This window comes from Planomonospora corallina (assembly GCF_042650625.1).
Classification (GTDB): domain Bacteria; phylum Actinomycetota; class Actinomycetes; order Streptosporangiales; family Streptosporangiaceae; genus Planomonospora_B; species Planomonospora_B corallina.
Genome location: NZ_JBHSBM010000075.1, coordinates 148,671 through 191,368, shown reverse-complemented (window position 1 = coordinate 191,368; position 42,698 = coordinate 148,671). Strand labels below are relative to the sequence as shown.

The following is a 42,698-nucleotide window of genomic DNA, read 5'->3' as shown; positions in this document are numbered from 1 at the left end:
TGTCTCGTGGTGTTCGTCAGGTAAGAGTGACGAGCGCGCGATTTTGTTACGACCAATCCCAAGATTTTTTCTCCCGACCCGGAGAAAGGGCTCCGCGACCGCGCGGATCAGGCTCTCCGAGCGGCCTCCGCCGGAGCGCCCCGCCCCCGGAGCCGCCGGAGCAGCGCTCCCGTCTCTCCCCGCGAGACGGCCACGCCGGCCAGGCAGAGCACGCCTCCCGCGACGGTCAGCCACCCGGGCACCTCGTCGAGGACCATCCATGACATCAGGACCACCAGGGCCGGGACGATGTAGGTCGTCGCGCCCATCTTCCCCGCCGTCGTCCGGGCCAGCGCGTACGCCCAGGTGGTGAAGGCCAGAGCGGTCGGGAACACGCCGAGGTAGACCATGTTCAGCGTGGCGCTCAGCGGCGCCCGGGCGACCTCGGTGGCGAGCTGCCCGGCGAACGGCAGGCACGTCACCGTCCCGACGACGCACCCGAACGTGGTCACCTGGAGCGCCGAGCCGTGCCGCAGCGCGGGCTTCTGGCAGACGACCCCCGCGGCGTACAGCACGGCCGCCGCCAGGCAGAGCAGCACGCCGAGCACGGAGGACCCGCTGTCGCCGCCGGACATCGAGACGCCTACCACGACCGCCCCCGCGAACGAGACGGCCATGCCGGCCATCAGGCGTGCCGGGAAGCCCTCCTTGAGGAGCAGACCGCCGAGGAGCGCGATGAGGATGGGGCCGATGTTGACGATCATGGCCGCGGTCCCCGCGTCCACCTCGCGCTCACCCCAGTTGAGCGCGACCATGTAGAGACCGAACCAGAGCACGCCGGAGCCGAGGATGCCGGGCCAGGCGGCCCTCTTCGGCCACCCCTCGCCCCGTACCACCAGGATGGCGGCGAGCACCAGGGAGCCCACCAGGAGCCGGCCCAGTGCCAGCGCGCCCGGCGAGTAGTGCTCGCCCGCGCTGCGGATGCTGACGAAGGCCGAGGCCCACAGAAGAACGGTGACGCCCGCCGCGGCGAGGGCCAGGCGGCCGGCGCGCGGCTCGCTCGGGATGATCTGCTCCATACCCGAACCCTAGGCTCCGGACGTTTCGTTCCCCACCGAAGTTTCCGGACCGGGAATCCGGCCGCCCGCGGACATACGATCAATTCCGTGAGTGATCCGGAGAGCATGTCCTACGGCTTTCTCGCGCTCCTGGGCCTGGGACTTCTCACGTTGGCCGCATCGGGCTACATGGCGCTCGCCACGGGCGAAGTGGTGGCTCTGGCCATCGTCGGCGTCGGCTTCGCCGTCGCGGCCCTGACCATCTACCAGCAGCGGGGAACCCCGGCCTCCGGCGGGGGCGCCGACCGCTCCCTGCCTCAGCCGCCGAACCAGGACCGTGCGGCCGGACGGGTGAGCCAGAAGACCACCGCGACTCCCAGGACCGACCCCGGCAGCGCGCCGAGGTAGGGGGAGGGACCGCGCAGGAAGAGCAGACTGGACAGGATCACGACGCCTTCGAGCGTGAAGACGGTGATCCGCACCCACGGCCTGCGGGAGTCGTATCTCGTCGTCAGTCCGGCGAGCAGTCCGAGAGGCAGCAGGATCAGAAGGCTCGACGGCGGCAGCAACGGATACGACCAGAGCGGAGGTCCGCCCATGCCGACGATCAAGCCGATGAACAGCACGAACCCCCGATCGCCGCCTGGATCCTCGTGAGGAGACGGGCCGTTCTCACTTCCTGCGGTATCCGCCGGGTCGCGTACGCCTCTGCCATCGGTGTCCTTGGAGTAAGGGGGACCGCCTGCCGATCTCAACCGAGCATAGGGATTCGATGATCACTGGTCATCTGAAACCCGCAGGCCGTTCCCTCCACTCCCCGTCCCCCCGTTCACGGACATCACCTGCCCGTCCCCCGCTTCACGGACGTCCCGTGCCCGTCCCCACGGTTCAGGGACATCCCGTGCCCGCTCAGGCGGGGAAGGGGCCCTCGGTGTAGTCGGCCACCCCGTCGCCGTCCAGGTCGACGAGCGTCTCGTCGATCACGCCGTCACCGTTGTGGTCGTTGTAGGTCACATCGGTGCGGCCGTCGCCGTTGGTGTCGTAGTTCTCCTGGTCGGCCACACCGTCACCGTCGGTGTCGATCCACTCGACGTCGGAGGCCCCGTCCCCATTGGTGTCGTAATTCTCCACGTCGCTGTAGCCGTCACCGTTGACGTCCGTCCACTGGACGTCGGTGTGACCGTCGGCGTTGGTGTCGAAGAAAGCCGCGGTGAAGTCGCTCATTTCGTCCCCCTTTGTTCCTGTCTCATGGTGTTCGTCAGATAAGAGTGACGAGCGCGCGATTTTGTTACGACCAATCCCAAGATTTTTTCTCCCGGCCGCCGACCGCCCCCGGCAAGGGACCTCCCCGCTTCCGGCAGGGGTGTCCCCCGGCGTACGGCAGGCCGCACGCCGAGCAGGCCGTACGTCCGGCGCCGTGACCGATCGATAAGCACCGTCGATGAATCCCCTCCCGCGGCGAGGCCACGTCCAGGGAGCAGCGCCGGAGCCCGACCCTCAGGCCATGAACGGCGTCGATGGATCCGGCCGGCGGGTCCCGGACGCGGGCAGGATGCCGCGCATCCGACGTCTCCGTCTCGACCCATCGGGAGCACGCATGACCGCCGCACCTCCGCAGCCGTTCCCCGCCGCCACGATCCTCGGCTATCCCCGGATCGGGCCCCGCCGGGAACTGAAGCGGGCGCTGGAGGCCTACTGGGACGGCCGCGCCACCCTCGGCGAGCTGCGCCGCACCGGCGCGGAACTGCGCGAGCGGACCTGGAAGCGCCTGACCGGGCTCGGCCTCCGGACGCCGCCGTCCAACACCTTCTCCCTCTACGACCAGGTGCTCGACACCGCGCTGCTGCTCGGCGCCGTCCCCGCCCGCCACCGCGCCGGCACCGACGAGGACACCTGCTTCGCCATGGCCCGCGGCACCGGCGCCGCCGCCCCGCTCCGCATGACCAAGTGGTTCGACACCAACTACCACTACATCGTCCCGGAGATCGGCCCGGACACCGCCTTCGCGCTCCACGCAGCCAAGCCCGTCTCGGAGGTACGGCAGGCACGCGCGCTCGGTCTGGAGACCCGTCCCGTGGTGATCGGCCCGGTGACGTTCCTGCTGCTGGCGCAGGCGGCCCCCGGAAGCCCGGCCTCCTTCACCCCGCTGGACCGGCTGGCCGACGTGCTGACCGCGTACGAGCGGCTGCTGGCGGCCCTGGCCGCCGAGGGCGTCGGCTGGGTGCAGCTGGACGAGCCCGCGCTCGTCACCGACCTCGGCGGGGCGGAGCTCGCCGCGGTCCGGACCGCGTACGAGCGGCTCGGTGCCCTGGCCGACCGGCCCGCGCTCTTCGTCGCCTCCTACTTCGGGAGCCTCGGACAGGCGCTGCCGGTCCTCGCGGGCACCCCGGTCGAGGCGGTCGGCGTGGACCTGGTCCGCGGGGACCTCACGGGCGTCGAGGCGCTGGCGGGCAAGACCGTGGTCGCCGGGGTCGTCTCCGGCCGGGACGTGTGGCGCGCCGACCGGGAGCGGGCGCTGGCCGCGCTGCTCGCCGTGCGGGAGCGAGCCGGTCACGTGGTGGTGAGCACCTCCTGCTCGCTGCTGCACGTCCCGTACGACCTGGAGGCGGAGACGGGGCTCGACCCGGCGCTGCGGCGGAGGCTGGCGTTCGCGGACCAGAAGGTCTCCGAGGTGGTGGAACTGGCCGCGCTGCTGGACTCCGCCCCCGCGCGGGCCGTACCCGCGGCCCCGGACCGCACGCGGGCCGTACCCGCGGCCCCGGACCGCACTCCGGTCCACGCCCCGGACCGTGCCCCGGTCCACGACCCCTCGGACGCCCCCGCCGTGGCGGAGCCGGAGCGCGCGGGCCGGAGCCCGTACGGCGTGCGGACCGCGGCGCAGGCCGCGCACCTGGGACTGCCCCCGCTCCCGGTCACCACGATCGGCTCGTTCCCGCAGACCGGCGAACTGCGGGCGGCCCGCGCGGCGCTGGCCGCGGGCGAGCTGGACGAGGGGGCGTACGAGGAGCGGGTCCGGGCCGAGATCGCACAGGTCATCGCCCTGCAGGAGCGGCTCGGACTGGACGTGCTGGTGCACGGCGAGCCCGAGCGCAACGACATGGTGCAGTACTTCGCCGAGCACCTCGGCGGCTTCGCGGTCACCCGCCACGGCTGGGTCCAGTCGTACGGCTCGCGCTGCACCCGCCCGCCCATCCTGCACGGCGACGTCCACCGGCCGGAGCCGATCACCGTACGGTGGACCGCCTACGCCCGGTCGCTGACCGACAGGCCGGTCAAGGGCATGCTGACCGGGCCGGTCACCATCGTCGCCTGGTCGTTCGTCCGGGACGACCTGCCGCTGCGGGACGTCGTGTTCCAGGTCGCCGACGCCGTCCGCGCCGAGGTGCGGGACCTGGAGGCCGCCGGCGTCTCCGTCATCCAGGTGGACGAGCCGGCGCTGCGGGAGCTGCTGCCGCTCCGCCGCGCCGGGCAGGAGGAGTACCTGCGCTGGGCGGTGGAGGCCTACCGGTGGGCGACGTCCGCGGCGGGCGACCGCACCCAGATCCACACCCACCTGTGCTATTCGGACGCCGACCAGATCCTCGCCGCGGTCGACGCCCTCGACGCCGACGTGACGAGTGTCGAGTCGGCCCGCTCGGGGGCGCGGCTCCTCGGCGAGCCGGCGGTGAAGGGCTTCGCGCGCGGGCTCGGCCCGGGGGTGTACGACATCCACTCTCCGCGGGTGCCCACCGCCGCCGAGGCCGGGGAGCTGCTGGAGGCGGCGCTGCGGGTGCTGCCCGCGGACCGGCTCTGGGTCAACCCGGACTGCGGGCTGAAGACCCGGACCTACGAGCAGGTCGAGGCGGCCCTCGCCAACCTGGTCGAGGCCGCCCGGCGGGCCCGGCCCCCGGTGCCCACCACGTCGCGGGCCGTCTCCGGGGCTGTGACACAGTTGAGGTGAGCCGTAGTCGATGTGAGCCGACCTGGATGGAGTTCGTCATGTCCCGGCAGATCAATCTCGCGTCACGCCCGTCGGGCTGGCCGACTCCGGACAACTTCGACCTGGTGGAGGCCGACCTCCCCGCTCCCCAGGAAGGACAGGTCCTGGTCCGCAACCTGTTCATGTCGGTCGACCCGTACATGCGGGGGCGGATGAACGACGTCGAGTCGTACGTGCCGCCGTTCCGGCTCGGCGAGCCGCTGGACGGCGGCGCGGTCGGCGAGGTCGTCGAGTCCCGGGCGCCCGGCCTGAAGGCCGGTGACCTCGTCCTGCACGGCTTCGGCTGGCGCGAGCAGGCCGTCCTCGACGCCGCCCGGGTGCGCCGGGTCGAGCCGGTCGAGGGCGTCTCCCCCTCCGCCTACCTCGGTGTGCTCGGCATGCCGGGCCTCACCGCCTACGTGGGCCTGCTGGACATCGCGGAGTTCAAGGAGGAGGAGGCGGTCTTCGTCTCCGGCGCGGCCGGCGCGGTGGGCAGCCTCGTCGGCCAGATCGCCAAGCTGAAGGGCGCCTCCTGGGTCGTGGGGAGCGCCGGTTCGGACGAGAAGGTCGCCCACCTGCGCGAGCTCGGCTTCGACGCCGCCTTCAACTACCGCGACGGCCCGGTCGGCGAGCAGCTCCGGCAGGCGGCCCCGGACGGCATCGACGTCTACTTCGACAACGTCGGCGCCGACCATCTGGAGGCCGCGATCGACGCGCTCCACGTCGGCGGCCGGGTCGCCATGTGCGGCGCGATCGCGGTCTACAACGCCACCGAGCCGGCGTGCGCGCCGCGCAACCTCTTCCTGGCCGTCGGCCGGCGGCTCACGCTGCGCGGCTTCATCGTGGGCGACCACTCCGCCCGCATGCCCGACATGATCGCGGAGGTGGGCGCCTGGCTGCGGGAGGGCCGGATCACCGCCGACGAGACCGTGGTCGAAGGGCTGGAGAACGCACCGGAGGCGTTCATCGGCCTGCTGAGGGGGGCCAACACCGGGAAGATGGTCGTCCGCCTCTGACGCCCCGGCGGTCCTCAGTCGCGGGGGATCGCCTCGATGGTCTCCATGTGCTTGTCGCCCCACTCGCCGAGGGGCAGGAGCGCGGTGTTGAGCGACTGGCCGAGCTCGGTCAGCGAGTACTCCACCTTCGGCGGGACCTGGTGGTAGACCTCCCGGTGCACCAGGCCGCAGGTCTCCATCTCCCGGAGCTGCTGGATCAGCATCTTCTCGCTGATGTCCGAGAGCATCCGCCTCAGCTCCCCGAACCGGCGCGGCTCGTCGTGCAGCGCCCACAGGATCAGCGCCTTCCATTTGCCGCCCACGACGTCGACGGCGGCGTCGAGCCCGCAGCTGTAGGTCCGCTTCTTCACCTCTGACCTCCACACTTACGAAAAGGTAAGTACCTGAGGAAATAGTAGGTACTTGAGAAAAGTACACCGGGAAACCAGCATGGGGAACACCCCGGCCGGGATCGTCAGCGGTCTCCGGCCGGGGCCCACCTGTCCCTGCGGCTGAAGCCGGGCGTCGACCGGGCCAACAGGTCAGGGGCGAGGCCACCTGTCCCTGCGGATGAAGCCGGGACTCACCTTTTCCCCGGGGCCCCCTGCGGACCCCTGCGGACCCCTGCGGGCCCCTGTGTACGAAACGGAGCACGACATGACCGACAGCGGCCGTCCGCCGGTGACCGTCATCGGACTGGGCGACATGGGCCGGGCGCTGGCCGGGGCCTTCCTCGACCGCGGCCACCCCACGGCCGTCTGGAACCGTACGGCCTCCCGGGCCGACGCCCTCGCCGCCCGGGGCGCGACCGTGGCCGCCACCCCCGCCGAGGCGATCGCCGCGAGCCCGCTCACGGTGGTCTGCCTGCTGGACGACGGCGCCGTGCGGAAGGTCCTCGAGCCGGCGGCCGCCACGCTGAGGGGCCGGACCCTGGTGAACCTCACCAACGGCACGCCCGGGCAGGCGCGGGAGACCGCCGCCTGGGCGGCCGGGCAGGGCGCGGAGTACGTGGACGGCGGCATCATGGCGGTCCCCCCGATGATCGGCGGCCCCGGGGCGCTCGTCCTCTACAGCGGGTCGCCCGCCGCCTTCACCGGCCACGAGGCGACCCTCGGCGCGCTGGGCGCCGCCAGGCACCTGGGGACGGACCCCGGCCTGGCCGCCCTGTACGACGTGGCGCTGCTCAGCGCGATGTACGGGATGTTCGGCGGGTTCTTCCAGGCCGTCGCCCTGACGCGCTCGGAGAAGGTCCCGGCCGCGGAGTTCACGCCGATGGTGGCCGCGTGGCTCGGCGCCATGATGGAGAGCCTGCCCGCGCTGGCGGAGGCGGTCGACTCGGGCGACCACTCGGCCACCGGCTCGAACCTGCGGATGCAGGCGGCGGCCTACGTCAACCTGCTGGACGCCGCCAGGGAGCAGGGCGTCGGCACCGAGCTGATGGAGCCCATGCGGGCCCTGCTCGACCGTGCCGTCGCCGCGGGTCACGGCGACGGCGACCTGTCCAGCCTCGTCGACCTGCTGCGCACGGCTCCCGCGAACGGCCCCGCGCCACGGCGCTGACCGCCCGGCCCGCGCACACCACCTCCCGGCGCACCGCTTTCCCGCACCGCTCTGACTCCCGCACACCCTGACGCCGGACCACCCGGCCGGATCGGAGAGAAGACATGAACGACGGCACCCCCACCCCGGTGACGGTCCTGGGTCTCGGCCCGATGGGGCAGGCGCTCGCCCGCGCCTTCCTCGACGCCGGTCACCCCACGACCGTCTGGAACCGCACGGCCTCCCGGGCCGATGCCCTCGCCGCCCGGGGCGCGACCGTGGCCGCCACCCCCGCCGAGGCGATCAGCGCGAGCCCGCTCGTGATCGTCTGCGTGATCGACTACGAGGTCGTGCACGCGATCGTGGATCCCGCGGCCGGCGAGCTGAAGGGCCGGACCCTGGTGAACCTCACCGCCGACACGCCGGAGCGTGCCCGCCGTACGGCCGCCTGGGCCGCCGAGCACGGCATCGACTACCTCGACGGCGCGATCATGACGCCGACGCCCACCATCGGGGGACCGGAGGCCGTCGTCCTCTACAGCGGGCCGGAGGAGATCTACCGGGCCCACCGGCAGGCCCTGGCGAGCCTCGGCGGCACCTCCGCCCACCTGGGCGCGGACCCCGGGCGGGCGGCGGCGCACGACGTGGCCCTGCTCGACCTCTTCTGGACCTCCATGAGCGGGCTCGTCCACGCCTTCGCCCTGGCCTCCGCCGAGGGCGTCGCGCCCCGGGACCTCGCCCCGTTCGCCAAGGGCATCGGCGCCCTGCTGCCCGCCATCATCGACGAGTTCGCCGAGGAGATCGAGAGCGGCCGCCACCCGGGCGACGAGTCGACCATCCTGTCGGCGGCGGCGGGCATTGAGCACATCGTGCACGCCTCCCGGGCCCGCGGCCTCGACACCGGGGTGCTGGAGGCCGCCCGGTCCGTCGCCCTGCGGGCGATCGACGCCGGGCACGGCGCCGACGGCTTCTCCCGCCTGGCGGAGACGCTCCGGACGGATGCGCTTTCCGAAGATTTCCGGTGAAATCCTCAGGTCCTCCTCCCCGCTGCCGACCATACGGAGAAACCGGACCAGGGAAGGTCCGGTGGACCCCCGCCAAGGAGGGAGGGGCCATGGGCCTGCGCATCGACCAGAGCCGCCCTGCGGACAACTACCGGTACGTGCCGCCCGCCGACCGGGCGGCCGGCACCCTGAGGGTCTTCGCCCTGCGGGCCGCCGAACCCGCGGCCAACGGCCCGCAGGGCAAGGAGTCGGCCGGCGGCGCCCCGGACCGTGACAGGCTGAGGGCCGCGGTCCGCGACGCGCGGAGGGATCTGTCCGCCATCCGGAGCGCCGAGGACGCCCTGGAGGAGACCCGGTCCATCCTCCAGGGCATGCGCGATCTGGCCGTCCAGGCGGATCGTTCCGGCACCGGCGACCCGGAGGCGCTGACCCGCCTGCAGACCAGGATCGCCACGCTCGGCTCCCAGCTCGGCCTCGTCTCCGGCACTGCCGCGCTCGGCTCCGCCGGAGCGCCGGACGGCCCGTCCGGGGACGGCGGGAACCGGTCCGGCCGCGCCGCGGTCCCTGCCGCCCGCCCTGTGGACGCCGCCGGATTCGGCCCGACTGAGCTGATCACGGCCGTCATCGACCTGACGACCGACGGGGGAGCGAGCGCGGCGCTGACCGCGCTCAACACCGCCATCCAGAAGGTCTCCACCGCCCGGAGCAGTCTCCACGCCCTGCGCGTCCGCTTCGAGGACGTCGCCGGCGCCCCCGGCGCGGCGGACGGGAACCGGGCGCTCCCGGGCACCGCGGCGGAGGGCCGGGCGGCCCCCGGTTCCACGATCCACGGCTCCGGCGCGGCCCTGGAGGTGATGGGGTCCGTCCGCTCCCGGATCCTCTCCGAGAGCGCCGCCGCGACGGACTCCCACGGTGAGCGGAGCCCGGGATCGGTCCTGCGGTTGCTGAGTTGAACGGCACCGCCGGCCGTCCGGGACGGGACCGCCTCCCGCCCGCGGCGGCCGGCACCGCCCGTCGCCCTCCGGTGCGGGGCCGTCGCCCTCCGGTGCGGGGCCGTCGCCCTCCGGTGCGGGGCCGTCGCCCTCCGGTGCGGGATCGTCGCCGGGGCCGTACCCGTCCGCGGCGTCAGGGCCGGCGGTCCTCCAACTCCGCCAGCGTCGTGCGCAGCCAGGCCGTCTCGGCCTCGCTGGTCGCCCTGGCGATCGTCAGCATCCCGTGCCGGAACGGATCGTCCTGCTCCTCCGCGCGGACCGGTCTGTCGTCCTCGTAGAAGAAGCTGCTCGGCTGCTCCAGGAAGGCCAGCCGCCGCCGCAGCACCTCGGCCTGCGCCCGGGGTTCCTCCAGGTCGCGCAGGAAGGCGAGCAGGACGAACCAGCGGTTCTCGTCGCTGATGTCCAGTTCCTCGGGGCGGCCCAGCCGCCGCAGCAGCTCCTCCTCCCCGGCGGGGGTCAGGTGCAGCATGTGCCGCGGGGCGGCGGCGGTGCCCGCCCGGGTCTCCCGCGTCAGCCACCCGGCCGCCTCCATGCGCTTGATGGCCGGGTAGAGCGTGCCGTCGGCGATCGGCCGGACGTGGCCGGTCAGAGCCGCCACCCGCCTGCGCAGCTCGTAACCGTGCATCGGCCGCTCGCGGAGGAAACCGAGGATCGCCAGTTCGAGCATGCCGTAGATCGTACCGCCTTGCCGTTATACCTCGGAGGCGATATACCTTCCTGCCGATACAGACTGCGGACGAGGAGAACGGCATGCACGTGACACAGGTCCACCCGAGCGGCGCCCGGATGCGCTGGCTGGAACTGCCCGGGACCGAGCCCGCCCGCGTCTACGTCCACGGCCTCGGCGCCATGTCGGCCCCCTACTTCACGCGGGTGGCCTGCCACCCGCTGCTCGCGGGCCACCGCTCCCTCCTCGTCGACCTGCTCGGCTTCGGCCTCAGCGACCGCCCTGCCGACTTCGGCTACACCCTCGGGGAGCACGCCGACGCCCTCGCCCGGATGATGGAGGCCGCCGGCGTGACCGGGGCCCGGCTGATCGGCCACAGCATGGGAGGGTCGATCGCCGTCGTCCTGGCCTCCCGCCACCCGGCGCTGGTCTCCGGCCTCGTCCTGGTCGACGCCTGCCTCGACCCCTTCCCGCCGGAGCCCGGCCATCCCGGTGGCAGCGGCATCGCCGCCTACGCCGAGGAGGAGTTCCTCCGGTACGGCAGGCAGGAGATCGGCGAGCGCGTCGGCCCGCACTGGTGGTCGACCATGCGCCTGGCCGACCCGCGGGCCCTGCACCGCAGCGCCGTAGGCCTGGCCCGCGGCGGCACGCCCACCGTACGCGAGCTCCTGCTCCGCCTGGAGGTCCCCCGCGCCCTCCTGTATCCCGCCCAGGACGGGCCGCCCGCCGGGGACGGCGACCTCCGCGCCGCAGGCGTCCGGCTCGTGCCGATCCCCGGCAGCGGGCACAACATCACACTCGACAACCCCGAGGCCTTCGCCCGCGCCGCCTCGGAGCTGCCCGGCCCGTGAGGGTCATGCGCTCCCGTGACCCGAGGGCGCACGCTCGTACTCCGCGATCCGGACGGTCAGGGTCTCCGCCGCGGGCCGTACCCCGCGGCGGGGTGCCTCCCCGGCCGCTCATCGCAGGACCTCCGCACCCGGCGTCTCCCGGAGCGCGGTCCCGCCCGGCGCGGGTGCGGGTACGGCCGGCCCGGCCAGCCTCCTGCCCAGCCGCTGGGCGGGGGCCTCGACCAGCCGGTGGGTCAGGTACGCCAGCGGCACCAGGGCGAGGAAGAAGACCGCGAGGTTCGGGCTCACCCTCAGCAGGAGCGGGTGGAGCAGGTAGAGGGAGAAGCTGATCACCCCGAGGTGGGCGAGCCACCGGGGGAAACTCCGGCGCCGGAGCGCGAACGCGGCCGCGAAGCACCCGGCGGCCAGCATGATCGCCGGCGCCCAGCCGGGGTCGTCCTTGGCGAAGGCCCCGCAGGCCAGGACCGCCAGCACCGCGGCGACGGCGGTCCGCCACCGGATCACGCCCCGCTCGGCGCGGTGGACGGCCGTGCCGGCGAACATCGCGGCCAGGACGGTCAGCCCCTGCCACGCGCCGATCCTGCTGCCCAGCACCACCAGCGCCAGGCCGAGCAGGCCGCCCGTCACCGCGGCGGCCGTACGCGCCCGGCCGCGCGCCCACACCGAGACGGCGATCGCCGCGACGACCGCACCCCCGACGAGCGCGGCGGCCGTACCGGCGCCTCCGTTGATCAGCGCGCGCGGCAGCAGGAACCCGAGCGGTACGGCCGACACGGCCAGGGCGACCGCGACCGCCGCCGACCGGTGCGCCTGCCGTACGGCCAGCAGCCCGGCCGCCAGCAGGTAGAACGCCATCTCGTAGGAGAGCGTCCACATCACGTCGATGACGGCGGGCAGGCCCAGCAGTTCCTGGAGCATCGTCAGGTTCCCGAGGAGGACGAGCGGCACGGGACGCGTGCCCAGGTCCGGGTGGAGGTCGAACGCTCCGCCCCACGCGAGCAGGAGCGCCAGGCCGGAGGCGACCAGCAGCAGCGGAACCAGGCGGAAGACCCGGCCGGTCCAGAAGACCCGCAGGTCACCACAGCGTTCCAGGGAGGCGGGGATGATGTACCCGCTGACCAGGAAGAACACGAAGACGCCCCAGGTGCCGACGTCGATCCTGCGGTCCACCTCGGCCCAGAGGTCCGGGATGAACGTCCAGGCGGAGTGGTGCAGGGCGACGGCGAGCGCGGCGGGCCCGCGCAGCGCGTCCAGCCAGGACAGCCGGGGAGAACTCTGGGCCATTTGCCCGACTTTATGGCATTTATATCTTTCCTAGTGGCTTTTCCGTGGATCCTGCGCCTGTTCCCGGACCGCCAGGGCCTCCGCCGCGTCCCGTGCCCCGACCGCCCGCAGCGCCTCCCGCAGGGCGGCGACACCGGAGCCGCCCTCGATGCGGGCATGCCGGGCGGGATCACGCGCCAGCAGCGCGCCGATCGCGTCCTCCACCTTCCGCCATCGCGGGAGATCCGTCTCTGCGGCGTACCCCCCGTCCCAGTCCCCCAGCGCGTGGAGCCCCTCCCAGCGCAGGAGACTCAACACTCCGGCGACCGCGTACGCGTCGTCCACGGCCATGTGCTCCGCCGCCCGGAACACCAGGGCCAGCCTCTCGTCCGCGGCCCCGACCGGCCCCAGCGCGTCCATCAGCCGGACGACACCGCCCCCGTCCTCCATGGAGACGTGCCGGACCGGGTCACGGGCCAGCAGGGCGGCCACCGCGCCCTCCGCTCCCACCTCCTGCAGCGCCTCCAGCAGGGCACCGGTCCCGTACCCGTCGGACAGGAGGACGTGCCGGGCGGGATCCCGGTCCAGCAGGGCCTCCACCGCGCTCCGGTCCCCGTTCCGCCACCACGCCTCCAGCAGGGCGGCGACCTCGCACCCGTCGCCCAGAGGCACGTCCCGGGCGGTCCGGGCGAGCAGGGCCGCGGCCATGTCCTCCCTCCCGCAATCCCGCAGCGCGTTCGAGACCGCGACCACGCCGTACGCCTCGTCGAGGGCGACGCCCTCCACCGCCCGGGCGGCCAGGGCCGCCACCGCGTCCTCGGCCCCGGCCCTGTGCAACGCCCCCAGCAGGCCGGCGACGCCGAACCCGTCCTCCATGGAGACGCACCGGGCCGCGCGGGCGGCCAGCACCGCCACCGCATCCCCGTCCCCCGCCTCCCGCAGCGCGTCCAGCGCGGAGGCCGCGGTGTAACCGCCGGCCGGCTCGGCGTCCGTCAGCGATCCGGGCGCGGCCTCGGCGCCGGGGCCGTGCGGGCCGCTCACCTGCCCGCCGGATGCCGGACCGGACATCCGACCACCTCCCCTGCCGGAACGCCCGCAGGCCGTACCCCGCGGTGCGGCGCCTCCGGCCACTCACCGTACGGCCTCCGGGAACACGCCGCCGGCGCGCCTCCCGCGGACGGGATCACCCTCCGCCCGTGCATCGCTCGCCCATCACCCCCCGCCCGTGAACCGCTCGCCCGCGGCCTCTATGCGCCGGATCTCGGTGCGGAAGAACCGGGCCAGCTCGGCGCAGGCCGCGGGGTCGACCGGACCGCCCTCCCGCTCGGGCAGGTCGGGGTAGGGGCTGCCGATGACGAAGATGTTCTCGTCGTTGTAGTTGTTGGCCGGAGCGGTGTAGTTGAAGGACCCCGCGATGACCACGGCCTCGTCGACGACCATGAGCTTGTGGTGGAGCTTGCCGAAGTCCGGGCCGCGCCGGGGGAAGTACAGCTCGATGCGGGCGCGGTCCAGGTCGTGGGTGGCCGCCCACCTCTGGGCGCCCTGACCCGGGTCCATCGCGCCGGTGACGGTCCGCCCGGCCGCCGCCAGGGCGATCATCGCGTCGTCGATGCCGGAGGAGCCGGAGAAGGTGAAGATGGCGAAGTCGACACGCTCGGCGGCCTTGAGCATCTGCTTCATGATCTCCAGCTCGGGCGCGTGGTCGGGCGCGAACAGCACCTTCACCGGTATCCCGCCGAGGTTGTAGGCGTCGGGGACCTTGCCGTGGGCGCCCCTGCCGAACAGGCCCGCACGCATGTGGCCGAACTCGGTGGCGTACTCCCGGCAGATCCTCGCATCGTGGAAGACCACCGCGTGGTTGAGGTTGCGGTGGCAGTCGGTGTGGGTGAAGTTCGCCGAGCCTGACAGGATCGCCGAGGTGGGCAGGGCCCGGTCGCGGTAGTCCCGGACGACGAACTTCTGGTGGAAGATCGCCGGGTTGTAGTCCGCCTTCACGTCGACGTTGCAGCGCAGCAGCGCGGCGAGGATCCGCCGGTTCGGCTCCAGGCTCCGCTCGCCCGCCTCCTCGCCCCACTGGACGCGGCGGCGGGCCGCGGCCTCGTCCTCCCCCTCCCGTACGGTGACCGCCGGCGGCTTCGGGGAGACCAGGTAGTCCTGCTCCAGCACCATGCGGACGCTCACCCCGCGGAAACGGGCGTCCAGGACCGCCTGGGCGATGGGCTCGGAGTCGAGCTCCTGGACGGCGATGTCCAGGGAGCGGCGGGCGCCGCCGATGAAGTCGACGATCACATGCTCGAGGTCGTCGGCCGCCCCGAGCTCACGGGGCCCGACGAAGGCCTCGATCCCGCCTCCGGCGAACGTCGCCATACAACGAGCGTTCCACCACAGAAGAGGCCGTACAAGTAAGAAAGCGTTGATCGTCCGATACCCGAATAATCCATGACGGATCGCCGGTCGGGGAGGAGTCGCGGACCGCGCGACGTCATGACGGGCGCACGGGCGAGAGGACGGCCGGCACGCCTGGGTGGGCACAGCCGGACGACACCACCGTGAACAGCCCAGAGTTATCCACTTGTATCCCATTTTAGGTAGATCGCTCTATATGTCCATGTGATGCTTATATGACCGTTTTGAGGATGTCGGGAGGTGAGTCGTGGCAGAGATCTTCCGCATCTGGCTCCAGCTCACCACCTGGACCATGAAGGTGGTCATCAAGATTGCCGGCGCCCTCCTCGCCTGGACGACGAACGCGATGAGCGCCTACCGCCGAGGACGCGGCCCACGCCGCGGACTCCTCGCGCCGGGCGATCCGACCCCCCTGCCGACCGGCACCGGCTCGTATCACGACTACCGCGGCGTGCTGGCCTTCCGCCGTGTGCCCGCGCAGCTCAGGCAGGCGGAGTTCGCCCTGGGCAGGTTCGTGCATCCGGCGTACGGGCCCAGACAGGCCATCGGTCTCCCGCCCGAGGTGATCAACCACAACGTGGCGCTGATCGGTCCGGCGGGTTCGGGCAAGACGACCGGTGTCATCGTGCCGTGGATCCTCGCCGGACTACGCGCCGGGTACAGCGTCGTCACGATCGACGTGAAGGGCGACCTCCTCGATCGGGTGAAGACGGAGGCGAGGAACGGCCAGCGGCTCGGGGTCAGAGCGATGACTCTCGACTACACCCGCCCCGCGACGTCATTCCGCTGGAGCTGGCTGGCCGAGCTCGACAACGACCGGGCGATCGACCAGGCCGTCACCTCGGTCCTCGGCCGGTCGGCTCCGGCCGGCACCGATCCCTTCTTCCACAATATGGACTCGCAGGTGCTCCGCGGACTCCTGGAACTGGTGAGCGTCTCTCCGCGACGCCACTCGATCACTGCGACCGAGCTGCTCGCCACCCTCAAGGACCAGAACCGCCTCGAGCGGGCCCTCGGCAGGTACCCGGCGAGCCCGGCGCAGGCCCGCCTCGCCGACCTGCCGAACCTCGACCCCGCCGACTACGCCAGGCGCGTCACCGGCGTCGCGGTCAAGCTGGACGCGCTGGCCAAGCCCAGCGTGGAGGCGGTCACCGACCGGCTCGACCTCCCGCTCACCGACATCCTCGACCGTCAGCACCTCGTCTCGGTCGTGGCGCCCATCCAGGACGGCCAGGTGGCTCAGATGCTCTCCAGCCTGTTCGTCAACCAGCTCCTGTACCGCGCCTACGACAGGTTCACCCGGCCGGGCGGGGTCCCTCTGCTCCTGGTGCTCGACGAGGCCGCGCAGCTCGCTGATCGCATCGATTACGAGAACGTGCTGAGCGTGGCACGCGCGGCCGGTGTGGCCCTCGTCATCGCGGTACAGGACGCCCGGCAGTTCAAGGACGACAACCAGCGCTCGGTCGTCTTCGCCAACTGCGGCACTCTCATCTGCCTCAACGGCGTCTCGTACAAGAGCGCCGAGGTCATGTCCAAGCGTGTGGGCGACCATCCCGTCCAGACGGCGTCCGTATCGGCAGGCCCCTCCATCGCGGGTCTCGGGCGTTCGGCGAGTCGCACGACCAGCACCCAGACGGTCCCGGTCCTCGGCTTCCGCGAGATCATGTCCTCGCCTTTCGGAATCCGTTCCGCCACCGTTCACGCCCGGGACGTCTCCGACCGCCCCTTCCTCATCGATCTCTCCCGGTGATCGGAACATCCATGCGTGACAGGGGCGGCAGGCGCCGCAGCGAACGCGGCGACGACCGCGTCCGGCACAAGGCCGCGGAGATGCGGGCCAGGGAACAGCACGGCAGGGGCCACGCCTTCACCAGGCACAGGGATGCGGCACCACGCGAACTCGATCGCCGGGTCGTTCAAGGGATGACCGCCGAGGGCGGATCCGGCCGTCATCGAGTCGATCACGCAACGCGTTTCCTGACGGACACCGCCCTTCTCCGCACGACCGACGCCATCTGGGACTCGCCCGGATTGAGACGGAGCATCGAGCAGCAGAAGAAACTCCGCGATACGGGCCGGATAAAACCGGAGGAGATGCGGATAAGCGGAACCGTCCGGCTCAAGGACGCCCTGGGGGTCGGCTGGCGGGGAATGGTCGACGGCCGCAGCAGGGCATCCGGGGCCGGCACTCGGACCACGCGCTTCCCCGACGACGCCCTCGCCTACGCGCAGTGGAGGAGGAGCGCCGATGACCGGTGGTACCTCCATACCTGCTATCCGATTGCCACAAGGGAAAGAACGACACCAGCATCATGATCACCGAAGAGCTGGCCGGCTTCCTCTCGGCCTGGTGCAGTCTCGACTGCGACCCCGGCGAGACGACGGCGCTCCTGAACGGGCCGTCACGTGACTACTTCCTCTCCTGGCTCCCGCACGATCTGGAAGCCGCGATCCGCACCGGCTCCCTCACCCCGGAGGCCATGGAGGACCTGACCCACTTCGCCTTCGACGATCAGGCCGCGGTCAACGGCTGGATCCGCGAGAACTGGAAGACGTGGCGGTTCGAAGGCCCGCCTCCGGTGTGACCCGCCACCGGGCGACCGGAGGCGGAACTCCTCCGTGCCCCGGCGGGCCGCACATCCACCGAAGAAGAACAACCACAGACGCCCACCCGGACCGGCGCGCCGCACAGCGGCACGGTCATGACCGCCGGGGTTCCTGCCCCGTGTGACCGGACCCGAGAACGGCTCGGGACGTGGGCGCGAATCTCTCAGAGGGAGAAGTCGTGCACGACGAACGCGTGTCAGAGCGCAGCAGCGTGGAGGAAGGGCAGATCGTCATGCCCTTCTACCTGGTCTGCGATGTCTCCTACTCGATGAGCGACGACATGCAGGCGCTCAACAGCGGCCTCGACCAGTTGAGACGGGCCATCGCGACCCAGCCGGTCGTCGACGATGTCGCGCGGATCTCGATCATCACGTTCTCGGATTCGGCGAGAGTCGTGATGCCGCTGTCCCAGACGAGCGAGACCTCGACGCCGGCCTTGGCCCCTGAGGGCGGGACCGACTACGGATCCGCATTCCGGGAACTCGCAAGAGTGATCGAGGACGACCGCCAGAACCTCAAACGACAGGGCTACAAGATCTTCCGGCCGTGCGCCTTCTTCCTCAGCGACGGCGAACCCCTGGACGGCGACTGGGAGCAGACGTTCCGCCGGACGCTGACCTACGACAAGAAGACCGGCACCGGGATGAAGGCCCACCCCATCTTCGTGCCGTTCGGCTTCCGCGACGCGCCGGAGCAGGCCCTGCGGAAGCTCGCCTACCCACCGGAGCGGGGCAAGTGGTACCACGCCCGCAACACCGGCGTCGAGAAGGCACTCGAAGGCATTCTCGACGTCATCATGAAGACGGTCGTCTCCTCGGGGCTGAGCGTCGCGCCGCACTCCAAGCCCACCCTGGTCCTGGAGAAGCCGTCCCGCGAATCAGGGATCACGCGCGGAGACTCCGATTACGACGAAGACTACATCTGACCCGCGGGCCACCCTCATCATGAACTCCTCACCAGACCCGCGAGTGGCGGCGTCGCCGTACACCATCGGCGATCCCGGCCGTGCCGGGCGGGAACTCCCCGCGGGCCCGCCCGGCCCTCAGCCCGGGCTCTCCGACAACGAACTGAGCGCCGCCTGCCTGCCGGGCGTTCTCATGCGAGCGGCCACCTTCCGGGGGCTGCTGCATCGCTCCCGCAACGAACTCCGTCAGGACGCCTTCGCCTGGGGGCATCTCACCGACTCCGGCGGCGCGACGCACGCCGTAGCCGTCGTGTGCGACGGCGTCGGGTCCCTCGGCCGCTCCCACGAGGCCGCCGCACTCGTCAGCCGGCGGCTCGCCGAGCTGGGACAGACCGGAATGGCCTGGGCGGACTGCTTCACCACGGTCAACCGGGAACTGCACGACCACGCCGCGCGGATGCGTGAACGGCGCGACTTCGATCCCGGGCGCGACGGCATGGCCACCACCGCGGTGGCCCTCTCCGTGCACTGGTCGGGCGAGGAATGGGTCGGCGAGGTGGCCTGGATAGGAGACTCCCCTCTCCTCTGGCTCTCCCCGGACGGGACATGGGCGTCGCTGACCGAACCCGACGGCGACGAGGAGCAGGACGGATTCCACTCCACCGGAGTGCGGCCCCTGCCGAGCCGGGACGGCACCTGCCTGACCCGCCGGATCCGCCTCACCGGCGGTGCTCTGTTCCTCATGACCGACGGCATCGCGAACCCGCTGAGGTGGGCCGCGGACGTCCAGAGCACGCTGGCCCAGTGGTGGGCCCGCCCTCCCGACCCGTTCACCTTCGCGGCGCAGGCCGCCTTCTCCCGCAAGACGCACATGGACGATCGCACGGTCGTCGCGCTCTGGCCCGAACAGGACGAGACCCCCCATCCCGGTGACGGGCGACCACCGGCCGCGCACGACTCCCTCCAGGAGGAGCGAGCGCCCAAGGCGGACATCACGCGGGACGGCGCGGGCCGGGGATGAGGATCGTACGTGAGTCGGCGCTCGGCAGGCTGACCTACATCGCGGAGGGCGCCTTCGCCCGGGTGCACCGCGTGGAGGGATACACCCTGCCGGGGGATCCGACCCCGCTGGCGTACAAGAGGTTCACCACGAAGATCCGGCAGCAGGCTCGGACGGCCGAGGCCGTCGTGCGGTTCCGAGACACCCTGCCGGACGCCGACCGTGCCGACCTCGACGCCTATTCCGTCTGGCCGCGCGCTCTGGTGACCAGCCGGATGGGCAGGGTCTGCGGGCTGCTGATGCCGCTGATCCCGCAGGACTTCTTCTGCGAGCTGAACGACCCCAAGACAGGAAACCGGACGTCCAGGCCGCGGGAGATGGACTGGCTGATCTCGACGACCGCCCAGCGGGCGGCGGCCCAGATCGATCTGGCGGACGTCGAGCGCAGCGAACGTCTCATGCTGCTCGCCCAGCTCGTCTACTTCATCGGCAGGCTCCACAAGCACGGCTGGGTGTTCGGCGACATCAGCTTCCGCAACGCCGCCTTCGCACTCGATCCTCCCCGGCTCCTCCTGCTCGACTGCGACGGGGCGGCCCCTCTGACGGACCTGTACCGGCGTCAGGCCTCCACTCCCCACTGGGAGCCGCCGGAGTGCTCCCCTCAGTCACCGCGTAGGCGGCAACTGCAGGACGACGTCACCGACGTGTACAAGCTCGGTCTGGCGATCCTGCGCTGCCTGGCCCCCGGCAAGGGCGCGGGATCCAGCCGGTCGGCCGGCCGATTCACCTCGGACGCGATCGATGACGCGGGGCGCGACCTGGTCGAACGAGCCCTGTCCCCGGACCGTTCCGTGAGGCCGACGGCCAAAGACCTCTACGTCCACCTGAGCCGATCGGTCGCCTCCCGGGTCAAGACATCCCATCTCAGCTTCGCGAGACTGGCCTCCCCGTGTGTCATCCGCGGTCAGGACGCGGTGATCGAATGGGAGATCGAGAACGCGACCGAGGCCGTGATCTCCTACGGCAACGGCTCGAGGACGACGGTCGACCTGACGGCGCACCCCCGGCGCCACGCTTTCCGCCCCGACGCGTCCGGGCCGGTGTCCGTGGAGGTCAGGAACAAATACGGCGGGCTCCGCGTCGATCTCGGGTCTCTGACGCTGTTCGAGCTCCCCGGATTCCATTTCGACCCCGGAGAACTGCCCCGCCCGAAAACGCCTCGGCTCGAGGCGTTCCAAGCACCGATCATGTCGGCCGTCCTCAAGGGCAGGCCGCGGATCGCGACAGGGGGAGAGGTCGTGGAGATGCCCCGGCTGAGGGCCTTCGAGTTCATCGGAAGCCTGGTGCCGGCCGACCGCGCCTCCGTCTTCGCACCCGGCTTCAACGGCATCGTGGCGGACACCGTGCGCACCGTGCGGGACTCCCTCGAGCAGGCCGGCGGCGAGTTGAAGACCGCCATTCGGAGAATTCACGAGGACAGGCTCGGGCGACTCGAGCGGGAAAGGACCGGACCGTGAGCAGAAGAATCCGCGTCGGGAGATTCCTTTCCTGGCTCGGCGGCGCGGACGAGAACGCCCTGCGGCAGGTGCCGTCGGAACGCGGCAAGTTCACGCAGATGGCCCTCGTCCTGCTCACGACCGCAGCCCTCGCCTCCCTCTCGATGGCGTTCGCCCTGCACGACGGACTGGACGTGTCCTGGCCATGGGCGGTGATCTCCGGTGTCGCCTGGGGCTTCGTGATCATCAACCTGGACCGTCTGCTCGTCCTGAGCATGGGCACCACCCGGGCCTACGGCCGCATGCTGCTGATGGCGGCCCCCCGCGTGGTGATGGCCGTCGTGCTCTCGGCCGTCGTCAGCACGCCGCTTGTCCTGCGTGTCTTCCAGGACGAGATCAGGGCGGAGATCCACCTCATCCAGCTCGAGCGCTCCGGGACGCAGAAGGAGTCCATCGGACGGAGCGCCGAGACGAAACGGAAGGCGGATCTCGAGAAGGAGATCAAAGCACTCGAGAGCATCCTGGCCGGCAACCTCCCGGCGGACTTCAGCACCCCGGAGTTGAAGGCCGCGAAGGACACCGTGGCCGCTCTGAGGAAAGAGCTGGCCGGCAAGGAGAAGACGCGGAACGACAAACGGGACGCCTGGCAGTGCGAGCTGCACGGCGGTGGCGAGAAGTGCGCCGGCGCCTCCAGCAAGTCCGGTGACGGGATCCTCGCCCAGGCGAAGGAGCAGGAGTTCGAGCAGGCGGAGAGCGCCTACCGGGACGTCAGCGAGAAACTGCGGAAGGCCGAGGCCGACCTGGCCGTGGTCCAGCAGAGAGCCATGCGGGACGAGAGCAATGCGCTGGCCGAGGCGCAGGAGGACGCGCGGAGGAGACTGCCCGGGCTCAAGGCCGAGCTCCAGCAGGTCACGGGGAGACTCGACGCGATGAGCGAGGCGGGCTTCAGGACCAACACCGAGGCCGACGGGCTGCCCGCCCAGATCCAGGCGCTCTTCAGTGCCGGCGAGAAGGACGGCTCTCTGCACTGGGCCCACATCATGGTCTTCTCCCTGTTCTTCATGATCGAGCTGCTGCCCGTTCTGGTGAAGCTGCTGTTGAACTTCGGTCCGATGTCCGCCTACGAGTCCTTCATCAAGGTCCGCGAAGAGGCGCTGACCAAGAAGTTCGAAGCGGACCACGACCTGGACCGGACCATCGCGGAAGGGCACGCGGAGGTCAGGAAGAAGATCGAGGAGGACATGCGGAGGCGGGAGGAGGAACTCGGCGTACAGGCCAACGCCTACGTGGCTGATGAGATGCGGGTCATCCTCGAATCAGCGCTTCACGAATGGGGCGAGCAGGTGCGCGGCAAGTTGGGGGACCTCGAAGACGAGGCGGTCGCGAAAACGAACGGCCGGTGGACCCAGCACACCCCGCTGAACGCGATCATCGCTCTCCCCGACGAGAACCGCCTGTGAAGCGACCACGAACGGAGCCTCGCCCATGGCCGGCCTCAGCGCCCCGGGCCGGCCGCTCCCTGAGAAGGAGCCGCTCCTGTCCGCATGATGGGCCCGGCACCCGCGCCCTCCCGGCGGAGCGTCCGGCCGGGGAGGGCGGACACCCGGGGCCGGGCGGGCCGGCTGAACCCGGATTTGAGGCTTCACAGGGCCTGTCCAGTGCCTTCGCTGCCGGAAGTATCAAAAAGCACTTCAATGAGATGATTGAAGCCACGGTTCGGCGCCCGTACCACACACCCGTTGGCCAGGTCCGGCAAGCAGGCCGGGCCGTGGACCCCGGCCCGGAGGCCGGGGTCTCCACATTGGAGGAAGCCGATGAAGTTCCTTCTCGAAGTCGACATGGGCGACACCGCGTTCGACGGAGACGCCGTCCAGGAGCTGGGCCGCATCCTGCGGTACTGGGGCGGGAACCTCCGCCACTACGAGCTGAAGCCCGGCGACGGCTCGGTCGTCTACGACTCCGCCTACCGCGAGGTCGGCCGGTGGAGCATCGTCGAGGCCGACGCCTCCTGACGCCTCCTCCCCGAACGTCAGAGGGCCCTCAGCGGTCGAACCAGGAGCGCGTCCGGGGAAGGAACAGCAGGACGAGCACGGCGGCCGGCATGAGGAAGGTCGTGACGTTCGAGAACCCGAGGTCCGCCCCGGCGTCAGGGACGGCCATCGCGATCCCGCCGACCAGTATGAACCCCTCGATCAGGACCGCCGTCGTCCAGACCCGCGCTCCCCGGGAGATCCATTTCCCCGCCGTCCACCCGGCCAGCAGGGCAGCGCCGACCAGGAGGACGCTGAGGAAGAAGAAAGCGATCTCCGACGGGACGACGTCACCGTGCGCGCCGACCAGGAGGACGATCATCGCCACCGCCGACACGATGCCGAACGCCCCCTGGATCATCATGATGAACTGGGCGGCCTTCGCCGTGGACGGCATGTCGCGCACCTTCTCTGACTCGATCATGAGACCTCTCGGGGCAGGAGGAACCGGTGATCCGGAGAGCATCCGGACCGGTCGGGCACACCTGAGCCGGCCACAGACATGATCACAGATCCTCCGGGAGGCGGAAAGCCTCGTGACCGGTCCGCGCCCGCCTCGCCGACCGTGGAACCCGGTCCCCGGTGACGGATCGGGCCGGAAAACGGAGCAGGGAGCACCGGGCGGGGAACACCGGGCGGGGAACACGGCGGCCGGACGGTCACGGCGGACCGGCGGGCCCGCTCGGGCTCAGACGCTCTCGAGGAAGGCACGCACCTCGTCGGCCTCGGGGACACCGAGCTCCTCGTAGAGCCGCAGGGCCGAGCGTCCGTGCTCACGCGCCCGGTCGTCCTGCCCGAGGCGCAGGCAGGCCCTGGCCAGGCCCTCGTGTGCCCGCGCCTGCTCGGGCCGGTTGCGCGCCGTACCGGCGAGGGCGAGCGCCGTGGTGTGCTCGTCGGCCGCCCGCGCCGCCTCGCCCAGCGACAGGGCCGCCTCGCCGAGCCCGTTGAAGGCCGATGCCTCGTCGCTGCCGTTGCCCATGGCCCGGTAGAGCTCCCCGGCCTGGCGATGGCGGGTCACCGCCTCCTCGGCCCTGCCCTGGTGCCGGAGGACCGCGCCGAGGTGGTTGAGCACCCGGGCCTCGCCCAGCGGGTCGCCCTCCTTCCGGTGCAGGGCCAGCGCCAGGTCGAGATGGCGCCGTGCCTCCTCGTGGCGGCCCAGCTGGACCAGGATCATGCCGAGGTCGGCGAGGACGAACCCCTCCCTCGACCAGTCACCGGCGATCCGGGTGAGGTCGAGCGCCTGCTTGAGGCACTGCTCGGCCCGCGCGCTCTCGCGGCGCCGCCAGGCCACGTTGCCGAGCGCGTTGAGCGCGAGCGATCTCTCGGCCGGGTCCTCGCAGGCCGCGAGCGCCTGGTGGGCGAAGTCCTCGGACCGCTCGTAGTCGCCGCGCCGCCAGTGGGTCCAGGCGAGGTCGGCGAGCGCGCGGCCCGGCGGCATGGCGTGTTCCCCGAGCGCGCGGCTCCTGCGCAACGCGATGGTGTGCAGGGTCAGGGCGTCGTCGTGGTGGGCCTGCCGGTCGAGATAGGGGCTCAGGGCCACGGCGAGGTGGCTGATGCACACCTCGGGCCCGTGGACCACGGTCGCGATGATGTTGGCGCGCTCGGCGTCGAGCCAGCCGACGGCCTCCGCCGTGCCGCGGATGGGCTCCACGGGCGTGATCTCGGGCGGCATGTTCGGCCGGTCGGGGACCCGGTGGGGGAACAGCTGCTTGACCGCCGAGCGGGACCGGTGCAGATAGTGCAGGAGCAGGCGCATGAGCGCGCCGCCCTCCTCCATGCCGCCGTCCTCCGCGCCGTCCTCCGCGCCTCGGTCTCCCGTACCCCTGCCCTCGGCGCCTCGGTCTCCCGTGCCGCCGCCCTCGGCGAGGGAGCGGGCGTGCTCGCGCAGCAGGTCGTGGAGGGTGTAGCGGCCCGGCTCGCGCTGCAGGAGCATGTGCGCGTCCAGGAGGTTCTCCAGCAGTTCCTCGGCCTCGAACACGGGGACGCCGGCGAGGGCCGCCGCGGCGTGCGGCTCGATGTCCCGGCCGGGGGCCAGCCCGAGCAGCCGGAACATCCGCTGCTCCGCCGTCCCCAGCTGCTCGTACGAGACCGTGAACGCCGCCGCGACGCTCCGCTCGGACGTCGTGAGCTCGGCGAGCCGCCGCCGCTCGGCGTGCAGGCGGCCGGCCAGGTAGGACACCGTCCACCGGGGCCGGTGCTGCAGGCGCGCCGCGGCGATCCGGATGGCGAGCGGGAGGTGCCCGCACAGCTCCAGCACCTCGCGTACGGCCTCCGGCTCGGCGGCGGCCCGCTCGCCCACGATGCTCCCGAAGAGCGCGACGGCGTCGCCGGACGGCAGCACCTCCACCGAGAGCGCGTGGGCGCCGTCCAGGTCGACCAGCCGCCGCCGGCTGGTGATCAGCAGGAGGCTGTCGGAGACACCGGGGAGCAGCGGGCGCACGTGCTCGCCGTCCGCCGCGTTGTCGAGGACGACGACGACGCGGCGCCGTGCCAGCTCGGCACGCCACAGGGCGCTCCGCTCGGCCTCCGCCACCGGGATGTCGGTCAGGCCGAGCTGCCGCAGCAGGACCTCCAGCGCGGCGGAGGCCGGGAGCGGATCCCGGCCCGCGGCGTGCGCGCCCAGATCGATGAAGAGCTGGCCGTCCGGGAAGCGGTCGGCCAGGCGGTGCGCGGCGCGGACGGCGAGCGTGGTCTTGCCGATGCCGGCCATGCCGTCGATCGTCACGATCGTGTTCCGCTCCTCCGCGACCAACCGGTCGAGTTCGGCGGTACGGCCGGCGAAGTCGGGGATGTCGTAGGGCAGGAAGTTCGACCGGACCCCGTTCACGGCCCTGTCCTCGGCCCTGTTCCCGGTGTTCCCGGCCCTCTCCCCGGCCTCGGCCCTGGCCTCGATGTTCCCGGCCCTGGCCTCGGCCCTGGCCCTGAGTTCGGGGGCGTCGGTCAGGACCGCCTGTTCCAGCTCGGCGAAGGCGCGGCCGGGATCGAGGCCCTGCTCCTCGGCGAGCGCCGTACGGTACGACCTGGCCGCGGCGAGGGCGTCGGCCTGCCGTCCGGAGCGGTGCAGGGCCAGGACGAGCTGGCCGACGAGCCGCTCCCGCAGCGGGTGCGCCGCCACGTGGCCGGCCAGCTCGTCGAGCACCTGGCTGTGGCGGCCCGCGTCGAGCTCGGCCTCCATGAGGCGCTCGACCGCGGTCAGCCGCCGGTCGTCCAGCAGCGCGCGGGCGCCCTGCGCGTAGCCGGCGTGCACGTCGGCCAGGGCGTCGCCGCTCCACAACCTCAGCGCGTCCCGGAACCGGCCCGCCGCGACCAGTTCGGCGAAGTCCTGCACGTCGAGCCGGCCGGGCCCGGGGATCGCGACGTAGCCGCCCGGCCGCGTCTCGAGGACGTGGTCGGCGCCGACGCCGCGGAGCGCCCTGCGGAGGGCGGTGATCGCGGCATGGATCTGCGACCGGGCGGTGTCGGGCCGGTCGTACCCCCACACGGCGTCGATCAGCTTCTCCATGCTGATCACACGACCGGCGTTGAGCAGCAGATAGGCGAGGACCGCGCGGTGCCGCGGAGCGATGCCCCGCACCGGCTCACCGCCGGCCAGCACCTGCACCGGTCCCAGGAGCGTGAACCGCACCTCCACCGCGTATCGCCCTCCCATCGTCGTCGCATCGCGAACCTATCAATCCGGGCGTGGACCCTCGTTCCTGTCAGCACGAGAGCACCCCGGAGGAACGAGAACGATGCGAGCACGGATGAAGAACCCCGTCGCGGTCGTCCCGGCCGCGATGCAGCCGGTCCAGGCCCTGGCCAGGGCCGCCCGCGAGCAGGGCGTCCCCGAGGAGCTCCTGGAGATGGTGCACCTGCGGGTCAGCCAGATCAACGGCTGCGGTTTCTGCGTGGACGCCGGTCTGAAGAACCTCAGGAAACTGGGCGAGAGCGACGAGCGGATCGGTCTGGTGTCCGCCTGGCGCGAGACACCGTACTACACCGACGCCGAGCGCGCCGCCCTGGAGCTCGCCGAGGCCGCCACCCGGCTGGCCGACCGCGCCGACGCGGTGCCGGACGAGATCTGGGACGCGGCCGCCGGCCACTTCGACGAGCGGCAGCTCGCCTCGATCCTCCTGACGGTCGCCGTGACCAACCTGTTCAACCGCCTCAACGCCCCCATCCGGCAGACCGCCGGCGCCTGGTGAAGGAGTCCCCCATGTCCGTCGTACGGTCCCACGCCTACTCGGTCGATCCCGCCGACCTCGAGGAGTTCCTGGCCCGCCGGGCCTCGCTGATCGGCACCATCCGCGAGGCGCATCCCGGGCTGACGAAGACCCTGCTGGTCGAGCTGGACGACGGCACGTACAGCGACACCTGGCACTGGGAGAGCGGCGCGCAGATGGGTGCCGCGCTCGCCGCCCTCCCCGCCTTCCCGGAGGCCCCGCTGACCATGGCGCTCACCAGGGACGCGACGGCGCGGGACGGCCGGGTCGTCGACGAGCGCTGAGCCCTCCGCCGGGCCCTCGCCACCGCGGCGGGGGCGGGTCCGCCGGACCGGCCGAGACGGCGGCCGCCGACGGCTCGGAGGAGGGCCCGCCACCGGCGTGCCGGGGACGCCCCGGTCCCGGGTCAGCCCGAGCGCAGGGCGGCGGTGTAACCGGTCAGCGCCCGGTAGCGGCGCTGGAGCTCGGCGATGTCCCGGGCGAGGCGGGAACGGTGGGAGTCCAGCATGTCGAGGTAGCGGGCGCAGCCGGAAGGCTCCGGCCCGTTCTCGGCGCAGGGCAGGAAGTCGCGGATCGTGTGCGTGGGCAGGCCCGCGGCGAGCAGCTCACGGATGCGCGCGACCCGTTCGACGGCTTCGGGACGGTAGCGGCGATAGCCGTTGCCGTCCCGCTCGGGGTGGAGGAGACCCTGCTCCTCGTAGTAGCGCAGCAGGCGCGGGCTCACACCGGTCCGCCGGGACAACTCACCGATCCGCATCGCATTCCCTCCGCAGAGGACTTGACCTTCACACCGATGTGAGGCTTCAACCTCTTCGGCATGGAACGGATTCCCGAACTCTCCACCACCGTCGCCGGGTCCGGCCCCGGCATCCTGCTCGCGCACGGCGCCAGCGGCAGCGTCGCGGACAACTACGGCACGCTGCTGCCGGTCCTGGCCGCGGACCACACCGTCGTCGGCCCCGACTACCCGGGGTCGGGCGCCACCCCCCGGGCGGCCGCGGGCTTCACCCTGGACGAGCTGACCGACGCGGTGGTGTCCTCCGCGGTCGAGGCCGGGGTGGAGACCTTCACCGTGATCGGCTTCTCCCTGGGCACCACCGTCGCCGTGCGGGCCGCGGCCCGGTATCCGCAGCGGGTGCGGGGGCTCGTGCTGGCGGCGGGCTTCGCCAGAGCCGACAACCAGATCGACCTCTCCCTGGGGCTCTGGGAGCACCTGCTCGAACGCGGCGACGCCGAGGGCTTCGCCAGGATGCGCGCGGTGAACGGCTTCAGCCTCGGGTTCCTCAACGGGCTGCCCGCCGAGCAGCTCGCCGAACTGCTGGCGCCGGACCCCGCCGGACCACCGCTCGGGGTGATGGAGCAGGCGGCCCTGGGGCGATCCGCCGACACCCGGGACGACCTGGCCGGGATCACGGTGCCCACACTGGTCATCGCGACGACCCGCGACGCCCTGGTCGACCCGGCCAACTCCCGTTACCTGGCGGACCGCATCCCCGGGGCGCGCTACGCCGAGGTGGACTCGGGGCACGTGGTGATGGCCGAGCGGCCCGCCGAATGGCAGGAACTGGTCGGGAAGTTCCTGGCCGAGCACGGGCTCTGAGCGACGGCGGGAGGCCCTGCCGCCGTCTCCCCACCGGTCCGGACCTCGCCGGCCACGGCGGGGTCCGGACCGGCGTGAAAGTTTCACCGCTGGTTGACGGACGCGGGGCGGCCATTCACGATCATGTTGCCTCCGGGTCAGGGGGGCGTCGAGTGAATACCGCTATCCGTTGCGAGGTGCGCCGATGCCGAGATCCCTGTTACCCGCCGCGTCCGCCGTCCTGCTGGCGCTGGCCGCCCTGAACGCCCCCGCGGCGTACGCCGACGAGGCCGACCCGGTCGAGGTGACCGTCAACGCCCGCGCCGCGCTCGCCCCCGTCCCCGAGACCGGCATCGGCACCAACCACGCGATCTGGGACACCCATCTGGGCACCGACACCACCGCCGACCTGCTCAAGGACGCGGGTGTGAAACTGCTGCGCTATCCCGGTGGCTCGTACTCCGACATCTACCACTGGGCCGACCACACCGCTCCCGGCGGCTACGTGGCCCCCGACACCGACTTCGACACCTTCATGCGCGGGGTGCGGCGCACCGGGGCGCAGCCGATGGTGACCGCCAACTACGGCACCGGCACGGCGCAGGAGGCCGCGGCCTGGGTACGGCACGCCAACGTCACCAAGGGCTACGGCGTCAAGTACTGGGAGATCGGCAACGAGAACTACGGCAACGGCCACTACGGCTCCGCCTGGGAGGCGGACGACCACGCCGACAAGAGCCCGGCCGAGTACGCGCGCCACGTCGTGGCCTACTCCGACGCGATGAAGGCCGTCGACCCGGCCATCAAGATCGGCGCGGTGCTGACCACGCCGGCCAACTGGCCCGACGGGCTGGTCGCCGACGGCGACGACGGGACCTGGAACGAGGTCGTCCTGTCGACCGCCGGACCGAAGATCGACTTCGTGGTCCTGCACTGGTATCCCGGCGCCCTCGACAAGACCGCGCACATCCCCGACATGATCCATCTCGTCCGCCGGCAGATCGCGGAGCACGCCGGGGCCGGCTCCGAGCGGATCGGCATCGCGATGACCGAGTTCAACACCGGCAGCAACAGCAACGGCACGAACACCCAGCCCGGTGCGCTGGCCGCCGCCGACGCCTACGCCACGCTGCTGGCCCACGGGGTGTTCACCGTCGACTGGTGGAACGTGCGCAACGGGATCGGCAACGTCACCCAGGTCGAGGGGCACACCGACTACGGCGACTTCGGCCTGCTGTCCAGCGGGACGTGCACCTCCGACGGCAGCGTCTGCGAACCGCGGTTGAACACGCCCTTCGCGCCGTACTACGCGCTCCAGATGGTGAGCAGGTTCGCCCGCCCCGGCGACCGGTTCATCCGGGCCGCGGCCGACCAGGCGAAGGTCTCCGCGCACGCCGTACGCCGCTCCGACGGCGACCTCGCCGTCCTGCTGATCAACACGTCGTCCGACACCTCCTATCCCGTCACGATCGACTACTCCGGCTTCAGCCCGGCGTCCGGGGCGCCCACCGTGCTGACCCACACCAACGGGGCCACGGGCATCACCAGCTCGGTCAAGGGCAGCGCGACCGGCCAGACCCTTCCCCCTCTCTCGCTGACCACGGTGGTCCTGCGTCCCGCCTCCGCCCCGGCGGGCCTGCCGGGCGCGCCGGGGCGGCCGGCGGCCTCGGACGTGACGGACAGGACCGCCACGATCTCCTGGCCCGCCGCCTCCGCCGGCGCCCGCCCGATCGCGAAGTACGAGGTCCATCTCCAGAACGGAGCCGTCAGCGAGCAGATCGGCGAGACCACCGGCACCTCGCTCACCGTGCGCAACCTGAAGCCGGGCACCCGCCACACGGTCAACGTGATCGCACGGGACGGCGGTGGCGGCGCCTCGGCGCCCTCCGCGCCGCTGACGTTCACGACCGGCACGCCCGCCTCCAGCTCGTGCTCGGTCCGCCTGACCAAGCAGTCCGACTGGGCCAGCGGCTACGTCGGCGCCCTCGAGGTCACCAACCACGGCGCGCCGGTCAACGGCTGGACCCTGGATTTCAGCTGGCCCACGGCGTGGCAGAGCCTGGGCAGCGGCTGGAGCGCCGTCTGGACGCAGAACGGGCGGGACGTCAGGGTCGTCAACGAGCCCGGCAACGGCTCGCTGCCCACCGGCGCGTCGGCCACCATCGGCTTCGTCGGGAACTACAGCGGCCCGAACGTGCCGCCCGCGGTCTTCACCCTCAACGGGACCGTCTGCACGACCCGGTAGCGGCCCGGGGCCGTCTCCGCGCGGACGGCCCCGTCACGCCCGGACGACGTCATCCGTGAACCCCCGCCTCGGGCGGACCGGAAGCCGCACTGCGCCGCCCGTGAACCCCCGCCTCGGGCGGACCGGAGGCGGCGGGCATCGCCCCCGCGCATGCCCGCCGCCTGCCCCCGCACCGCCCGGCCGCTACGGCTTCCGCAGGTCGAAGGCGATGTCGGCGACCCGGACCGTCGTGACCCGGGGATCCTCGACGACCTTCCGCAGGACCGCGACCTGGGAGAGCTCGCTGACGTAGGCGTAGGCCGCGCCCTCGGCCGCCGCCTTCCGCAGGCGGGCCAGGTCCAGCCCGAACTTCCTGAGGTTGTGCTCGTCGTGCTCGCGCAGCATGCCCACCCAGCCCTGGAAGCCCTCCAGGGTCTGCGAGGGCGAGTCGCTGCACTCGCCGCCCCCGGGCAGGTCCATGGAACTCGGTCTCATCGCCATCTCCCAGGTGATCGGAGTGGCCCGCGGCCGCTTCTCGTAGACCACGATCTCCGGGCATTCCCCGTACCGCCGGGCGAAGGCGGCGAGTTCCGCACTGCTCATCGGCTCGGCGAACTCGACGACCGCCAGGGCTCGCATCGTCTCGGGCAGGCGGGCCAGCACCCTCCGCATCTCCTCCTTGGGGTCGTTTCCCGTCCCGATGTCGTAGAGGGCGTGGGTCAGCGACGTGTCGGTGTCGTCGCCGAGCGGCGGCCGCCGTACCCGGCCGAAGAAGTCCTGGGTGATCTCCTCCTTCCTGTCGGCGAAGGCGGCCCCGGCGGAGAATCCGCCATAGGCGCGCAGCGGGCTGACGCCCACCTCCAGGGAGAGCGAGAGCGGGGAGGCGCTGGTCTCGCCGAGCCGGATCCGGTAGCCGGGGTTGGCGACCTGCAGCGCGGTGCCCAGCACGTCGTACATGCGCTTCTCCCGGTCGCCGCGCCGCTGGATCCACGCCGATCCCGCCGTCGCCAGCAGGCAGATCACCAGCAGCACGGCGAGCACCGTGGAAGCGGTGCGCATGACGCCCGCCCGTACGGCCCTGCGCGTCCTCTTCGGATCGAAGTCGGGGATCTCGAGGTCGAGCGCGCCGGGTTCGGTCGGTTCTGTCATCGGACGGCTCCGTACATCTCGGAGAAGGCGGCGCGGGCACGCCACACCGCGGTTTTGACTGACGAGATGGACCGGCCGGTCATCGCGGCCACCTCCACCAGGGAAAACCCCTCGAAGTAGACGAGGACGAGCAGCCGCCGCTGCTGTTCGGGCAGCCGGCCGAGCACGTCGTGGACCGCAACGGCGTCGATGGCCAGCTCCGGCGCGCCCAGTTCCTCCGGACTCGGCAGCGGCAGTTCGGCACGGCTGCGCCGCAGGTGGTCGACGAGGACGTTACGCGCGATGCTGAGGAGCCACGAGGCCGGGGACTCCCCTCGCCAGCCGAGCATGGCCCGGGTGGCTTTGACGAAGGTCTCCTGGGCGAGATCCTCCGCGAGGTGGGGGTCGCGGGTACGGCGCAGGAGGTAGCCGCAGACCAGAGGCCAGTGCTCCCGGTAAAGCCGCTCGATCCGGGTGCCGATGGTCGCCTCCGGGACAAGGGTGGAGTCATCACATCACAGGAGACGGAATCCGGCGGGCATCGGTCACATGCCGATGACGCGGCCCGGGCGTCCGGTCGCGCGAGGCGCTCTCCGGCCTCCGCGGGGGAGACCGTGCCGGCGGCGAAGACCCGTGACGGCCTGCGGCTGTGACCGCGTTGCCGTCAGGCGACGTGTCCCAGCACCAGGGCGGCGATGACCGGGCCCATGTACAGCAGGGGGAAGACGACGGTCGAGTACGAGCGCGCCCGGAGCACGGTGACTACGGCTCCGGCGAAGTACAGCACCAGGCCGATCCCGGCCAGGACGCCGACGACCGGCACGAGCAGGCCGATCAGCAGGCCCGCGGCCCCCGCGGCCTTGGCCGTGCCGAGCCAGGTCCACCATGAGCGGGGAACGCCGTACTCCGTCAGCGGCTTCACGACCCACTCGGCGCGGCGCAGGAGGGAGAAGGCCGAGAAACCCACCCAGAGGGCGGCCAGGACGGTGACGACGGTGGCGGTGGTGGACATGGGGACGCTCCTTAAGCCGGTGCTCAGCTGGTGCTTTCTGATGACAGCGATCCTGCGCGCCCTGGTTGATAACTCCGCGATGTGTTCACGATGCGCGGGCCTCCGGCCCCGGTGAAGCGGTGGATACGAGCCGGTGCGGTGTGATCGCATACGGCGGTGCCGCTGTACGGTGCTGCCGTGCAGCGGTCCCCCGCGCATCCTCCACGCCGTACGGTGATACGGACGATCAACCGCCGACACCTGATCGGGAGGGTCCCGGTTGACGTGAAGCGGCGGAGCACGGGCCTGCTGATGATCATGATGTTGGCGGCCGTGCCGGCGCTCAGCACCGCCGCCCCGTTGGACCGCCGGGTGCGGTCCCTCACAGATGCCGAGTACCTCGCACTGGACGAGTCGTTCCTTGAGTCGTTCTCTGAACGGCGGAAGGAGGGGCCGTGGAAGAAGGAAGCTCTCCCGGCCGGCTCGTTCCCGCACTGGATGACGGCCGACGGTGTCGTACGTGATGTGAGGACGAGCAGTGCGCCGCCGCCCATCGGCATCGAGATCGTGGAGCCGCCAGGCTGTCCCGAGATCAGCGATTCATACTGAGCCGAGATTCATGCCGAGCCGAGAAGACCGGCACTCCTCACGCACCGCACGCACTCGCCTGCCCGCTCGTCCCGTCCGCCGTCGGCAGGCCACGGCGGCCACGTCCCTAGCGATCGTCCCGGAGCCGGAGCGCCCCCGCCACGGTGACGGCGACGGTGACGGCGACGGCGACGGCGACGGCGACGAGCAGAACGATGCGGAACAGCAGGCCGACGAGTACGACCATGCTGTGCACGGCTTCGTAGACGAAATGGAGGAGGACCTCGCCGAAGGAGAAGCCGAAGGGTCTGTCGTCCGCTTCGGTGGGATTCAGAGCCGCTCCTCAGTCATGCGCGCCGCACGCCTGGCCGGCGGGTGGCGGTGGCGGCGGGTCGGGGTACGGCGGCGCGCCGCCGCTCACAACCTTGAAGGAACGATTCGGCGACGGGCTGTGACGAGTGCGCAGGATTACGAATGCCGTTGCGCCCCGTGTCCGGGAAACTCCGTCCGCGGCACGCTGGCGCTTCGTTCCGCGAATCCGTCCTCTGGTCCTCTGCTCACGCGCGGCTCCGGACCGGCCGGGCGCGGAGGCGCTGCTCGTACGTGGGGTGGGTGCTCGACGCCAGGTGCCGGACGATCACCCCTCGTACGCCTCCGGCCGTGTCGAGGAGTCGCAGCATGGAGCGCACAGGGGCTGCTCCGACCAGGTCGACCGCGAACCGGTCCGCCGCGAACACCCTTCGGCGCAGCACCCACGACACGAACTGCTCCGCGAGGAAGAAGCCGGCCGCGGCCACCAGCGTCCAGGGTTGCGAGGTCAGGGCCCCCCACAGGGCCGATGCCGCGGCCGCCCAGGGGAGAACGAACCTGACGGCATGCAGGATGAACCCGTCGTGGACGTATCCGAGCGCGACGTGGCCGAGCTGGTGGGCGACCAGGCCGGCGAGCGCGTCCTGCGGCCACTGCTCGGCGATCTCCTCATGGACGATGAGAGTCCCCGGGGAGCGGCGCCGCATCCCTCCGGCATCGAATGCCGCGGCCCACCTCATGGCCCTCACGGTGACGGGCAGGTCCAGATCCAGGCCCGCCCGCGTGGTGAGGGCAGCCGTCAGAATGCGCAGCCGCTCGGTCGTGTACGAGTCCATTGGCTCCGCCTCGGATGGGCCGGCATACGGAAGGCGACCTATCCGCACAACGTCCCGCACCGCTACTCGGAAACCACCCGGATCAAGTCCAGAGCGCATCTTAAGGAACGGAAGACCCGGAAAGCATCATCCGATATCGATCCGTGAAGCACCGAGCGAGACCGATGGTGACACTCCCCGCCGAGACGCGAACGACGCACCGGCCACCGGTCGCGTGTCCCGCCTCCGTCGATGCCCGGCGGACGGGTACGGGTGAACGTGATCCCGGGCGGGCATCCGCCGCTCAGGGCCGTCCGTCGACCCTTCGGGAGGACTCGCCGAACACCCAGGGACTCGTCTCGGCGATGAAGTCGGCGGGGAACCCCGTGGTGAACTCCGCCGCCGCCTCCAGGCGCTGGACGGCGTCCTGCGGCAGGGCGACGTCGGTCGCGCCCAGGTTGTCGTCGAGCTGCTCGACGCTTCTGGCTCCGATGATCGGGTGGATCGCGCGGGAACGCGCCCGGGTCCAGGCGATCGCCACCTGGGAGGCGGTGGCGCCCGACTCGTCGGCGACCTCCTGGACCGCCCGGGCGACGGCGTGCTCGCGCGACCCGAGGGAGTCGGGCGAGATGCGTGTGCCGGACTCGGGACCACCCGGCCGGGTGAACTTCCCCGACAGCACGCCGCCCGCGAGCGGTCCCCAGGCCGCGACACTCATCCCGGACGCCTCCGCCATCGGCAGCAGCTCGCGTTCGATGTCGCGCTTGAGCAGGTTGTAGGGCGCCTGCAGGCCCGCGAACGGAGTCCAGCCGCGCCACTCGGCCAGTGTGTTGGCCCTGGCGACCACCCATGCGGGAGCGTCGGAGATGCCGACGTACAGGATCTTCCCTGCGCGGACGGCGTCGTCCAGTGCCCGCATCGTCTCCTCGATCGGGGTGTGCCGGTCCCACAGATGGACCCAGTACAGGTCGATGTAGTCGGTGCGCAGCCGCCGCAGGCTCGTCTCCAACGAGAGCGCGAGGTTCTTGCGATGGTTGCCGGCGGCGTTCGGATCGCTTCCGTCGCGGGAGACGGTGTACTTGGTGGCGAGTACGAAGCGGTCGCGGCGGCCCTGCAGAAGCTCGCCGACGATGGCCTCGCTCTGCCCGCCGCGGTAGTTGATCGCGGTGTCGACGACGTTGCCGCCGGCGTCGGCGTACAGGTCAAGCATGCGGCGGCACTCCTGCGGCGGCGCGCCCACCCCACCCTGTTCGCCGAAGGTCATCGCCCCCAGGAACCGCTCGGAGACTCGCAGTCCGGTGGAGCCCAGCAGTCGGTAGCGCATCGGTTCTCCCGTGTCCTCGTGTCGTGTCGTGCCGTGTCTTCGTGCCGCGCCACGGGCGTCACTCAGGACCGGGAACGCCCTGAGCCGCGCCTTCCCCCGGGTGCCCCACCGGACCTCGACGGCTTCGCTCACCCGGCCGAGATCGGCGGCGCACCAGTGCCCATGCCATCACCGCGGCCGAGATGAGGCCGGGCCCGCAGTGCACTGCGAGCACGCCTGCGAGACCGGGGCCGCCCCAGTCGTCCCGGTACGTCGCCGGGTCGGAGACATCGATGACGAACGGTTCCGCGACAGCGCGGACGATCAGGTAGGCGCCCAGGACGAGCCCGAGGACCCGAATGACCTTTCGCATGTCTTCTCCCTCACGAGTCGCGGCGGGGGAAACCGAGGCCCACCGCCTCAGGACCGCGCAGAACACCAGGACAGCCGCGGCCGCGGGAGACGGCGGCAGATACGGCGGCTCCAACCCCATGATCGGGGGAGCGAGGCCGGGGATCCCGGTCCGGCGTGAGCGTCGAGCCGTATCGCTCCGTCAGTCCTCTTACTTCGATCACATGAGGACGATGACAAATCCACCCCTGCCAGCGCATCCGACCGTGGTCGGAACTTTCGCGCCCGACCACGGTCACGCCCGGTCCTCGGCGCAGCCCGTGCGCCCTGGACCGTCGCGGTCGCCCTCGCCGTACCCGCGCTCGCCCTTACCGGGATCCGGGTGTCGTTCAGGCAGGGCCGTCCGAGGTCGTTCCGGGTTTCGTGTGGAGGATCTCGCGGGCCTGGTCCGCGGCGCGGGCGATGCTCTCGGAGACGAAGTCGACGAAGCGGGCGATGTTCTCCAGCCGGGCGGCGGCCGGGGTGCCGGGGCCGAGGACGCCCACGCCCTGACGGGCGATCTCGCCGAGGTGGGCGGTGGACCGGGCGCTGGCCATCGTGGATTGGTACATGACGTCGTCGTCGACGACGTAGCGTTCGCGGCGGCGTTCGTCGCGTTCGCGGCGGATGAGGCCCTGGCTTTCGAGGAACGTGACCGCTTTGGAGACGGACGCCGGGCTGACCTGGAGGTGCCCGGCGAGTTCGGAGGCGGTGAGGCTGCCGGAGTCGGTGGTGTAGAGGCCGGCCAGCACCCGGGCCGTCATCTTGGGCAGGCCCGACTGCATGAAGACGGTGGTGAACGTCTCCTCGTACTCGCGTACGGCCTCGGCGTCGCGCCCGTGGGCCTGCGGAGGCGTGCCGGGGTTCCGGGGCGCGGCCTTCCTGCGGCGGTGAGCGCGGCGTTCGGCGGCGCGGTGGGCGAGGTCGGCGCGGTAGGCGGTGGGGCCGCCGTTGCGCATCACCTCGCGCGTGACCGTCGAGGTCGGGCGGTCGAGGCGTCTGGCGATCTCCGCGTAGGCGAGGCCGTCGGCCAGTCCCAGCGCGATCTGCTGACGTTCCTGCTGGGTGAGTCTGCCGCCCGGCATCGGGGCCTCCTTCGGGGTCCGTGGTGTCCCCACCATAGCGTTCACCTTCACACTGTTGCAACGAACGAGATCGAGATCGTTGCTTTGAATTTCAGTCTGTTGCAATGATTTAGCGGCCTTCACCTGGTATTACATGAGTTACTCGCAATGATGTTGTTGCTTCTTTCGCAAAGGCAACGTAGCTTTTCCTGTGTCGGAAAGAAGACGCCGACGAGGTGCACGACACAGACGAAGGAGCACACCATGCAGAAGTTCGACACCCCCGCCCCGGTCTAGGCGGTCCTGGACATCCCCGCGGGCCGCATCCGGTTCATCGCCGCCGACCGGGCCGACACCACGGTCGAGGTCCTGCCCGCGGACGCCTCCAAGAGCCGCGACGTCAAGGCGGCCGAGCAGACCGCGGTCGCCTACGACGACGGCGTCCTGCGGATCCACATCCCCGAGTCCAAGAACCAGCTCTTCGGTCCCTCCGGGTCCGTCGAGGTGACCGTCCAGCTGCCCGCCGGCTCGCGCATCGAGGCCAAGGCCGCCAGTGCCGAGCTCCGGGGCGTCGGGCGGCTCGGCGACGTCTCCTTCACCGGCGCGCAGGGCACGGTCAAGCTCGACGAGACCGCGAGCGCCCACCTGGACCTCCAGGCCGGCGACGTCTCGGTCGGCCGCCTGGGCGGCTCCGCCCGGATCAGCACCAGGAAGGGCGACCTGCGCATCACCGAGGCCGTGCACGGCACGGTCACGCTGCGCACCGAGCACGGCGACATCTCGGTCGGCACCGCCCGCGGAACCTCCGCGTCCCTGGACGCCGGCATCACCTACGGCCGCGTCCACAACGCGCTCACCAACACCGACGGCGCCGCGGCCGGCCTGAACATCCACGCGACCACCGCCTACGGCGACATCACCGCCCGCAGCCTGTAAGAGGGCGTCCCTCAGGGCGCAGCGATCCCGTCCACCCATCCGCCCAGTCGAATTCCGCAACGGTTCCGAAGGAGCACACCATCATGTCCACCACCCGTTCCGACCAGGCCCGCCCGGAGCTGCAGAAGGCCATAGAAGAGATGATCGATTCCGGTTTCGTCGGAGTGACGCTGCGCGTGCACGACGAGCACGGCGAGTGGACCGGCAGCGCAGGAACCGCCGAGCTGGGCGGAAGCGCCGGGCCGCCGGTCGACGGGCACGTCCGGATCGGCAGCAACACCAAGACCTTCGTCGCCACCGTGGTGCTGCAGCTGGTGGCCGAGGGCCGGATCGGGCTGGAGGACCCGGTGGCCGACCACCTGCCCGGGTTCGGGCTGGACCGGCGGATCACGGTGCGGATGCTGCTGCAGCACACCAGCGGGATCTTCAACTTCACCGGCGAGTACTTCGAGGACGGCACGTTCACGCCGGGGATCCCCGCCACCACGGCGGGCAGGGAGTGGGTGGAGAACCGGTTCACGACCTACCGGCCGGAAGAGCTGGTCCGGCTGGCGCTGTCGAAGCCGGCGCGGTTCGAGCCGGGCACGGACTGGAGCTACTCCAACACCAACTACGTGCTGGCCCGGCTGCTGATCGAGAAGGTCACCGGCCGCCCGGTGGCCGAGGAGATGCACCGGCTGATCCTCGGGCCGCTCGGCCTGTCGGGCACCGTCCAGCCGACCACCGGGACGGAGATCCCCGAGCCGCACGCCCGCGCCTACTACCGCTACGAGGACGCCGGCGAGCACAGGACGGTCGACGTCACCCGGCACGATCCCTCCTGGATCTCCAGCGGCGGCGACATGATCTCCACCACCCGCGACCTGCACACCTTCATCTCCGCGCTGCTGGGCGGCAAGCTCCTTCCGGACGCGCTGCTGGCCGAGATGTGCACGCCGGAGTCCAAGGCCGGCTACGGCCTGGGCGTGTTCGTGCAGGAGACGCCGGGCGGCGGCACCGTCATCACCCACAACGGCGGCGCCGCCGGCCACGCGGCGCTGATGTACGGCACGCCCGACGGCCGCAGGACCCTGACCGCCGCGCTGAACTACGTCGACGACGCCGACCTGTCGATGGGAGCGGCCTTCCAGCAGGCGGTCCAGCGCCTGGTCGCCGAGGTGTTCGGCGGCGGGCAGGCCGAGCCGGCTCAGTAGAAGGCCGGGTCACGCGGACCCGCACAGGCCGGATCGGCTCGCCCGCTTCGGCGGGGAGAGAAGGCCGGCACACAGTGGGAGTCACCCGGAAGCCACCGGTGCCTGCGATGGTGTCGGCGACGAACCGGGACGATCCATAGAGCAAAAGGCCCCGAGCAACGCAATGCCTGCTCGAGGGCCTTCCTCATGTGGCGCGACCGGGAGGACTCGAACCCCTGACCTTCTGATCCGCGGGGAAGAGCGGACACCTCATCAGCGGCCCACCGCCCTGGTGGAGAAGTGGATGCGGGCCGGTGCCGCGTGATCGCGCAAGCCGGTTCCACCGTACGGCGCTGCTGCTGCTGCACACCACGTCCGCGGACGCAACCCTGAGCCCTGGCAGGCATGTCGCACGGGACTGTGAGGTCTTCGGACCGCAGAAGGGCCTCCGCACGTTGCTACAGACCAGCAGGTGGCCAGTACCGGGCGGGAAGAGCCTCCTCGCGGTGCCCCGCGCCGTCGCGCTCGACGGACCACGCGCTCCGCCCGGGCAGCACGCTCACGACCTCGTGCAGCCGGTCTCCCACGTAGTGGAGGGCGACGCCGTCCTCCGTCGCGTACCCGTCCGGCAGTTCCCCCGCTCCGACGAGTTCACGGAAACGCCGGCTCCGGGGCTGATCGGCCAGGTCGTCGTGGACCCCGTTGCTGTACGGCAGGAAGCCCAAGCCGTCGGTGATGGGGTCGAGCGCGTCCCCGAAGGAGTCGGTCACCCCGCCCAGGTGCCAGCACAGGCTGCCCGCGCTCTGCCCCGCCAGGACGACCCCCGCCTCCCAGCACTCCCGCAGCACGGCGTCGAGACGGTGGGCACGCCAGACCGCCAGCAGGTTCACCACGCTGCCGCCCGACACGAAGATCACGTCCTGGGCCAGGAGATGGGCACGGACGTCGGTGACGTTCGGCCGGGCGAACAGCTCCAGGTGCGACGTCTCCCCGGCCCCGAAGAACCCGGCCCGCTCGTACCAGCGGTCGATGTACGCCCGGGAGTCGCCGACCGCGGTGGCGATGAGGCAGATGCGCGGCCTGCGGACGCCGGCGAGCCGGAGCGCCTGCCAGATCTGGGCGCCCACGTGCTCCGGGGGAAAGCCCTCCGGCGGGTTCAGGACGCCCGAACACGCCAGGATCTGTCGCTCTCTGGCCATACGCGCATCCTCTTGTCCCGCAGCAGGCACCGGCAAGATCGAATTCTACTGCCGCAGGAACGGCGGCCCTGATCGGCCGCGGGGCCGGATGCGTTCAAGTGATCAGCAAGCCGTCCCCCAGTACCGGCGTGCAGAATCGCCGCAGGCTCCGGACCGGAGCAGTGCCAGGAGATCACGGAACATGGGCGGCGCAGGATGCGGACCCCGTCGGCGGAGCTGTCGTGCCGATGCGATCCGGATCACCCTCCGGTGTTCTGCGGTGAGAGTGGACAGCCTTGATCCGTGCCGGCGAATACGGCGGGCGCCGCGATGGCAACGATGATCAGGCATGTGAGGACAGGCGAAGATCATGAATGACGTCCCGCGTCTGCGGATGGGAGCAGCGGCACTGATGCTGTCGCTGTCGATCGGCGGTTGTGACGCGCGAAGCGCCACCCCGGAAGCGTCCGTTTCCCCCTCCTCCCCGGCGCCGGTGGTTCCGTCCACCGCCATGCGGGCGACGTCGAAGGATCTCCCCGACGTGATCGCCGGATACCGGCGGAACTGGGAGCGCGACCCCTACGACCATCCCGAGCCCGACGTCCGCCACACCAACCCCGAGGCCGGCGAGAAGTACGCCATGGGCCGGACGGTGACCGGCCTCTACATCGTTCCCGGTGGCGAAGCCGACGACCACGATGACGAGGTGAGGATCACCGTCACCCCCGGAGACTTCCCCGACCCCGAGGCCGCCATCAGAACGGTGCTCTACGACATCGAGGACCTGCAGCCGGTCGATTCGGGACCGTTGAGCGGTGCGGCGTTCTGCCGCACCTTCTACGTGGCGGTGGTCTGCTACTGGGCCACCGAGACCACCTTCGGGTCGGTGGGCGCCCCCGGAGGCGACATGAAGCAGGCTGCCCGGCACTACCGGACGCTGCGCACCGCGCTGGAGAAAGAACGCCCGTCTTCCTGAGGGCGAGGGCGGGCAAGCCCTCCGGGACCTCAGGCGCACGCCCGCGATCGGAGGCCGGCCTTCGGGGAGGTTGAGGGTCACGTCCAGAAGCGCATGAACCGGCCTCCGCATGATCATGTTCCTGCGAGTTGAGCGGTGAGCGTCTGCGGCGGTGGGCTCTGTCCCGGTGTGTCGCCCCAGACCGGCCGCAGCCGGACCTCCTACCGCGGCAACGCCGGGAAGGAGGGTGCACAACGCCGAACAGCTCCACCAGGAGATCACCGCGATGGGCTATCGCGGCGAAAGCACCGGTCCGCACCGTGACTTCGACGCGCCAGGGCCGGGCTCACCCTGCCCTGCGGTTCCGGGCGGATAGAAGGCCATGTCAACCACATCAAGATGGTCAAGAGGCGGATGTGCGGCCGGGCCGACCCCGATCTCCTGCGCAAACGCGTTCTCCTGGCCGGCCGATGACGCTCAGCTCTGCGTGGAGATGCAGAACGGGTGGCCGGCGGGGTCCAGCAGGACCCTCCGCTCCTCGGGATGCGGCTGGACCGGGGCCTCCACGGCGCCCAGAGCCAGCATCCGCGCCTGAGCCGCCTCCAGGTCGTCGACGCCCAGTTCCATGTGCGCCTGCTTCCCCTGGGCAGGGTCCGGCCAGGTCGGACGCCGGTAGTCGGCGGCCCGGATGAAACCCAGTCCCGGCGAACCCTCCCGGCCGAGCAGGACGAAGTCGTCGCTGGAGTAGACGACGGGCAGGCCGAGAGCCTCGCCGTAGAAACGGGCCAGCTCGGCGGGGTCCGGGCAGTCGAAGTCGATGGACAGCAAACGGATCGCCGGTGCGGTTGTGGTTCCAGTGCTCATGGGAGGGACACTAGGACGGGACCAGGACAGGTTCGGTCCTGGTCATGAGGAAAACTACGAGATGTGATCAGCACTTCCGCCCGCCTGCTGCGACTGGTCTCGCTGCTGTCCACACGGCCGGCCTGGACCTGCGGCGAGCTGGCCGAGCGGATGGCGGTCACCGGACGCACGGTGCGGCGGGACGTCGCCCGGCTGCGGGAACTCGGCTACTGCATCGAGTCCGACCCCGGGCCCTGGGGCGGTTACCGTCT

44 protein-coding genes are annotated in these 42,698 nt (G+C 71.5%); 23 read left to right on the top strand and 21 right to left on the bottom strand.

Annotated elements, in window-relative coordinates; translation table 11 throughout:
* Nucleotides 1-107: 107 nt before the first annotated feature.
* The 3 genes from ACFOWE_RS32880 to ACFOWE_RS32870 form a co-directional block, all read right to left on the bottom strand.
* Nucleotides 108-1,058, bottom strand: a complete 951-nt coding sequence (locus ACFOWE_RS32880; protein ID WP_377294796.1) for a DMT family transporter — start codon at nt 1,056-1,058, stop codon at nt 108-110.
* Between the two features lie 296 nt (nt 1,059-1,354).
* On the bottom strand, nt 1,355-1,663 hold the full coding sequence (locus ACFOWE_RS32875; protein WP_377294794.1) for a hypothetical protein: 309 nt from the start codon (nt 1,661-1,663) through the stop codon (nt 1,355-1,357).
* Nucleotides 1,664-1,946: 283 nt separating this feature from the next.
* Complete coding sequence (locus ACFOWE_RS32870; RefSeq protein WP_377294792.1) at nt 1,947-2,261, bottom strand: hypothetical protein; 315 nt, start codon at nt 2,259-2,261, stop codon at nt 1,947-1,949.
* A 373-nt stretch (nt 2,262-2,634) separates the two neighbouring features.
* Here ACFOWE_RS32870 and metE point away from each other — a divergent pair, with 373 nt between their 5' ends.
* Nucleotides 2,635-4,977 (top strand): 5-methyltetrahydropteroyltriglutamate--homocysteine S-methyltransferase, encoded by a 2,343-nt coding sequence (metE, locus tag ACFOWE_RS32865; protein ID WP_377294790.1) that lies wholly within the window; start codon nt 2,635-2,637, stop codon nt 4,975-4,977.
* Between the two features lie 26 nt (nt 4,978-5,003).
* A complete protein-coding gene (locus ACFOWE_RS32860; RefSeq protein WP_377294788.1) occupies nt 5,004-6,011 on the top strand; it encodes an NADP-dependent oxidoreductase in 1,008 nt (335 codons plus the stop codon).
* A gap of 14 nt (nt 6,012-6,025) precedes the next feature.
* Here ACFOWE_RS32860 and ACFOWE_RS32855 read toward each other — a convergent pair whose 3' ends face one another.
* Nucleotides 6,026-6,361, bottom strand: a complete 336-nt coding sequence (locus ACFOWE_RS32855) for a winged helix-turn-helix transcriptional regulator (protein WP_377294786.1) — start codon at nt 6,359-6,361, stop codon at nt 6,026-6,028.
* Nucleotides 6,362-6,647: 286 nt separating this feature from the next.
* Here ACFOWE_RS32855 and ACFOWE_RS32850 point away from each other — a divergent pair, with 286 nt between their 5' ends.
* From ACFOWE_RS32850 to ACFOWE_RS32840, 3 genes are all read left to right on the top strand, one after another.
* Complete coding sequence (locus ACFOWE_RS32850) at nt 6,648-7,550, top strand: NAD(P)-dependent oxidoreductase (protein ID WP_377294785.1); 903 nt, start codon at nt 6,648-6,650, stop codon at nt 7,548-7,550.
* Nucleotides 7,551-7,654: 104 nt separating this feature from the next.
* Nucleotides 7,655-8,554 (top strand): NAD(P)-dependent oxidoreductase, encoded by a 900-nt coding sequence (locus tag ACFOWE_RS32845; protein ID WP_377294783.1) that lies wholly within the window; start codon nt 7,655-7,657, stop codon nt 8,552-8,554.
* Nucleotides 8,555-8,643: 89 nt separating this feature from the next.
* A complete protein-coding gene (locus ACFOWE_RS32840) occupies nt 8,644-9,486 on the top strand; it encodes a flagellin N-terminal helical domain-containing protein (protein WP_377294781.1) in 843 nt (280 codons plus the stop codon).
* A 172-nt stretch (nt 9,487-9,658) separates the two neighbouring features.
* On the opposite strand, the gene ACFOWE_RS32835 is transcribed toward ACFOWE_RS32840, so the two are convergent.
* A complete protein-coding gene (locus ACFOWE_RS32835) occupies nt 9,659-10,192 on the bottom strand; it encodes a PadR family transcriptional regulator (RefSeq protein ID WP_377294779.1) in 534 nt (177 codons plus the stop codon).
* A gap of 83 nt (nt 10,193-10,275) precedes the next feature.
* Between ACFOWE_RS32835 and ACFOWE_RS32830 the strand changes: the two genes are divergently transcribed.
* Nucleotides 10,276-11,043 carry an alpha/beta fold hydrolase gene (locus tag ACFOWE_RS32830; RefSeq protein ID WP_377294777.1) on the top strand — a complete coding sequence of 256 codons (768 nt, stop codon included), beginning with the start codon at nt 10,276-10,278 and terminating at the stop codon, nt 11,041-11,043.
* A gap of 108 nt (nt 11,044-11,151) precedes the next feature.
* On the opposite strand, the gene ACFOWE_RS32825 is transcribed toward ACFOWE_RS32830, so the two are convergent.
* The 3 genes from ACFOWE_RS32825 to ACFOWE_RS32815 form a co-directional block, all read right to left on the bottom strand.
* A complete protein-coding gene (locus ACFOWE_RS32825) occupies nt 11,152-12,327 on the bottom strand; it encodes an acyltransferase family protein (RefSeq protein WP_377294775.1) in 1,176 nt (391 codons plus the stop codon).
* 30 nt (nt 12,328-12,357) lie between these two features.
* Nucleotides 12,358-13,374 (bottom strand): hypothetical protein, encoded by a 1,017-nt coding sequence (locus tag ACFOWE_RS32820; protein WP_377294773.1) that lies wholly within the window; start codon nt 13,372-13,374, stop codon nt 12,358-12,360.
* A 144-nt stretch (nt 13,375-13,518) separates the two neighbouring features.
* Nucleotides 13,519-14,673: a phospholipase D-like domain-containing protein gene (locus ACFOWE_RS32815; protein WP_377294771.1), complete on the bottom strand. Its 1,155-nt coding sequence runs from the start codon at nt 14,671-14,673 to the stop codon at nt 13,519-13,521.
* Between the two features lie 286 nt (nt 14,674-14,959).
* Here ACFOWE_RS32815 and ACFOWE_RS32810 point away from each other — a divergent pair, with 286 nt between their 5' ends.
* From ACFOWE_RS32810 to ACFOWE_RS32775, 8 genes are all read left to right on the top strand, one after another.
* Nucleotides 14,960-16,462, top strand: coding sequence for a type IV secretory system conjugative DNA transfer family protein (locus ACFOWE_RS32810; protein WP_377294769.1), 1,503 nt, complete (start codon nt 14,960-14,962; stop codon nt 16,460-16,462).
* 11 nt (nt 16,463-16,473) lie between these two features.
* Entirely contained in the window at nt 16,474-17,028 is a 555-nt protein-coding gene (locus ACFOWE_RS32805; protein ID WP_377294768.1) for a hypothetical protein, read from the top strand.
* Nucleotides 17,025-17,297 (top strand): hypothetical protein, encoded by a 273-nt coding sequence (locus tag ACFOWE_RS32800; protein ID WP_377294766.1) that lies wholly within the window; start codon nt 17,025-17,027, stop codon nt 17,295-17,297. Before ACFOWE_RS32805 ends, ACFOWE_RS32800 begins: the two co-directional genes overlap by 4 nt.
* A gap of 200 nt (nt 17,298-17,497) precedes the next feature.
* Nucleotides 17,498-18,244, top strand: a complete 747-nt coding sequence (locus ACFOWE_RS32795; RefSeq protein ID WP_377294764.1) for a vWA domain-containing protein — start codon at nt 17,498-17,500, stop codon at nt 18,242-18,244.
* A 19-nt stretch (nt 18,245-18,263) separates the two neighbouring features.
* Complete coding sequence (locus ACFOWE_RS32790; RefSeq protein ID WP_377294762.1) at nt 18,264-19,244, top strand: protein phosphatase 2C domain-containing protein; 981 nt, start codon at nt 18,264-18,266, stop codon at nt 19,242-19,244.
* The gene (locus ACFOWE_RS32785) at nt 19,241-20,740 is read left to right on the top strand and encodes a hypothetical protein (protein ID WP_377294760.1); all 1,500 of its coding nucleotides are present in this window, start codon (nt 19,241-19,243) and stop codon (nt 20,738-20,740) included. Before ACFOWE_RS32790 ends, ACFOWE_RS32785 begins: the two co-directional genes overlap by 4 nt.
* Nucleotides 20,737-22,179, top strand: a complete 1,443-nt coding sequence (locus tag ACFOWE_RS32780) for a DUF4407 domain-containing protein (protein WP_377294758.1) — start codon at nt 20,737-20,739, stop codon at nt 22,177-22,179. Before ACFOWE_RS32785 ends, ACFOWE_RS32780 begins: the two co-directional genes overlap by 4 nt.
* A 354-nt stretch (nt 22,180-22,533) precedes the next feature.
* Nucleotides 22,534-22,731, top strand: a complete 198-nt coding sequence (locus ACFOWE_RS32775) for a hypothetical protein (protein ID WP_377294757.1) — start codon at nt 22,534-22,536, stop codon at nt 22,729-22,731.
* 28 nt (nt 22,732-22,759) lie between these two features.
* Here ACFOWE_RS32775 and ACFOWE_RS32770 read toward each other — a convergent pair whose 3' ends face one another.
* Nucleotides 22,760-23,173, bottom strand: coding sequence for a hypothetical protein (locus ACFOWE_RS32770; protein WP_377294755.1), 414 nt, complete (start codon nt 23,171-23,173; stop codon nt 22,760-22,762).
* Nucleotides 23,174-23,437: 264 nt separating this feature from the next.
* Nucleotides 23,438-26,398: an AfsR/SARP family transcriptional regulator gene (locus ACFOWE_RS32765; protein ID WP_377294753.1), complete on the bottom strand. Its 2,961-nt coding sequence runs from the start codon at nt 26,396-26,398 to the stop codon at nt 23,438-23,440.
* Between the two features lie 82 nt (nt 26,399-26,480).
* On the opposite strand from ACFOWE_RS32765, the gene ACFOWE_RS32760 reads away from it, so the two are divergent.
* Nucleotides 26,481-26,933, top strand: a complete 453-nt coding sequence (locus ACFOWE_RS32760) for a carboxymuconolactone decarboxylase family protein (RefSeq protein ID WP_377294751.1) — start codon at nt 26,481-26,483, stop codon at nt 26,931-26,933.
* 11 nt (nt 26,934-26,944) lie between these two features.
* Nucleotides 26,945-27,235, top strand: coding sequence for a hypothetical protein (locus ACFOWE_RS32755; protein ID WP_377294749.1), 291 nt, complete (start codon nt 26,945-26,947; stop codon nt 27,233-27,235).
* A 122-nt stretch (nt 27,236-27,357) separates the two neighbouring features.
* Here ACFOWE_RS32755 and ACFOWE_RS32750 read toward each other — a convergent pair whose 3' ends face one another.
* A complete protein-coding gene (locus ACFOWE_RS32750; RefSeq protein WP_377294748.1) occupies nt 27,358-27,708 on the bottom strand; it encodes a MerR family transcriptional regulator in 351 nt (116 codons plus the stop codon).
* Between the two features lie 60 nt (nt 27,709-27,768).
* Here ACFOWE_RS32750 and ACFOWE_RS32745 point away from each other — a divergent pair, with 60 nt between their 5' ends.
* Nucleotides 27,769-28,551 (top strand): alpha/beta fold hydrolase, encoded by a 783-nt coding sequence (locus ACFOWE_RS32745; protein ID WP_377294746.1) that lies wholly within the window; start codon nt 27,769-27,771, stop codon nt 28,549-28,551.
* 184 nt (nt 28,552-28,735) lie between these two features.
* The gene (locus tag ACFOWE_RS32740; RefSeq protein ID WP_377294744.1) at nt 28,736-30,775 is read left to right on the top strand and encodes a cellulose binding domain-containing protein; all 2,040 of its coding nucleotides are present in this window, start codon (nt 28,736-28,738) and stop codon (nt 30,773-30,775) included.
* Nucleotides 30,776-30,958: 183 nt separating this feature from the next.
* On the opposite strand, the gene ACFOWE_RS32735 is transcribed toward ACFOWE_RS32740, so the two are convergent.
* The 3 genes from ACFOWE_RS32735 to ACFOWE_RS32725 all read right to left on the bottom strand — a co-directional run bounded on the left by ACFOWE_RS32735 (nt 30,959) and on the right by ACFOWE_RS32725 (nt 32,894).
* Nucleotides 30,959-31,903, bottom strand: a complete 945-nt coding sequence (locus tag ACFOWE_RS32735; protein WP_377294742.1) for a hypothetical protein — start codon at nt 31,901-31,903, stop codon at nt 30,959-30,961.
* Entirely contained in the window at nt 31,900-32,352 is a 453-nt protein-coding gene (locus ACFOWE_RS32730; protein ID WP_377294810.1) for an RNA polymerase sigma factor, read from the bottom strand. The genes ACFOWE_RS32735 and ACFOWE_RS32730 overlap by 4 nt, the downstream gene beginning before the upstream one ends.
* A 194-nt stretch (nt 32,353-32,546) precedes the next feature.
* Nucleotides 32,547-32,894: a DoxX family protein gene (locus ACFOWE_RS32725; RefSeq protein ID WP_377294740.1), complete on the bottom strand. Its 348-nt coding sequence runs from the start codon at nt 32,892-32,894 to the stop codon at nt 32,547-32,549.
* 213 nt (nt 32,895-33,107) lie between these two features.
* Between ACFOWE_RS32725 and ACFOWE_RS32720 the strand changes: the two genes are divergently transcribed.
* The gene (locus ACFOWE_RS32720; RefSeq protein WP_377294739.1) at nt 33,108-33,482 is read left to right on the top strand and encodes a hypothetical protein; all 375 of its coding nucleotides are present in this window, start codon (nt 33,108-33,110) and stop codon (nt 33,480-33,482) included.
* Nucleotides 33,483-33,588: 106 nt separating this feature from the next.
* Here the strand turns inward: ACFOWE_RS32720 and ACFOWE_RS32715 are convergent, their stop codons facing one another.
* The 5 genes from ACFOWE_RS32715 to ACFOWE_RS32695 form a co-directional block, all read right to left on the bottom strand.
* On the bottom strand, nt 33,589-33,717 hold the full coding sequence (locus tag ACFOWE_RS32715; protein ID WP_377294737.1) for a hypothetical protein: 129 nt from the start codon (nt 33,715-33,717) through the stop codon (nt 33,589-33,591).
* A gap of 301 nt (nt 33,718-34,018) precedes the next feature.
* Nucleotides 34,019-34,606, bottom strand: coding sequence for a M48 family metalloprotease (locus ACFOWE_RS32710; RefSeq protein WP_377294735.1), 588 nt, complete (start codon nt 34,604-34,606; stop codon nt 34,019-34,021).
* Nucleotides 34,607-34,889: 283 nt separating this feature from the next.
* Nucleotides 34,890-35,909, bottom strand: a complete 1,020-nt coding sequence (locus tag ACFOWE_RS32705; RefSeq protein ID WP_377294734.1) for an aldo/keto reductase — start codon at nt 35,907-35,909, stop codon at nt 34,890-34,892.
* A gap of 58 nt (nt 35,910-35,967) precedes the next feature.
* A complete protein-coding gene (locus ACFOWE_RS32700; protein ID WP_377294732.1) occupies nt 35,968-36,261 on the bottom strand; it encodes a hypothetical protein in 294 nt (97 codons plus the stop codon).
* A gap of 367 nt (nt 36,262-36,628) precedes the next feature.
* The gene (locus ACFOWE_RS32695; protein ID WP_377294730.1) at nt 36,629-37,363 is read right to left on the bottom strand and encodes a GbsR/MarR family transcriptional regulator; all 735 of its coding nucleotides are present in this window, start codon (nt 37,361-37,363) and stop codon (nt 36,629-36,631) included.
* A gap of 282 nt (nt 37,364-37,645) precedes the next feature.
* Between ACFOWE_RS32695 and ACFOWE_RS32690 the strand changes: the two genes are divergently transcribed.
* Complete coding sequence (locus tag ACFOWE_RS32690; protein ID WP_377294808.1) at nt 37,646-38,278, top strand: DUF4097 family beta strand repeat-containing protein; 633 nt, start codon at nt 37,646-37,648, stop codon at nt 38,276-38,278.
* A gap of 83 nt (nt 38,279-38,361) precedes the next feature.
* On the top strand, nt 38,362-39,471 hold the full coding sequence (locus ACFOWE_RS32685; RefSeq protein WP_377294728.1) for a serine hydrolase domain-containing protein: 1,110 nt from the start codon (nt 38,362-38,364) through the stop codon (nt 39,469-39,471).
* Between the two features lie 437 nt (nt 39,472-39,908).
* On the opposite strand, the gene ACFOWE_RS32680 is transcribed toward ACFOWE_RS32685, so the two are convergent.
* Nucleotides 39,909-40,649, bottom strand: coding sequence for a Type 1 glutamine amidotransferase-like domain-containing protein (locus ACFOWE_RS32680; protein ID WP_377294726.1), 741 nt, complete (start codon nt 40,647-40,649; stop codon nt 39,909-39,911).
* Nucleotides 40,650-41,169: 520 nt separating this feature from the next.
* On the opposite strand from ACFOWE_RS32680, the gene ACFOWE_RS32675 reads away from it, so the two are divergent.
* Nucleotides 41,170-41,604 (top strand): hypothetical protein, encoded by a 435-nt coding sequence (locus ACFOWE_RS32675; RefSeq protein WP_377294724.1) that lies wholly within the window; start codon nt 41,170-41,172, stop codon nt 41,602-41,604.
* A gap of 456 nt (nt 41,605-42,060) precedes the next feature.
* Here the strand turns inward: ACFOWE_RS32675 and ACFOWE_RS32670 are convergent, their stop codons facing one another.
* A complete protein-coding gene (locus ACFOWE_RS32670; protein ID WP_377294722.1) occupies nt 42,061-42,447 on the bottom strand; it encodes a VOC family protein in 387 nt (128 codons plus the stop codon).
* A 63-nt stretch (nt 42,448-42,510) separates the two neighbouring features.
* Between ACFOWE_RS32670 and ACFOWE_RS32665 the strand changes: the two genes are divergently transcribed.
* Nucleotides 42,511-42,698: helix-turn-helix transcriptional regulator (locus ACFOWE_RS32665; protein WP_377294806.1), on the top strand; the 188-nt coding region annotated here is incomplete at its 3' end.

What these genes read in the sequence shown, in the direction of transcription:
- ACFOWE_RS32880 (WP_377294796.1), bottom strand. Translation starts at nt 1,058, where the DNA reads ATGGAGCAGATCATCCCGAGCGAGCCGCGCGCCGGCCGCCTGGCCCTC.
- ACFOWE_RS32870 (WP_377294792.1), bottom strand. Translation starts at nt 2,261, where the DNA reads ATGAGCGACTTCACCGCGGCTTTCTTCGACACCAACGCCGACGGTCAC.
- metE (WP_377294790.1), top strand. Translation starts at nt 2,635, where the DNA reads ATGACCGCCGCACCTCCGCAGCCGTTCCCCGCCGCCACGATCCTCGGC.
- ACFOWE_RS32860 (WP_377294788.1), top strand. Translation starts at nt 5,004, where the DNA reads ATGGAGTTCGTCATGTCCCGGCAGATCAATCTCGCGTCACGCCCGTCG.
- ACFOWE_RS32850 (WP_377294785.1), top strand. Translation starts at nt 6,648, where the DNA reads ATGACCGACAGCGGCCGTCCGCCGGTGACCGTCATCGGACTGGGCGAC.
- ACFOWE_RS32845 (WP_377294783.1), top strand. Translation starts at nt 7,655, where the DNA reads ATGAACGACGGCACCCCCACCCCGGTGACGGTCCTGGGTCTCGGCCCG.
- ACFOWE_RS32840 (WP_377294781.1), top strand. Translation starts at nt 8,644, where the DNA reads ATGGGCCTGCGCATCGACCAGAGCCGCCCTGCGGACAACTACCGGTAC.
- ACFOWE_RS32835 (WP_377294779.1), bottom strand. Translation starts at nt 10,192, where the DNA reads ATGCTCGAACTGGCGATCCTCGGTTTCCTCCGCGAGCGGCCGATGCAC.
- ACFOWE_RS32830 (WP_377294777.1), top strand. Translation starts at nt 10,276, where the DNA reads ATGCACGTGACACAGGTCCACCCGAGCGGCGCCCGGATGCGCTGGCTG.
- ACFOWE_RS32825 (WP_377294775.1), bottom strand. Translation starts at nt 12,327, where the DNA reads ATGGCCCAGAGTTCTCCCCGGCTGTCCTGGCTGGACGCGCTGCGCGGG.
- ACFOWE_RS32820 (WP_377294773.1), bottom strand. Translation starts at nt 13,374, where the DNA reads ATGTCCGGTCCGGCATCCGGCGGGCAGGTGAGCGGCCCGCACGGCCCC.
- ACFOWE_RS32815 (WP_377294771.1), bottom strand. Translation starts at nt 14,673, where the DNA reads ATGGCGACGTTCGCCGGAGGCGGGATCGAGGCCTTCGTCGGGCCCCGT.
- ACFOWE_RS32805 (WP_377294768.1), top strand. Translation starts at nt 16,474, where the DNA reads ATGCGTGACAGGGGCGGCAGGCGCCGCAGCGAACGCGGCGACGACCGC.
- ACFOWE_RS32800 (WP_377294766.1), top strand. Translation starts at nt 17,025, where the DNA reads ATGATCACCGAAGAGCTGGCCGGCTTCCTCTCGGCCTGGTGCAGTCTC.
- ACFOWE_RS32790 (WP_377294762.1), top strand. Translation starts at nt 18,264, where the DNA reads ATGAACTCCTCACCAGACCCGCGAGTGGCGGCGTCGCCGTACACCATC.
- ACFOWE_RS32785 (WP_377294760.1), top strand. Translation starts at nt 19,241, where the DNA reads ATGAGGATCGTACGTGAGTCGGCGCTCGGCAGGCTGACCTACATCGCG.
- ACFOWE_RS32775 (WP_377294757.1), top strand. Translation starts at nt 22,534, where the DNA reads ATGAAGTTCCTTCTCGAAGTCGACATGGGCGACACCGCGTTCGACGGA.
- ACFOWE_RS32770 (WP_377294755.1), bottom strand. Translation starts at nt 23,173, where the DNA reads ATGATCGAGTCAGAGAAGGTGCGCGACATGCCGTCCACGGCGAAGGCC.
- ACFOWE_RS32765 (WP_377294753.1), bottom strand. Translation starts at nt 26,398, where the DNA reads ATGGGAGGGCGATACGCGGTGGAGGTGCGGTTCACGCTCCTGGGACCG.
- ACFOWE_RS32760 (WP_377294751.1), top strand. Translation starts at nt 26,481, where the DNA reads ATGCGAGCACGGATGAAGAACCCCGTCGCGGTCGTCCCGGCCGCGATG.
- ACFOWE_RS32755 (WP_377294749.1), top strand. Translation starts at nt 26,945, where the DNA reads ATGTCCGTCGTACGGTCCCACGCCTACTCGGTCGATCCCGCCGACCTC.
- ACFOWE_RS32750 (WP_377294748.1), bottom strand. Translation starts at nt 27,708, where the DNA reads ATGCGGATCGGTGAGTTGTCCCGGCGGACCGGTGTGAGCCCGCGCCTG.
- ACFOWE_RS32745 (WP_377294746.1), top strand. Translation starts at nt 27,769, where the DNA reads ATGGAACGGATTCCCGAACTCTCCACCACCGTCGCCGGGTCCGGCCCC.
- ACFOWE_RS32740 (WP_377294744.1), top strand. Translation starts at nt 28,736, where the DNA reads ATGCCGAGATCCCTGTTACCCGCCGCGTCCGCCGTCCTGCTGGCGCTG.
- ACFOWE_RS32735 (WP_377294742.1), bottom strand. Translation starts at nt 31,903, where the DNA reads ATGACAGAACCGACCGAACCCGGCGCGCTCGACCTCGAGATCCCCGAC.
- ACFOWE_RS32725 (WP_377294740.1), bottom strand. Translation starts at nt 32,894, where the DNA reads ATGTCCACCACCGCCACCGTCGTCACCGTCCTGGCCGCCCTCTGGGTG.
- ACFOWE_RS32710 (WP_377294735.1), bottom strand. Translation starts at nt 34,606, where the DNA reads ATGGACTCGTACACGACCGAGCGGCTGCGCATTCTGACGGCTGCCCTC.
- ACFOWE_RS32705 (WP_377294734.1), bottom strand. Translation starts at nt 35,909, where the DNA reads ATGCGCTACCGACTGCTGGGCTCCACCGGACTGCGAGTCTCCGAGCGG.
- ACFOWE_RS32700 (WP_377294732.1), bottom strand. Translation starts at nt 36,261, where the DNA reads ATGCGAAAGGTCATTCGGGTCCTCGGGCTCGTCCTGGGCGCCTACCTG.
- ACFOWE_RS32695 (WP_377294730.1), bottom strand. Translation starts at nt 37,363, where the DNA reads ATGCCGGGCGGCAGACTCACCCAGCAGGAACGTCAGCAGATCGCGCTG.
- ACFOWE_RS32685 (WP_377294728.1), top strand. Translation starts at nt 38,362, where the DNA reads ATGTCCACCACCCGTTCCGACCAGGCCCGCCCGGAGCTGCAGAAGGCC.
- ACFOWE_RS32680 (WP_377294726.1), bottom strand. Translation starts at nt 40,649, where the DNA reads ATGGCCAGAGAGCGACAGATCCTGGCGTGTTCGGGCGTCCTGAACCCG.
- ACFOWE_RS32670 (WP_377294722.1), bottom strand. Translation starts at nt 42,447, where the DNA reads ATGAGCACTGGAACCACAACCGCACCGGCGATCCGTTTGCTGTCCATC.